The organism is Bacillus sp. OTU530 (assembly GCF_038440375.1).
Genome location: NZ_JASATP010000010.1, coordinates 1 through 57,671, shown reverse-complemented (window position 1 = coordinate 57,671; position 57,671 = coordinate 1). Strand labels below are relative to the sequence as shown.

Annotated in this window: 47 protein-coding genes and 1 pseudogene (1 of these 48 running past the window's edge); 39 read left to right on the top strand and 9 right to left on the bottom strand. The window is 39.9% G+C overall.

Annotation, left to right across the window (positions count from 1 at the left end; translation table 11 throughout):
• From AAHB12_RS09800 to hcp, 4 genes are all read left to right on the top strand, one after another.
• Nucleotides 1-1,552, top strand: the 3' portion of a protein-coding gene (locus AAHB12_RS09800) for an AAA family ATPase (RefSeq protein ID WP_342045176.1). 254 nt of this gene lie to the left of the window's left edge; 1,552 of the gene's 1,806 nt are visible here — the last part of the coding sequence; its start codon lies beyond the left edge, outside the window; its stop codon occupies nucleotides 1,550-1,552.
• Nucleotides 1,536-3,392, top strand: a complete 1,857-nt coding sequence (locus tag AAHB12_RS09795; RefSeq protein WP_446715539.1) for a hypothetical protein — start codon at nucleotides 1,536-1,538, stop codon at nucleotides 3,390-3,392. The genes AAHB12_RS09800 and AAHB12_RS09795 overlap by 17 nt, the downstream gene beginning before the upstream one ends.
• Nucleotides 3,393-3,712: 320 nt before the next feature.
• Complete coding sequence (locus AAHB12_RS09790; protein WP_129726496.1) at nucleotides 3,713-4,318, top strand: hypothetical protein; 606 nt, start codon at nucleotides 3,713-3,715, stop codon at nucleotides 4,316-4,318.
• 137 nt (nucleotides 4,319-4,455) lie between these two features.
• Nucleotides 4,456-5,742, top strand: coding sequence for a hydroxylamine reductase (gene hcp, locus AAHB12_RS09785; protein WP_342045175.1), 1,287 nt, complete (start codon nucleotides 4,456-4,458; stop codon nucleotides 5,740-5,742).
• Nucleotides 5,743-5,848: 106 nt separating this feature from the next.
• On the opposite strand, the gene AAHB12_RS09780 is transcribed toward hcp, so the two are convergent.
• Together AAHB12_RS09780 and AAHB12_RS09775 are read right to left on the bottom strand one after the other, a co-directional pair.
• Nucleotides 5,849-6,523 (bottom strand): GNAT family N-acetyltransferase, encoded by a 675-nt coding sequence (locus tag AAHB12_RS09780; protein ID WP_342045174.1) that lies wholly within the window; start codon nucleotides 6,521-6,523, stop codon nucleotides 5,849-5,851.
• Between the two features lie 379 nt (nucleotides 6,524-6,902).
• Nucleotides 6,903-7,637 (bottom strand): hypothetical protein, encoded by a 735-nt coding sequence (locus AAHB12_RS09775; RefSeq protein WP_342045173.1) that lies wholly within the window; start codon nucleotides 7,635-7,637, stop codon nucleotides 6,903-6,905.
• Between the two features lie 397 nt (nucleotides 7,638-8,034).
• Here AAHB12_RS09775 and AAHB12_RS09770 point away from each other — a divergent pair, with 397 nt between their 5' ends.
• Nucleotides 8,035-9,396, top strand: a complete 1,362-nt coding sequence (locus AAHB12_RS09770) for a hemolysin family protein (RefSeq protein ID WP_342045172.1) — start codon at nucleotides 8,035-8,037, stop codon at nucleotides 9,394-9,396.
• Between the two features lie 151 nt (nucleotides 9,397-9,547).
• Here the strand turns inward: AAHB12_RS09770 and AAHB12_RS09765 are convergent, their stop codons facing one another.
• Nucleotides 9,548-9,949, bottom strand: coding sequence for a YueI family protein (locus tag AAHB12_RS09765; protein ID WP_342045171.1), 402 nt, complete (start codon nucleotides 9,947-9,949; stop codon nucleotides 9,548-9,550).
• A 191-nt stretch (nucleotides 9,950-10,140) separates the two neighbouring features.
• On the opposite strand from AAHB12_RS09765, the gene AAHB12_RS09760 reads away from it, so the two are divergent.
• Nucleotides 10,141-11,262, top strand: a complete 1,122-nt coding sequence (locus AAHB12_RS09760) for a histidine kinase N-terminal domain-containing protein (protein ID WP_342045244.1) — start codon at nucleotides 10,141-10,143, stop codon at nucleotides 11,260-11,262.
• Here AAHB12_RS09760 and AAHB12_RS09755 read toward each other — a convergent pair.
• Nucleotides 11,259-12,017: a DUF4397 domain-containing protein gene (locus AAHB12_RS09755; protein WP_446715538.1), complete on the bottom strand. Its 759-nt coding sequence runs from the start codon at nucleotides 12,015-12,017 to the stop codon at nucleotides 11,259-11,261. The genes AAHB12_RS09760 and AAHB12_RS09755 overlap by 4 nt on opposite strands.
• Nucleotides 12,018-12,431: 414 nt before the next feature.
• On the opposite strand from AAHB12_RS09755, the gene AAHB12_RS09750 reads away from it, so the two are divergent.
• From AAHB12_RS09750 to AAHB12_RS09710, 9 genes are all read left to right on the top strand, one after another.
• Complete coding sequence (locus tag AAHB12_RS09750; RefSeq protein ID WP_129726489.1) at nucleotides 12,432-12,590, top strand: YjcZ family sporulation protein; 159 nt, start codon at nucleotides 12,432-12,434, stop codon at nucleotides 12,588-12,590.
• Nucleotides 12,591-13,072: 482 nt separating this feature from the next.
• Nucleotides 13,073-14,359, top strand: coding sequence for an aspartate aminotransferase family protein (locus tag AAHB12_RS09745; protein ID WP_342045170.1), 1,287 nt, complete (start codon nucleotides 13,073-13,075; stop codon nucleotides 14,357-14,359).
• A gap of 74 nt (nucleotides 14,360-14,433) precedes the next feature.
• On the top strand, nucleotides 14,434-15,060 hold the full coding sequence (locus tag AAHB12_RS09740; protein ID WP_425455843.1) for a CoA transferase subunit A: 627 nt from the start codon (nucleotides 14,434-14,436) through the stop codon (nucleotides 15,058-15,060).
• A complete protein-coding gene (locus AAHB12_RS09735) occupies nucleotides 15,045-15,707 on the top strand; it encodes a 3-oxoacid CoA-transferase subunit B (RefSeq protein WP_129726486.1) in 663 nt (220 codons plus the stop codon). The genes AAHB12_RS09740 and AAHB12_RS09735 overlap by 16 nt, the downstream gene beginning before the upstream one ends.
• Nucleotides 15,708-15,722: 15 nt before the next feature.
• A complete protein-coding gene (locus AAHB12_RS09730) occupies nucleotides 15,723-16,991 on the top strand; it encodes a peptidase (RefSeq protein ID WP_342045169.1) in 1,269 nt (422 codons plus the stop codon).
• Nucleotides 16,988-17,833, top strand: a complete 846-nt coding sequence (ablB, locus tag AAHB12_RS09725; RefSeq protein WP_129726484.1) for a putative beta-lysine N-acetyltransferase — start codon at nucleotides 16,988-16,990, stop codon at nucleotides 17,831-17,833. Before AAHB12_RS09730 ends, ablB begins: the two co-directional genes overlap by 4 nt.
• A gap of 51 nt (nucleotides 17,834-17,884) precedes the next feature.
• Complete coding sequence (locus AAHB12_RS09720) at nucleotides 17,885-19,258, top strand: sigma-54 interaction domain-containing protein (RefSeq protein ID WP_342045168.1); 1,374 nt, start codon at nucleotides 17,885-17,887, stop codon at nucleotides 19,256-19,258.
• 495 nt (nucleotides 19,259-19,753) lie between these two features.
• On the top strand, nucleotides 19,754-21,163 hold the full coding sequence (gene kamA / locus AAHB12_RS09715; RefSeq protein WP_342045167.1) for a lysine 2,3-aminomutase: 1,410 nt from the start codon (nucleotides 19,754-19,756) through the stop codon (nucleotides 21,161-21,163).
• 3 nt (nucleotides 21,164-21,166) lie between these two features.
• A complete protein-coding gene (locus AAHB12_RS09710; RefSeq protein WP_129726481.1) occupies nucleotides 21,167-21,448 on the top strand; it encodes a YokU family protein in 282 nt (93 codons plus the stop codon).
• 181 nt (nucleotides 21,449-21,629) lie between these two features.
• Here the strand turns inward: AAHB12_RS09710 and katG are convergent, their stop codons facing one another.
• On the bottom strand, nucleotides 21,630-23,813 hold the full coding sequence (gene katG, locus AAHB12_RS09705) for a catalase/peroxidase HPI (protein WP_342045242.1): 2,184 nt from the start codon (nucleotides 23,811-23,813) through the stop codon (nucleotides 21,630-21,632).
• A gap of 681 nt (nucleotides 23,814-24,494) precedes the next feature.
• On the opposite strand from katG, the gene AAHB12_RS09700 reads away from it, so the two are divergent.
• From AAHB12_RS09700 to AAHB12_RS09670, 7 genes and pseudogenes are all read left to right on the top strand, one after another.
• A complete protein-coding gene (locus tag AAHB12_RS09700) occupies nucleotides 24,495-25,250 on the top strand; it encodes an SH3 domain-containing protein (RefSeq protein ID WP_342045166.1) in 756 nt (251 codons plus the stop codon).
• 821 nt (nucleotides 25,251-26,071) lie between these two features.
• Nucleotides 26,072-28,003 carry a fructose-1,6-bisphosphatase gene (gene fbp, locus AAHB12_RS09695; protein ID WP_342045165.1) on the top strand — a complete coding sequence of 644 codons (1,932 nt, stop codon included), beginning with the start codon at nucleotides 26,072-26,074 and terminating at the stop codon, nucleotides 28,001-28,003.
• A 423-nt stretch (nucleotides 28,004-28,426) separates the two neighbouring features.
• Entirely contained in the window at nucleotides 28,427-29,884 is a 1,458-nt protein-coding gene (locus AAHB12_RS09690) for a sensor histidine kinase (protein ID WP_342045164.1), read from the top strand.
• A complete protein-coding gene (locus tag AAHB12_RS09685) occupies nucleotides 29,881-30,573 on the top strand; it encodes a response regulator transcription factor (protein WP_342045163.1) in 693 nt (230 codons plus the stop codon). The genes AAHB12_RS09690 and AAHB12_RS09685 overlap by 4 nt, the downstream gene beginning before the upstream one ends.
• A gap of 448 nt (nucleotides 30,574-31,021) precedes the next feature.
• Nucleotides 31,022-32,095: a hypothetical protein gene (locus tag AAHB12_RS09680; protein WP_342045162.1), complete on the top strand. Its 1,074-nt coding sequence runs from the start codon at nucleotides 31,022-31,024 to the stop codon at nucleotides 32,093-32,095.
• Between the two features lie 760 nt (nucleotides 32,096-32,855).
• A pseudogene (locus AAHB12_RS09675) lies at nucleotides 32,856-35,768 on the top strand (PAS domain S-box protein); the annotation flags it as partial.
• Between the two features lie 333 nt (nucleotides 35,769-36,101).
• Nucleotides 36,102-36,878 carry a DUF3959 family protein gene (locus tag AAHB12_RS09670; RefSeq protein ID WP_342045160.1) on the top strand — a complete coding sequence of 259 codons (777 nt, stop codon included), beginning with the start codon at nucleotides 36,102-36,104 and terminating at the stop codon, nucleotides 36,876-36,878.
• A gap of 202 nt (nucleotides 36,879-37,080) precedes the next feature.
• On the opposite strand, the gene AAHB12_RS09665 is transcribed toward AAHB12_RS09670, so the two are convergent.
• On the bottom strand, nucleotides 37,081-37,725 hold the full coding sequence (locus AAHB12_RS09665; RefSeq protein WP_342045159.1) for a glycosyltransferase: 645 nt from the start codon (nucleotides 37,723-37,725) through the stop codon (nucleotides 37,081-37,083).
• Between the two features lie 308 nt (nucleotides 37,726-38,033).
• Between AAHB12_RS09665 and AAHB12_RS09660 the strand changes: the two genes are divergently transcribed.
• The 5 genes from AAHB12_RS09660 to AAHB12_RS09640 all read left to right on the top strand — a co-directional run bounded on the left by AAHB12_RS09660 (nucleotide 38,034) and on the right by AAHB12_RS09640 (nucleotide 43,830).
• Nucleotides 38,034-39,476: a glycoside hydrolase family 1 protein gene (locus AAHB12_RS09660; RefSeq protein ID WP_342045158.1), complete on the top strand. Its 1,443-nt coding sequence runs from the start codon at nucleotides 38,034-38,036 to the stop codon at nucleotides 39,474-39,476.
• 346 nt (nucleotides 39,477-39,822) lie between these two features.
• Nucleotides 39,823-40,002 (top strand): small acid-soluble spore protein H, encoded by a 180-nt coding sequence (locus AAHB12_RS09655; RefSeq protein ID WP_129726472.1) that lies wholly within the window; start codon nucleotides 39,823-39,825, stop codon nucleotides 40,000-40,002.
• 222 nt (nucleotides 40,003-40,224) lie between these two features.
• Nucleotides 40,225-42,333 (top strand): ATP-dependent Clp protease ATP-binding subunit, encoded by a 2,109-nt coding sequence (locus tag AAHB12_RS09650; protein ID WP_342045157.1) that lies wholly within the window; start codon nucleotides 40,225-40,227, stop codon nucleotides 42,331-42,333.
• A 194-nt stretch (nucleotides 42,334-42,527) separates the two neighbouring features.
• Complete coding sequence (locus AAHB12_RS09645) at nucleotides 42,528-42,743, top strand: YozE family protein (RefSeq protein WP_342045156.1); 216 nt, start codon at nucleotides 42,528-42,530, stop codon at nucleotides 42,741-42,743.
• Between the two features lie 424 nt (nucleotides 42,744-43,167).
• Nucleotides 43,168-43,830, top strand: coding sequence for a hypothetical protein (locus AAHB12_RS09640; RefSeq protein ID WP_129726469.1), 663 nt, complete (start codon nucleotides 43,168-43,170; stop codon nucleotides 43,828-43,830).
• Between the two features lie 6 nt (nucleotides 43,831-43,836).
• Here the strand turns inward: AAHB12_RS09640 and AAHB12_RS09635 are convergent, their stop codons facing one another.
• Nucleotides 43,837-44,019 carry a DUF3930 family protein gene (locus AAHB12_RS09635; RefSeq protein ID WP_342045155.1) on the bottom strand — a complete coding sequence of 61 codons (183 nt, stop codon included), beginning with the start codon at nucleotides 44,017-44,019 and terminating at the stop codon, nucleotides 43,837-43,839.
• A 156-nt stretch (nucleotides 44,020-44,175) separates the two neighbouring features.
• On the opposite strand from AAHB12_RS09635, the gene AAHB12_RS09630 reads away from it, so the two are divergent.
• The 5 genes from AAHB12_RS09630 to AAHB12_RS09610 all read left to right on the top strand — a co-directional run bounded on the left by AAHB12_RS09630 (nucleotide 44,176) and on the right by AAHB12_RS09610 (nucleotide 46,925).
• On the top strand, nucleotides 44,176-44,352 hold the full coding sequence (locus tag AAHB12_RS09630; protein ID WP_129726468.1) for a YozD family protein: 177 nt from the start codon (nucleotides 44,176-44,178) through the stop codon (nucleotides 44,350-44,352).
• A gap of 118 nt (nucleotides 44,353-44,470) precedes the next feature.
• Nucleotides 44,471-44,662, top strand: a complete 192-nt coding sequence (locus tag AAHB12_RS09625; protein WP_129726467.1) for a hypothetical protein — start codon at nucleotides 44,471-44,473, stop codon at nucleotides 44,660-44,662.
• The gene (locus AAHB12_RS09620; protein ID WP_342045154.1) at nucleotides 44,662-45,477 is read left to right on the top strand and encodes a serine/threonine protein kinase; all 816 of its coding nucleotides are present in this window, start codon (nucleotides 44,662-44,664) and stop codon (nucleotides 45,475-45,477) included. The genes AAHB12_RS09625 and AAHB12_RS09620 overlap by 1 nt, the downstream gene beginning before the upstream one ends.
• The gene (locus AAHB12_RS09615) at nucleotides 45,459-46,223 is read left to right on the top strand and encodes a sporulation protein (RefSeq protein WP_342045153.1); all 765 of its coding nucleotides are present in this window, start codon (nucleotides 45,459-45,461) and stop codon (nucleotides 46,221-46,223) included. The genes AAHB12_RS09620 and AAHB12_RS09615 overlap by 19 nt, the downstream gene beginning before the upstream one ends.
• Before the next feature lie 72 nt (nucleotides 46,224-46,295).
• Complete coding sequence (locus AAHB12_RS09610; RefSeq protein WP_342045152.1) at nucleotides 46,296-46,925, top strand: phosphatase PAP2 family protein; 630 nt, start codon at nucleotides 46,296-46,298, stop codon at nucleotides 46,923-46,925.
• Nucleotides 46,926-47,270: 345 nt separating this feature from the next.
• Here the strand turns inward: AAHB12_RS09610 and AAHB12_RS09605 are convergent, their stop codons facing one another.
• The gene (locus tag AAHB12_RS09605; RefSeq protein ID WP_342045241.1) at nucleotides 47,271-48,146 is read right to left on the bottom strand and encodes a cation diffusion facilitator family transporter; all 876 of its coding nucleotides are present in this window, start codon (nucleotides 48,144-48,146) and stop codon (nucleotides 47,271-47,273) included.
• Between the two features lie 295 nt (nucleotides 48,147-48,441).
• Here AAHB12_RS09605 and AAHB12_RS09600 point away from each other — a divergent pair, with 295 nt between their 5' ends.
• The 4 genes from AAHB12_RS09600 to AAHB12_RS09585 all read left to right on the top strand — a co-directional run bounded on the left by AAHB12_RS09600 (nucleotide 48,442) and on the right by AAHB12_RS09585 (nucleotide 53,300).
• On the top strand, nucleotides 48,442-48,630 hold the full coding sequence (locus AAHB12_RS09600) for a hypothetical protein (RefSeq protein ID WP_129726463.1): 189 nt from the start codon (nucleotides 48,442-48,444) through the stop codon (nucleotides 48,628-48,630).
• A gap of 165 nt (nucleotides 48,631-48,795) precedes the next feature.
• Nucleotides 48,796-49,035: a DUF2584 family protein gene (locus tag AAHB12_RS09595; RefSeq protein WP_129726462.1), complete on the top strand. Its 240-nt coding sequence runs from the start codon at nucleotides 48,796-48,798 to the stop codon at nucleotides 49,033-49,035.
• 18 nt (nucleotides 49,036-49,053) lie between these two features.
• Nucleotides 49,054-50,211 carry an exonuclease SbcCD subunit D gene (locus AAHB12_RS09590; protein WP_342045151.1) on the top strand — a complete coding sequence of 386 codons (1,158 nt, stop codon included), beginning with the start codon at nucleotides 49,054-49,056 and terminating at the stop codon, nucleotides 50,209-50,211.
• Nucleotides 50,208-53,300, top strand: a complete 3,093-nt coding sequence (locus tag AAHB12_RS09585; RefSeq protein WP_342045150.1) for an SMC family ATPase — start codon at nucleotides 50,208-50,210, stop codon at nucleotides 53,298-53,300. Before AAHB12_RS09590 ends, AAHB12_RS09585 begins: the two co-directional genes overlap by 4 nt.
• Nucleotides 53,301-53,364: 64 nt before the next feature.
• Here the strand turns inward: AAHB12_RS09585 and AAHB12_RS09580 are convergent, their stop codons facing one another.
• A complete protein-coding gene (locus AAHB12_RS09580; RefSeq protein WP_342045149.1) occupies nucleotides 53,365-54,498 on the bottom strand; it encodes a site-specific integrase in 1,134 nt (377 codons plus the stop codon).
• Between the two features lie 317 nt (nucleotides 54,499-54,815).
• Between AAHB12_RS09580 and AAHB12_RS09575 the strand changes: the two genes are divergently transcribed.
• The 3 genes from AAHB12_RS09575 to AAHB12_RS09565 all read left to right on the top strand — a co-directional run bounded on the left by AAHB12_RS09575 (nucleotide 54,816) and on the right by AAHB12_RS09565 (nucleotide 57,554).
• Nucleotides 54,816-55,601, top strand: coding sequence for a putative phage abortive infection protein (locus AAHB12_RS09575; protein ID WP_342045148.1), 786 nt, complete (start codon nucleotides 54,816-54,818; stop codon nucleotides 55,599-55,601).
• A gap of 145 nt (nucleotides 55,602-55,746) precedes the next feature.
• A complete protein-coding gene (locus AAHB12_RS09570; protein WP_342045147.1) occupies nucleotides 55,747-56,484 on the top strand; it encodes a GIY-YIG nuclease family protein in 738 nt (245 codons plus the stop codon).
• An 890-nt stretch (nucleotides 56,485-57,374) separates the two neighbouring features.
• On the top strand, nucleotides 57,375-57,554 hold the full coding sequence (locus AAHB12_RS09565) for a hypothetical protein (protein WP_342045146.1): 180 nt from the start codon (nucleotides 57,375-57,377) through the stop codon (nucleotides 57,552-57,554).
• Nucleotides 57,555-57,671: the final 117 nt, after the last annotated feature.

The window sequence follows — 57,671 nt, the reverse complement described above, 5'->3', positions numbered from 1 at the left end:
TCGTCTTCGATATGCTAATGGTTCTTTGTATGTGGAGTTGCTAGAGTTGAGAGCAGGAAAGCCGTGTGAATCGTATCGTATTGTCCCAATTCCTTACTTAACATCTGATCAAACGAGAGCAGTTCTTGAAAAAAAACTTACAAAGGGATATGTGTCACTCATACTTAGAAAGTATCCGATTGATTTTGGAGCTCCGGAATTTTTACTTTATGAAGGTCGGTTATATGGAAATTTATCTTTAAAGCCATCAGTCAGTTCTATTATGTATTCTGAACAAAGACGGGAGGTAGTATATTGTGATGTAATCGATTGGCCAAGTGAAAATGACATTTCTGTTGGGGATCACTTATATTTTATAAGTGAACAAACATATAATACGCTAAAAAGACAGCTTGCAGAAAAGGGAGGAAAATTGGTTGAACCGGATTCTGCTCCAACTAAGGCGAAGGAGCAAGGGAATAAGCGGGAAATAACATTTTTGCAGCATGTTAAAACGCAGGCTCTGCAAAGGAAGCTATATATGGAGGAAACTGATTTATATAATCTCCATATTTGTTTAAAAACCAGTCCTATTACAATTGTTGCAGGTATGTCAGGAATTGGAAAGTCGCAAATTGTGAAGCTGTATGCAGAAGCGCTTGGTTTGCAATACGGGAAAGAGCTGCTTTGGATTCCGGTCTCTTCTTCTTTTCAAGAACCGCAAGATTTGCTTGGGTATCTTCATCCGAACGGGACATATATGGAGAGTGATACAGGGTTAGTGAGCAAGCTGTTAGAAGCGCAAAAAAATCCTGAGAGGCTATATATGATTGTTTTTGATGAGATGAATATGTCACATATTGAACATTGGTTTACTCCATTTCTATCATTGTTAGAACTGCAGGAAGAGGAACGATTGCTTTCTTTATATGAAGGGGAGCAAAAGGGAGAAATTCCATCATCTATAAAAATTGGTTCAAATCTTCTGTTTATCGGTACCATTAATTTTGACGAAACGACGAAGGAATTATCGGATCGGCTTCTTGATCGTACCCCTATTGTAACTTTTCGAAAGTTGCCTTTTCGAGAGGCTGCTCTGATGCGGGAACAATCGCTGGCAAAGAGATGCAAGCTTTCTGTTTCGGCATTAGAGTATTGTAAGCAATGGAAGCAGGAAGAAGATGCATTTTCTGTATTTTCTGAGGAGGAGCTTGAAATTCTTGATGCTTTGCATGCTGCATTGCAAGTACATGACCCATCGAAAGGGGTCTCGTTTCGTGTTGCGGCAGCAATTGCAAATTATATAGCTAACATTCCACGGGATGAAGATGGAGCCCTTCTCATGAGCAGAGAAGAGGCATTTGATTTACAGCTGAAGCAGCGTATTTTTACGAAGTTGCGTGGCATGGAAGCTGTAATCGGTTCGCTTCTTGCAGAGGATGGCAGGAAAGGGAATTCCCTTTTTTTACTTTTGCAATCTCCGCTTGCAAAGGAAGTATCAGCATTTACTCATAGTATATCTTTTTTAAAAGAAAAAGCGAGAGAGCTGGAGCTGTATGGGTATGTTCGATAGCGGAACAGATATTATTGATAGTGGTGAAAAGCTTTCGTTTGTTCTGCAGCTTATGGTAGGGGGAGGAGAAAAAGGAGATGTTATTTTTCTCGATCGACTTTGTGAATCACCGCGTTTTATTTCGCAGTGTATTTATGACGTACAAGAGCTAAAGCCGATTCGTCTCTCTATCCAAAATAGCACAGAAAAGGTTACGTTTACTTGGAATAAAGTATATGAGGGGAAAAAAGGAGAAAAGGAATGGAAATATGAGATCGGCCCTGAAAAAGCGACTGTTTTAATTTATGAACACGGAAAGACCGACTATCTATATCCATGGCGTTGCGGTATGTATCATTTTGAAGTGATGGTTGCGGAAGCATGTTATTATGGAGCTTTTCGTATTACACCTAAAAATTTTTCCAACGATGGCATGCAGCTTATTCAGGAGAAGGTCATGTCTATTGTGAGCAGCCTGATTGTGGATCGCGGACATTATAAAAAAACATTTTCTTCGTTTGCAGAACTAGAGGACCACTCTTATATGCAAACAATACGCTGGCTTTCTCAGCACACAGTGCGAGTTAAGCAGCTGTGTGCACAGATTGAACACGAAGTACAGTATGGGAAGGGATATCGAACGGAGCAGCGTATACGCAAACAAACAAAGCATACTGCTCGAAAAAATGCTTTGCTTGCAGAACGAGGAGCAATGAAAAGCTGCAACGTGCGGTTTTTTGAAGATTATAATAGCGCATCAAATCGCTATATGAAGAGAAAGCTCAAGGAATTCGAACAGCTTATTTATCAGCTCCTCCGCTTTTTGAATGATCATTTAGACAAACTCGAGAAGTTGGAGGAGAGCAGTAAACGGGAAAAACAGGCGATTCAAACTATTTTGCAGACAATTGAAAAAAATGGTTCTGTCACAGATCGTGATAAGCAAAAGTACCGGAATATGAATCTTTTAAAGGATACTGATCTGAGAAAAGCGTTGATGAAGCGTCAAGAGTACAAGGTGTTACATGAGATTGTTCGGGGGATGCACCGTGATCTGTCGGCTTTCCTTCATTCTCGTTTTTGGGGTAGTATTTCTGATGAAGGGAATGTAAGATTGCCAAATACTTTAACACCTCCCCGGCGTCAGTTATTAAAAATTTTAGAAACATCCTATCGGAAAAGCAGCACCCACATGAACGAGCCAGCCTTTTTATTTGTGCATAAACCGACATTTCTTATATATGAGTACTATTCATATTTTGCTGTTATCTCTATTTTGGAGGAAATCGGATTTCGGCCTATTGCTCCTGTCCGTGAGCAGATTCAATCGTATTTTTACCTTGATGGCCTTCAGGACGGAACAACTGTAGTGCTGGAGCGAGGGGATGCAGCGCTTCATATTGTTTTTAATGAGCTAATTGAGACGCATCCAATCGTTGCTTTAAGTAAGGGAAGTCACTTCTACAATGGAGAAGATACAAAAAAGCCAGATATCCGTATTGATTATTATAGAACAGATCATGGCATTAAGCGGTATCAATCTTCTGTTATTGTGGAAGTTAAATACAGTCCGATGTATAACATTTTTCAACCTGTCGGAAACACAAAGGCCACAGAGCAAATGTATAAATACTGGTCAATAAAGTATGTAGAAGAGCAGAATGGGAAACGTATCTTTCAGCGACGTGCGATTTATGAAGTTGTATGTGTATATCCAGGCAGCCAAGTACACGCAAAAAAAATTGAAGCTGGCTGTGGTGTATTTTTACAATTCTATCCTCATAAAACAAAACAACGGGGAGAATTTCTCGTTGGAAAAGGAGAATGTATTCGTTTGTTTCGTGAGTGGCTGCAGCTATAAGGCGTCGGCGTCGGGGTGATGTTTAGCTCCCAAGGTCCAAAATGGCAGCGTAGGGCTGGACCTCCGCAAAAGGCCAAAGGCGCCTTTTACTCTGGCTCACCCCTACGCTATCATAAAAGGCGGGCCCTGTCCGCTTTTCTTCATACATATCGGAAGTAAAAATCATCAATAATAGAATTGTAGTTTTTGTAAAATAAAGAGCCTTTTTATTGCAGTTTATAGTTTACATCATATAGGATAAATAATGAGAACGTTAGCAAGGATAAATATGGAAGGAATATAAGGCATAGATAATATAAAGAAGAGAAAGGTGGGAAAATATGTTTCTGCATGTTCGAACGAAAAGGGAGCATTTTGTGTTTGAGCAATTATGGGGAGATTTTTGTGAAGAACGCGATTTGATGTTTGTTGAACGAAATTTAAACCCATCACGCTATCTGCTTATCGGTGAAGGGGAGCGCTATATAGGTACGGTAGAATGCGCTCCTTATCAAAAGCCCGAAGAGTCTAATGCTGAGTTTTTCTATCCATTTTCTCAAAATAGACTTATTACAGAATTGAATAAAAAAAGAGTATTTGAGATTGGAAAATTAAGCATTTCCAAGCATTTTCGCGGAATGGGCCATTTTAAGCGACTTGCAGTTATTTTATTTATTCATGCGCTTGAACAGAAGGTAGATTGGTATATTGCAGTTGTTACAAAACGGATGTATATGTATTTACGTTCACTTGGTTTTCAAATGGAACCGATCGATGAACCATTTCTGTTTCATGAAACATTAGTGGGTGTTCCTATCCGCCTGCATGCTTGGCAAGGAATGAAGTATTTATATTCCTTGAAGGAGTTTCGCGATGTGATTCATGCGACACCGCAAGCGCAGCAGCTCATACAGGAAAATGAAAAAAGGATTATGCTGACATATTGAGCGTTGATTTCAGAAATACAGACATTGTTCACTTATTTGTAACGAGATCACATAGATTCCTGTGATTCTTATCACAGTTTCTTGAGCTTCTTTCCTATATCCTAAAGGTGTAAGATGAACAGGGAGGAGCTGGAACTATGTTTTGTCATCAATGTGAACAAACGCCAACAGGCGGCTGCAAAGTAATCGGAGTTTGTGGTAAGGATGAAACAATCGCAAGCTTACAGGATATACTTGTATTTGGATTAAAAGGAGTCGCTGCTTATCGCACGCATGCAGCGCAGCTTGGATATACAGATGAATTTGTTGATGCAACAACGCATGAAGCTTTATATATGACACTTACTAATTCTAACTTCAATGAACAAGAGCATATTGACATGGCGATGAAGGTCGGACAATCGGCAATTTGGGTGATGGAATTGCTTGATAAAGCTCATACGGATCGGTTTGGTATTCCTGAACCGGTAAAAATTACACAAAACAAGGTTGAAGGAAAAGCGATCGTTGTGACCGGGCATAACTTGTTCGCGTTAGAGGAGTTGTTAAAACAAACAGAAGGTAAAGGAATTAATATTTATACGCATTCTGAAATGCTCCCGGCACATGGGTATCCGCAATTAAGAAAGTATGCACATTTAAAGGGAAATATCGGTAAGGCATGGTATGATCAGCGCCGTTTGTTTGAGAAATTCCCAGGTGCTATTTTAGCAACAACAAATTGCGTAATGCCAATTAAGGGGACATATGCAGACCGTTTCTTTTCTTATGATTTAGCAGGATTAGAAGGCGTACGCAAAATCGAAAATGATGATTTCACGCTGTTGATTGAAAAAGCATTGGAATTGCCAGAGGCAAACATGGAATCAGAGGAGAAACTATTTACAGGCTTCCACCATGAAACAGTGTTGTCCATTGCTCCTGAGATTATAGAGGCAGTAAAGACAGGGAAGATTCATCGTTTCTTCGTAATTGCAGGCTGTGACGCTCCTGGCAAGGGGGGAGAATACTATCGTGAGCTTGCGACATCACTTCCTCCAGAAGCTGTTATTTTAACAACATCATGTGGGAAATTCCGTTTTAATGATGTGGATTACGGCGTTGTACCAGGAACAAACATTCCGCGTTACATTGATTTAGGACAGTGTAATAACTCGGTTTCAACAATCAAGATTGCTGCGGCTTTGGCTCAGGCATTTGAATGCGAAGTAAATGATCTTCCTGTTAGTATTGTTCTATCATGGTTTGAACAAAAAGCAGTAGCGATTTTACTCGGTTTATTTAGTCTTGGGATTCAAGATATCCGTATTGGACCGAAAGCGCCAGAGTTTATTTCTCCAGGGGTACTAGAGGTTTTGCAGGAATCTTTTAACCTACAGCTTATTACAACAGCAGCAGAAGATATGGCTGCTATGTTAGCATAAAAGAAAGTCCCCGGAAAATCTGGGGACTTTCTTTTATGCTCTTATGGGTTATATTGTGAGCGAAGCTGCATCATTTTTAGGGTACTTACAGATTTTTTCCAGACAGTTAGTTTTTAGTAGGTAAAAACGGATTTCTCCATTCCATAATGACCCCATAATTCTGTGATTCTTCATCTTCAAGATAGTTTTGTGCTATGCCGACCGGAGTGCGACCACAGTGAAGTAAAAATGTAATAACAGGATCGTATAACGTTCCTGTGACAACTCGCTGTAAATATTGTTCGGGTGTTAATTGGCTTGCGACTGTATGATAGCCTGGCATGCGGCCGCCCCCTGCAAGACGTTCTAAATTCAGATGTAATACAACATCATACATTGCTTGCATAAGATGTTTTCCGAGCTTGAGTTTGCGGAAAGACGGACGAATGCAAATATCCACTACATAAAGCGTGTTTCCATTTTGGTTATGATTGCGGATATAGCCGTTATCAGTAATTTCCGCCCATGTGTGATGAGTGTCATATCGATCTAGCTGCACAATAAGTCCTGTCATAGAGCCTGCAAGTGTACCGTTTATTTCCACACAAAGTGCACCCTGAGGGAAGCGTGTGACATGCTCTGTTAGCTGCTCTTTGTTCCACCATAATTCAGGCGGAAAAGGTGGCGGAAAGCTCTCGCTTTGAATGGCGATCAGCTCGTCAAAATCTTCTTTTGTGTAGTTTCGAATCACTGCTTGTACAAATCCGTCCTCGCTTGGAAGATAAAATTGTTTTCGGTACATTATCTCACCTATCCTTTTTTGGCTAACCTAGCATTTGTGGAGCTGGTCTTTCTAATAGAGTTGGTTCTTAGTGTGAATTTGCTAAAGCAAATTCTAATCTTACACTTTGAGAAAATATAAGTTTTTAGCTGGAAGACCATTCGATATATCTGGAAATTTTAGGAGTACAGTGTAAGGGCAGCTACACCCCTGTCTTCGCCCAAGGGCAGGGGTTGCCAATCGGCGAGTTTTCTGTATTCAAAGGTATATATCTATTGTACCAAGTGCAAAGAAGGATGCAAATGAGATGGATTAAATTTCATGTAACGAAATAAAAAAGGTGCTTGCACAAGGAAGAAAGAGGGGAGTCAATCTTTCCATTGAGCTGCACCTAGAATCTCTATAATCCAAATATGCTAAAAATTATGCTTCGTCGCTTTGGTTTAGTAGCGGAGTAATCAGGTACAACAGCCAGAGGCTGTTTTCGTCTTTCTAGCTGCTGCAACGCAGCCTCGAGACTTTCTACTTTCTTTTGGAGTTCCTCAATGTCATTTCGGTGCTGCAGCAGCTGATATTGTACAACGCCGTCAGCCTTTTGGCGTAATCGATCTTCATTTTGAAGGAGACGGTATTCGATATCATCTACTTGCTTTTGCAAAACGTGAAAGGAATCCGGCGCGGGGGAATTTCCCTGTGTCTTTACGGAATGGGGCTCCTCTATCGTGCTGGAGGAATTTCCCTGTGTCTTTACGGAATGGGGCTCCTCTATCGTGCTGGAGGAATCTCCCTGTGTCTTTACGGAATGGGGCTCCTCTATCGTGCTGGAGGGATCTCCCTGTGTCTTTACAGAATGGGGCTCCTCTATCGTACTGGAGGGATCTCCCTGTGTCTTTACAGAATGGGGCTCCTCTATCGTACTGGAGGAAACCTTGTTTTCTCGAGGAAGGCTAACTGTTGCTGCTGTTTCCTGAGAAGAGGAGTAGTTCGCCATAATTGTTTGTACGTCTTCTTCATTGAACACGTAATGGCCAAATTTATTTTTTTTTATTTCCAAATTCAATTGTTGAACAATTCGCATTACAACCTTCGTACTGACACCCATCTTCTCTGCAATCATCGGAGTTTTATATTCCATCTTAACATCCTCCTTGATTTTCTTGTTATAGTTGTTTTCGCTGGAAATCACACCTTCCCTTCCTGTGTGACAAAAGAAGTGTTGAATCGGCAAAGAAAGAAAAAAAGGACTAAAAGACGTGAGGATAGTGTAGTGAATGTAGAGAAATGGCGAAATGTGATGTTGGCATAGCAAGAAAATTTAATTCTTCTTTATTGGACGAAGCATGTGATTTTCGGTATGATGAAAAGTAAATATCTGTATGTATTCCTGCATATAGTGTATAAACATCAAAATAGAGATTGTGCACCATATGAGCTCTGTAGAAGCAAGTTTTCTTTCCTTTATTATGTTTTCCTATAAATAAATTTGTAGGAGGTGGCTTCCTTACTTACAAAGATAAGTGAGGAAAACGTATTTGGACATATTAAATATAAGTATGCTTGCGGTTTTAATTGCTGGTACTGCCTTTTTTGTCGCATCCGAATTTGCTCTTGTGAAAGCAAAGGGCTCTCGTATTGACTTTTTAGCAGCAGAGGGAAATAAACGGGCTCTGGCTGCAAAAACAGTACGATCAAATTTGGATAAGTATTTATCTGTTTGTCAATTAGGTATTACCGCAAGTGCCTTGGGGCTTGGATGGTTAGGAGAATCCACTGTGAAGAGGCTGCTTGAGCCCATTTTTGCAAAATTCGAGGTGCCTCCCTCATTCATCTCCATATTGTCAGTATGTCTATCTTTCGCGATTATTACCTTTTTGCATGTTGTAGTAGGAGAAATGGCACCGAAAATATTTGCGACTCAAAAAGCTGAAGCCATTACCTTGGCAGTAGCAAAGCCGCTCATACTATTTTACCGACTTGTATATCCTTTTATTTGGCTATTAAATCGGTCGGTACAATGTATTGCCCATTTGTTTGGCTTAAATCCAGATGCCGAGAATGAAGGGGCACATTCTGAGGAAGAATTAAGAATGCTTGTTTCTGAAAGTTATAGGAATGGAGAGATTAATCAGTCGGAATATAAGTATGTAAATAAGATATTTGAATTTGATGATCGTCTTGCAAAGGAAATTATGGTGCCGCGTACGGAGATGGTGACCATTGAAAAAGGGCAGCCGCTTAAGAGTGTGATGATAACGATGGCGGTTGAAAAATACACACGATATCCGATTATTGACGGTGATAAGGATCATATCGTCGGGATGATTAACTTTAAGGATGTATTTACGGATTTCCCCAGGAGAAACAATGAAGAGGAGAGGAATGTGCAGCAATACGTTCGACCAATTATTCAGGTGATTGAATCCATTCCCATTCACGATTTATTTCTAAAGATGCAAAAAGAAAGAACGCATATGGCTATTCTTGTCGATGAATACGGCGGTACATCTGGACTGGTAACAATTGAAGATATACTTGAAGAAATTGTCGGGGAAATCCAAGATGAATTTGATACGGATGAACAGCCAGACATTCAGCATATTAATGATTATCGGACTATTGTGGAAGGAAAAGTGCTTGTGACAGAAGTAAATGGTTTATTTGGTCTTGCTATTAATGACAGTGATGTAGATACAATCGGCGGCTGGATTTTGACTGAATACTTTAATATTAGGCAGGGTGATAGTGTTCAGATTGATATGTATACATTCTGTGTGCTGCAAATGGATGGCCATTCTATTAAAAAAATAGAAATTACAAAGCAGCCATCCACGTTTTGTCCTCAGCAACCGCAGGCTGTAAAATTGATTGGACAAATGGGTTCATCGCCTCTGTGACAAACAGAGGTTTTTCTTTTCCATGGTAGGAAGGTATCAATTTCGAGCTAGAAGCAAGTTCGACGTAGTAAGAAACTTTAGCAACAAAATGCAACCACGCTTCTGTATTTATGAAGATCTATATTACTTTAGTTATACCATTGAAAAGGAGCTAATGCTCCATTTCTCGCTGGAACATTTCATCTCGTATAAAAATTTCGTCCCTATCTACAGCTGTCTTATGAGCAAGTAATAAGCCTATTGAGGTTTCTTTTTCTTCATTTTGCACAATCGTAAAGGGCGCTTTATACTGATCTGCCAGCTTGATGTATTTAGAGAGATGAGGGTAAGCAATGGTGCCATTGAGAAGCATTTCTAAACCAGCCTGAGCCTGGACCTTTAAGACATTTTCTACTTGTGGGTATATATTGGGAGCTATTACTTGCCCGATTGTGAGAGCCAGTTCAACTCGTTCCCGAAACGTACTTAAAAATACACCTCGTTCTTCTCGATGGATTTCTTTTGCTCCATAGATTCCTTCTTGTATATAATCATCAACACTTTTGGGAGTCATTATGCTTCCCCCTCCTTAATTATAAATACTTTTATATGGTGAACAGGAATGACTCTATTTATGTACATATTTGTATTAATAAGATAATGTTAAACTTTACTTAGAGATGACAGAGGTATTAACGAACTGTTATTTTTATGATACTATTCAGAATATACAGTCGTTTTTTCTTTTGAGAAGGGGGTTTTACAATTAAGAGCTATGCTGAGCAGCAATTTTGTACATACTTGGTAGAAAATAAAGATACAATTATAGAGAATTGGAACAGGAAAATTATTGTATCACAAAATGATCCCTTCAAAAAAGAGATTCTTACCAATGGGGATCAAGTTATGTCCCTCATTATTGCTCTTATAACAGAAGAAAAGCAAATTGAGGATATTCATGCAATATGTAGAAAGATTGCGGCGGAACGGGCGCAGACTGGCGAAAATATAGGAAACTTCGTATATAATACAAACTTAGGTCGCCATGAACTGTTTGAAGCAATGTTTAAAATGGATGTGAAGGCTTTCGAACTGCAGCCGATCGCTTCGAAAATTCATCTTTGTTTTGACTATCTTATTTATTATACAGTGCTTATATATTCTGAAATTATAGGGAAAAATCTGGAAGAGAAACAACATTTTATTAAGGAAACCCATAAGGAAAGACTTACAATACTAGGGCAGATGTCAGCAAGCTTTGTACATGAGTTTCGAAATCCGCTTACCTCGATTATGGGATTTGTAAAGTTATTACGCGCAGATAATCCAGAACTGCCATATTTAGATATTATTTCTCATGAACTAGATCAGCTGAATTTTCGGATTTCGCAGTTTCTGCTCGTTTCGCGCAAAGAAATGTGGGATGAAAAAACGGATTTCTTGTTGAATGATTTGTTTCATGATACAATCCATTTCCTCTATCCGAGTCTCGTAAATGCGAATGTCTCTATTGAAGAAAATATAGAAGATTCAGTTCCTTTCTATGGACATCGGAGTGAGATTCGCCAAGTTTTTTTGAACATCCTTATGAATTCGATTGATGCCCTACAGACGGTTTCAGGGAAAAGACAAATTATCATTGATGTTTCGCAAACCAAAGACGATGTTCATATTTTGATTCAAAATAATGGGCCTAGGATTCCTGCCGACAAGCTCGAAACGATTTTTGAACCGTTTGTCACAACGAAACAGCTTGGTACAGGCATTGGATTATTCGTTTGTAAACAGATTGTGGAGAAACATAACGGTTCAGTACAATGCGAATCAATAGAGGATTGGACAAAGTTTATTATTGTATTTAAGAAAAGTGTGCTGGAGGAACGTTAGTTTGTTAAAAACAACGCCTCCAGTTTTGGCTCTTTATTGGTGAAACCGATTGCATATATGTTATAGATTTTGTTGGCCTCCACTTTTACATCAGGCAGCGATAAAATAACATTTTTCATTCCCGCCACATGTACATCCAAATCAGCACCGCCAGGGCTTACCTCAAGGAATTCTGTTGCTTGTTTGAACGGAACATTTGCGAACAGGATATCGTTGTCTTTCATTGCGAGATCTATTGCTGGCGCATCTGGTGAAAGATGGGTGAACCGGATTTTTGCCTTTCCGTACGGTAGATATGTGCCATCAGCAAAAGATAGAAGCTGCAGCTTAGCGATATCACCAGCGGCTGCTATTGTGTAGATATATCCCCCCATGGCAGGAACAATAGCCGAAAATAACGGAGCCGATTGTGTGCTGGTTGGATACACATCAATCCGATATTGACCTTGTGGAAGTGAAACATAGTTACTGTGCTGTTTAAAAGTTATGTTTTGGACAATACGTTGACCGTTTACGTATATGTCGACTGCGGGAGTATTCGGCGAAGCATGCAGAATACGAATTTGTGCGGGCTGCATGCTTTGGGATCGTCCCTGCTGATACATAGCTATGAATTTTTGGACTTCTTCGTAATGCTTCATGTAAAACTCTATATGTTTTTGTGGATGAGAGTACTTGTAATACTTAGCAAGTTGGTCATACATCCATGCTTTCGATGCATGTGTATCTGCTGCTGATGAAAGCAACCTTTTCACCTCCTAGTTTATCTCTACACTATATGCCGAGAAGGATGAGGCTTATGCTCATTTTGGGTCCCACTGTAGGAAAGTATAAATTTCCAGCCGAAAGCCAATTCGATGTAGTTGGAAATTTTAGGAATACAGGATAAGTGCAACTGCCTCTCTGTCTTCGCCTATCAGCAAATTTACTTCCTTCTGCCTCCTATTACCGTGATAATTCTGTTTGAATGAAGTGTAGTTGTACACAAGTACTATTGTCATATGCTCATGACAGTCATAACGTCGGTCACTAATAAACATAACAGGGCCGTTTTTTAGTGTTTCAAGAGATTTTTTCTTTTTCTAGGCGAATGCACATACCGTTTTACACTTGTTTTACATATTTTGTGAATGTAAACCAATTCAAAATGATGTAAGGAGTGAAAAACTATGTACGGATACGGTTATGGTTTTGGTAATCCTGGTTACGGTTATGGCTATGGAGGCGGCTATGGAGGCGGCTATGGAGGCGGTTACGGATACGGTTTCGCGCTAATTGTTGTATTGTTTATCCTTTTAATTATCATTGGAGCAGCTTGGATTTGCTAATGTCCTGATCAGCAGAGCGTCAACCACTATTGACCGATTAACAAGATGTTAATCGGTTTTCTTCATACATTCTCAAATGTATAAATTTCTGGCTGGGAAATCGTTCGATGCGGCGAGAAATTTTAGGAATGAAAGCATCAGGGCAACTAGTCCTCTGTCTTCGCTCAAGGGCAGGGCTCGCCAATCAGTGAGTTTTCTTGACACTTTAAGAAAGTATAAATTTCTAGCTGGATGCCGATTCGACGTAGCGAGAAATTTTAGGAATAAAGTATAAGGGCAACTACGCCTCTGTCTTGGCCCAAAAGCAGGCTCGCCAATCGGCGAGTTTTCTTTATTTCAAAGGTATGTATCATAATATGTTGCATGTGACTAAAAAAGCCTTCTAGAACTATGAAAACATAGTCTTGGGAGGCTTTTTGTATGAAAGAAACAAACATTTCTCTCATAAGATGATAGAAGAAGGGTGAGGGGGAGAGGAATAGATGCGCGAATATTTAATTAAGCCGTTGGTCGGACAGCCTTATCCGACTATTTCTCACGGCAACGGCATATATTTGTACGATACGAATGGAAAACGGTATTTAGATGGTTCTTCTGGAGCTATTACCGCAAGCATTGGGCATGGTGTGCAAGAAGTAATTGGGGCAATGACAAAACAGGCTGAGAAAGTAGCGTTTGTATACCGCTCCCAATTTACGAGTGAAGCGGCGGAGAGATTAGCTAAAACGTTAAGCGATAAAAGTCCAGGTGATTTGAATTGGAGCTTTTTTGTAAATAGCGGCACTGAAGCGATGGAGACGGCGATGAAGATCGCGATTCAGCATTATCAAGAACGTGGCATAACAAGCAAGCAAAAGGTTATATCACGTCATATGAGCTATCATGGTATTACAATTGGTGCGCTTTCGATGTCGGGTCATCCGCTGCGCCGCCAAAGATTCACTCCTTTGCTTGAGGATTACCCCATTTTACCACCTCCATATTGCTTTCGATGTCCATTTGGTTTGGAGCATCCTTCCTGCCAAACAGCGTGTGCCAAGCAATTAGAAAATGAGATAGAGAGAATTGGCTCCGAGCATATTGCGGCGTTTGTAGCAGAGCCGATTGTTGGTGCTGCTGGCGGAGCACTTACCCCACCTGAGGATTATTACAAAATCATAAAAAGCATATGTGAACGCTACGATATTTTATTTATAGCTGATGAGGTTATGACAGGTCTTGGTCGAACAGGAGCATGGTTTGCGATGGAACATTGGGGAGTGGTTCCTGATCTCATTGCACTTGGGAAAGGATTAACGGCCGGATATGCGCCGATGGCAGCGACATTAGTGAGCGATCGGGTGATGGAGCCGATTTTGCAAGGGTCACGGCTTGTTATGGCGGGGCACACTTTTAGTGCGAACCCCCTATCAGCAGCAGTTTCACTGGCAGTTATAGAGTATGTTGAACGTTATAGCCTCGTAGAAAACGCTGCTGAAAAGGGGGGATACTTATTAGAAAAATTGCATGATTTTAAAAAGGAGTTTCCCATTATTACAGATGTACGTGGAAAAGGGCTTCTCTTAGGACTGGAGCTTTCTATCCCATGTTCCCATCTCATTCAAGCAGCGGCAAAATACGGTTTGCTTTTGTATCCAGCAGTCGCAGGAAGGAATGGAAAAGAAGAGATAGCGGTGCTTGTTGCGCCGCCCTTGACAGTTACGCATGCGGAGATTGATGAACTGCTGCAGCTGTTGTATGCGAGTCTGCAGGAAGTAATGGGAGGGTAGCGATAATGGGGAGAACAAATCCGTTTGGAAAGATAACAACCGTAAAACAAGTGATGACGTTATTTCATGATGGTATGACACTCATGTTTGGTGGATTTGGAGGAGTTGGATCGCCTCCTACAATTATTTCTGCCATTTTAGCAGAAGGAATACGTGACATGCATCTAATAGGAAATGATACAGGATTCCCTGAAATCGGCATTGGGCCCTTAATCACAAACGAACGTGTAAGTTCTATTATTACCTCTCACATCGGCTCGAATCCAAATGCGGGACGGCTTCTCCATGAAGGGAAACTACAAATTGAATTTTGTCCGCAAGGAACGCTTGCGGAACGGATTCGTGCCGGTGGAGTTGGATTGGCTGGAGTTTTGACTGATGTTGGTATAGATACAATAGTGGAAGAAAAAAAGCAAACGGTTGTTTTAGAGGGACGTCGCTATCTTGTAGAGACTGCCTTAACGGCAGAGGTGGCTATTGTATATGCGAAGAAGGCAGATCCGTTTGGGAATCTTGTATTTGATAAAAGCGCACGAAATATGAATCCACATGTGGCCATGGCAGGCACGATTACAATCGCTGAGGTTGAGGAAATTGTAACGCTTGGCTCATTAGATCCAGACGAGATTGTAACACCGGGGGTATTTGTGGATTATGTTGTACCTTCAGAAGGGGTGAACTGGAAGTGGGCATGGGAGTAGAGGTTCGAAATCGGATTGCAAAAAGAGCTGCAAAGGAAATTCATAATGGGATGATCGTAAATTTGGGGATTGGTATTCCCTCTCTTGTACCGGATCATTTACCTGCAGATCTTCAGGTCATGTTCCATGCGGAAAATGGAATTCTTGGTCTAGGACGGAGCCCGGTAAAGGGCGAGGAAGATATGCATCTATGCAATGCTGCAGGTTTTCCGACAACAGTTATAGCAGGCGCAAGCTATTTTGACAGTTGTACGGCGTTTGGCATGATTCGAAGAGGAATGTTAGACATTACGATTCTTGGATCGCTGCAGGTAAGCGAAACAGGTGATTTGGCAAATTGGATGGTGCCAGGCCGACGAGTCCCAGGTATTGGCGGCGCAATGGATTTGGCGCAAAAGGCAAAGCGTGTGATTGTGGTTATGAGCCATGTTGATAAAGATGGGAATCCAAAAATTGTAAAAGAATGTACACTGCCGCTGACATCAAAGGGTTGTGTTCATGTCATTATTACGGATATGGCTGTTATGGAAGTAACAAAGAATGGTCTCCTTGTAACAGAACTAATGTCTCCGTATACGATTGCAGATGTTCAAACATATACGGGGGCCCCTTTTTCTGTTAGCCCTTCTCTAAGTACAATCGACTAAAATGAGGTGAAGCGGTTGGAACAGTATAAAAAAAGTGTGCGAAGCTATATTCAAGCTCATCAATTGCAAGGAGTACGTTTATTAAAACGACTTGTGCAGGAAAAAAGTGTGTCAGGAAATGAAAGCAGCGCACAAGCGATCGTTATTGAAAAATTAAGGGAGCTTGGGCTGCAACTGGACATTTGGGAACCATCTTTTCGTGAATTAGAGCGGCATCCTTATTTTGTCTCGCCGCGAAGCAGCTTTCTTGACAGTCCGAATGTTGTAGCGGTATTAAAGGGAAGCGGAGGGGGAAGGTCAATCATTCTGAATGGCCATATCGATGTAGTGCCAGAAGGGGATGAACAGCAGTGGAAGTATCATCCTTATAAAGGGGATGTGGAAGGCAATCGTCTCTATGGGCGTGGTGCTACCGATATGAAGGGAGGAAGTACGTCGCTTATTATGGCACTGGAAGCGATTATTGCCTGCGGCATTCGTTTAAAGGGGGATATATGCTTTCAAAGTGTAATTGAAGAAGAAAGCGGAGGAGCAGGATCGTTGGCTGCCATTATAAGAGGATACAAAGCTGACGGTGTTCTCATTCCCGAGCCGACAAATATGAAAATTTTCCCAAAGCAACAGGGCTCTCTATGGTTTCGCCTAACGGTAAAAGGACAATCCGCACATGGCGGTACACGCTATGAGGGGGTAAGCGCGATTGAGAAGAGCATAATTGTCATTGAACATGTACGGAGGCTGGAGAACATAAGAAATGAACGTATACAAGAACCGCTCTATCAGTCTATTCCAATCCCGGTTCCGATTAATATTGGCAGAATGACGGGTGGAAATTGGCCATCGTCCGTGCCTGATTTGCTTGTGTTAGAAGGGAGGTACGGTGTAGCACCAGATGAGAAATTAGCAGAGGCAACACAAGAGTTTGAAAATTGGTTTCGTAAGCTGTGTGAAGCAGATGCTTGGTTTTTGGAGCACCCTGTTGAGATTGAGTGGTTTGGCGCAAGATGGGTACCTGGTTCGCTCGCAGAGGAGCATCCGCTTGCACAAACGCTCAATCAGAATTTTACGCTTGTGCGAGGGGAAGAGCCCATTATCGAAGCCTCTCCATGGGGGACGGACGGGGGTTTGTTTACAAATGTCGCGAATATTCCGACTCTTGTATTTGGTCCAGGAGAAACGAAGGCTGCACATCAGCATGATGAGTATATAGAAATTGATAAGATGGTAGAAGCTGCCGAAATGATCGCCTGCATGCTGCTCGATTGGTGCGGGGTGGAGGAATGAAGTATTATGAATCTTTCTCAGAGCAGGGAAGGAACTACACGATAGAAGGAGTGCTGGACTACTTTAATGAACGGATTCGAGTCGATGCATATACAGGAAATTTACAGGAGATTATTAATCGAACGGAGCAATTGGCAGAGCGGCATAGCCTTTCTAAACTTATTCTAAAAGGAAAACACGAGCACTTTTCTTCTCTCATCTCAAGCGGATACACGCTTGAAGCCATCATTCCCCTCTATTTTCAAGGGCAGGCTGCCTATTTTTTCACCAAATATCGAAAAAACGATAGAAGAAACAGCATGTTTTGGATGCAAGAGGATGAGATTGTCCGTAATGTGAAAGCGCAGCAGGATACGAAGGCAAAAGAGGTCCCTCCCTCCTTTGTGCTTCGTCTTGCAACCGAGAAGGATGCAGAGGCGCTTGCACAGCTATTTAGACATGTGTTTCAAGTATACCCGACCCCACTCGATAGCCCTGAGTATATTCAAAAAACGATGCGGGAAGATACGATCTACTATGTGTATACAGCGAACGATCAAATTGTTAGTACTGCGTCAGCTGAAATGAATTGCTTGCAGGGAAATGCAGAATTGACAAATTGTGCCACAATTTTGGAGTTCCGTAAACATGGATTGATGAAGCAGCTGTTAATTGCGCTTGAGAAGGAGTTATGCATGCGGCATATTTACTGTGCATATACAATTGCGAGAGCTTTGTCTTATGGTATGAATGCAGCATTTTATCAAATTGGTTATTCCTATACAGGAAGACTGGTAAATAACTGTTATATTTTCGATAAAATGGAGGATATGAACGTTTGGGCAAAGGATTTATCACAATAAACCGAACATTCGGTATGGTATATGCCAAATGTTAAGCAAGGGGGGAGAGAGGTGCCTGCATCGTTTACAAAGGAAATGATGGAAGCAATACTAAGCGGTATTGATGAAGCGGTTCATGCAGTAGACGAGAATGGCTTTACGATTTTTTATAATGCTGCTGCTGCCAAGCATGATGGAACAAGGATAGAAGATGTGCTTGGAAAGCACGTATTAGAGGCGTTTCCATCTTTAACAAAGGAGACGAGTACGCTTCTTATGGTGCTGGAAACAAAGCGTCCGATATTACAGCAGGCACAGCGTTACAAAAATCGCAGCGGTCTGGAGGTTTGTACTGTAAATAGTACGATTCCTATTTTAGTTGAAGGCCGGGTAACTGGGGCTGTTGAAATTGCAAAGGATTATTCAGCTATTCAGAAGCTGACAGATAAGATTGTAGAGCTGCAATGGAGCAGAAAGAGAACAATTGTAGAAGATAAACAGCATAATGCGATAACATTTGAACAGATTTTGACGGAGGATCCACACTTTTTAGAAACAAAGCGTTTAGCAAAACGAGTAGCGCCGACTGATGCATCCGTGCTGTTATATGGTGAGACGGGAACTGGAAAGGAGCTATTTGTGCATGCGATTCATGAGACATCTCTCCGTAAATCAAAGCCTTTAATTGCCCAAAACTGCGCAGCCTTGCCAGAGTCATTGCTCGAGGGAATTCTATTTGGAACAGCAAAAGGAAGTTACACGGGAGCAATAGACCGAGCTGGATTATTTGAACTTGCCGATGGTGGAACGCTGCTGCTTGATGAGATCAATTCGATGCCGCTTAATTTACAAGCGAAGCTGCTACGCGTATTGGAGGATGGTATGGTTCGCCGCATTGGCGGTCAAAAAACAAGGAAGGTTGATGTCCGGGTGATGGCGGCAATGAATGAGCATCCTGAACGATGTATAGAAAATCGGACGCTGCGAGCTGATTTATACTATCGGTTAAATGTTTTTTCACTATGCATTCCACCGCTTCGGGAACGAACGGGCGACATTCTCCTGCTGGCACATCATTTCTTGCGTCACAATAATAATAAGCTTGGCAAGCAGATGAAAGGTTTTGATGCCTCTGTAAAACAACTCCTTCTTTACTATCATTGGCCAGGGAATGTGAGGGAATTGAAGCATGTTATGGAACATGCAATGATTATGACGGATGATTCAACGATTAAAATGGAGCATTTACCCTATTCATTTTCCCGTGTTCATAGGGTTCTGAATATAACATCTTTGCGTGAAACACTGCGTGAAACAGAGGAACGGCTGATTGAGCAAGCGCTGCTGCAAACAGATGGAAATATGATGCAAGCAGCAAGACTGCTGGATATACCGAGACAAACGCTGCAATATAAACTGCAAAAACATCGACAGGCTGCCGAATAATAGGGCTAAGCAGATAGAATCGTTCTCAAAAAGGGATCTCTTGGGCAATTCAAGAGATCCCTTTCTAGATTTTGCGAATTTCTCATTTAGATAAACCGTGGATTATGGAAGTATTTCAATGTTTGATTGAAAGTAATGTTCTTGTGTCAAATACTCCGGTTCCTAAAGATAAGACAGAATTGTTTCAGTATATGAAAAGGTATCATGGAAGTCTCCCGGTCTAAAAAGAGGATGCTTCAGACTGGAAAACAAACAGGCATGCCAAAAAATAGGCATTAAAGTGCCTAAAATTGGGCATTCGACCGGAATGCATATAATCTAATTAGCCTGAAAAAGCCGTCTTTAGACGGCTTTTTTCAGTTTCACCTAGTGCTTGCTCCTTTCATATAAAGAAAGTAGGTGAATGTTCCGACTTTTAATATTTAGTAACGAATCAAAGCTTTGGCACAGTTTTTGCTTAGGTATAGATAAGAGCGCAACAAAGGGGGAGAATTCATGCTGCACGATATATATAAACCAAAGCGTCATTGGCAGGATATTGAACTATGGAAGGATGTAACCGAGGAGCAGTGGAATGATTGGATTTGGCAATTAACGAATACGATCAAAACATTAGAGGATTTAAAGAAGGTAATTAATCTAACACCAGATGAGGAGGAGGGAGTTAAAATTTCTACAAAAACCATCCCTCTTAATATTACACCCTATTACGCCTCCCTTATGAATCCAGATGATCATCGTTGTCCAATTCGGATGCAATCCGTTCCGATTGCGAAGGAGCTCTACAAGACAAAATATGACCAAGAAGATCCGCTTGGGGAGGATGAGGACTCTCCAACGCCTGGGCTAACGCATCGTTATCCGGATCGCGTCTTGTTTCTCGTGACAAACCAATGCTCGATGTATTGCCGATATTGTACACGCCGCCGCTTTAGCGGACAAATTGGTATGGGTGTGCCGAAAAAGCAGCTGGATGATGCGATTAACTATATCCGTAACACGACGCAGGTGCGAGATGTATTAATTTCCGGCGGTGACGGACTATTAATCAATGATAATATTTTAGAATATATTTTAAAGAATCTGCGTGCCATTCCTCATGTCGAAATTATTCGCATTGGTACAAGAGCACCGGTGGTCTTTCCTCAGCGCATCACAGAAAATCTTTGTAATATCCTCAAGAAATATCATCCGATTTGGCTGAACACACACTTCAACACATCCATTGAGATTACAGAGGAATCCAAAAGAGCTTGTGAGATGCTCGCAAACGCAGGTGTGCCTCTTGGTAATCAGGCTGTTATTCTAGCAGGAATTAATGATAGTGTAGCGATTATGAAAAAATTGATGCACGATCTCGTCAAAATTCGTGTTCGCCCGTATTACATTTATCAATGCGATTTATCAGAGGGTATCAGTCATTTTCGCGCTCCAGTTTCAAAAGGCTTGGAAATTATTGAAGGGTTGCGAGGGCATACGTCTGGTTACGCTGTGCCAACTTTCGTCATTGATGCTCCTGGCGGCGGAGGCAAGATTGCGGTACAGCCGAATTATTTAATCTCCCAAAGTCCCGATAAAGTGGTACTCCGCAATTTTGAGGGCGTCATCACCACGTATCCAGAGCCCGAGAACTATGTGCCAGGTCGTGCGGAAGGATACTTCGGTGAAGTTTATCCAGATTATGCGGAGAAGAAATCGAATATCGGCATCGCTGGTCTCATGAATGATGTAAAGCCTAACCTTGTGCCGGAGGGACTGCAGCGTTTAGATCGTCGCAAGCAGTATGAGGCAAATCCAGAGCACGCTTCCTTGAAGGATAAACGTGAAAAGCGCGATCAGTTGAAGGAGAAGAAGTTTCAGGCGCAGATGAAGAAGCTAAGCGAAGGCAAGGATAAGGAGGAGTAGGAGATGCCAGTATGTGAGTGGTGTGGTTCAGAGCACGCGAGAGATAGCGGCAACACCGTGTTTTGGGAACTGCCGGACGGGACGAAGACGATAGGGATTACGGAGACGCCTTGTGTTTGCTGTGATGACTGTGGGATGGAGTATCAGACAGAGGAAACGGTGAAGAAGATTGAGGATCAGCTGTTTCTTATCAATACCAAGCAGCTGGAGAAACAGCTAACATATGCGGAACTGATGGCAAAGCCACGGCTATTGAAACGGAATTACTTTGATTTTTCTTCTTAGGATTTAAAAAAGGTACTCAGAAATGGCTGCCATTTATCCATTAAAATTTTTAAGGCTCTGTTCGATGTTGATTTTTTATCGAAAGAAAGACCGACTAAAAATAGTCGGTCTTCTCGGTGATAGAAGGGATGTTATTAACAATTTTCATAGGGCTTTGTTATTTTAATAGCTGTAGTAGCCCTTAATTAAGGTCGAAACGATCTGCATTCATTATCTTAACCCAAGCAGCTATAAAGTCACGCACAAACTTCTCTTTGTTATCGTCTTGTGCATAAACTTCTACAATGGCACGTAGAACTGAGTTTGAACCGAACACTAGGTCAACACTAGTTGCTGTACGTACTACTTCACCTGTCTTGCGATCACGTCCTTCAAATACGTCTCCCTCTACAGGCGTCCACGCTACTCCCATGTCAAGCAAGTTAACAAAGAAGTCGTTAGTAAGTGTGCCAACACGATTAGTGAAAACCCCGTGTTTTGTGCCATCGAAGTTAGTACCTAGAACACGCATACCGCCAACAAGTGCGGTCATTTCTGGTGCAGTAAGGCCAAGCAGTTGTGCCTTGTCTACTAGTAACTCTGCTGAACTTACACTATACTGCTTCTTCTGATAGTTGCGGAAACCATCAGCGATAGGCTCTAGTACTGCAAAGCTTTCTAAGTCAGTTTGTTCTTGGGTTGCATCGCCACGTCCTGGAGCAAAAGGAACAGTTACATCAAAGCCTGCATCTTTTGCAGCTTTTTCTACTGCGGCACTACCACCAAGTACAATCAAGTCAGCTATGCTGACTTTCTTATCTAGATGACCTTGAATACTTTCTAATACAGTAAGTACTTTTGTAAGTTGTTCAGGCTGATTCACTTCCCAATCCTTCTGTGGAGCAAGACGGATGCGAGCACCATTAGCACCACCACGCATATCTGAGCCACGGAAGGTACTTGCTGAAGCCCAGGCAGTTGTTACTAGCTCGTTGATTGTAAGTCCGGAATCTAGGATCATGACTTTGATCTTTGCAACTTCTGCATCTGTTAATTCATAATCAACAGCAGGTACAGGATCTTGCCAGATAAGAACTTCTTCTGGAACTTCTGGGCCTAGATATCTTGCACGAGGACCCATGTCACGGTGTGTCAGTTTAAACCATGCACGAGCAAATACATCTGCAAACTCTTCTGGATTCTCATAGAAACGACGGGAAATCTTTTCGTAAGTTGGGTCAATACGTAAGGCCATATCCGCGGTAGTCATCATAGTCGGAACACGAACTGATGAATCCTCTGCATCTGGGGCAAGATGATCCTCAGCAGGATTGATTGCAACCCACTGATGTGCGCCTGCAGGGCTCTTTGTAAGCTCCCATTCATATCCAAACAGTAATTCAAAGAATCCATTATCCCACTGTGTTGGATTAGCGGTCCAAGCACCTTCAATACCGCTAGTGATGGCGTCACGACCTTTTCCGCTACCATGTGTGCTTATCCAACCTAAGCCTTGTGCTTCAATAGGAGCACCTTCTGGCTCTGGACCAACAAGAGCGGCGTCTCCTGCACCGTGTGCCTTACCAAAAGTATGGCCGCCGGCGATTAGTGCAACTGTTTCTTCATCGTTCATTCCCATACGTGCAAAGGTTTCGCGGATGTCACGGCCACTTGCGAGCGGATCTGGTTTACCGTTTGGACCTTCAGGGTTAACATAGATTAGCCCCATCTGAACTGCAGCAAGTGGATTCTCAAGCTCACGATCGCCTGTGTAACGCTTATCACCTAGCCATTCCATTTCAGTACCCCAGTAGATGTCTTCTTCTGGATGCCAAACGTCTGCGCGTCCTCCCCCAAAACCGAATGTCTTTCCGCCCATTGATTCAATAGCAACATTACCTGTTAGAATAAATAAGTCAGCCCAAGAGATCTTGTTGCCATACTTTTGCTTAATCGGCCATAGCAGTCGCCGGGCTTTATCGAGGTTGCCGTTGTCAGGCCAGCTGTTAAGTGGAGCAAAACGCTGTGTGCCAGTTCCACCACCACCACGGCCGTCACCGGTACGATACGTCCCTGCGGAGTGCCAAGCCATACGGATAAAGAATGGACCATAATGTCCATAGTCAGCAGGCCACCAATCTTGACTGTTTGTCATTAAATCGCGAAGATCCTGTTTAAGAGCATGGTAGTCTAATTTTTTAAATTCTTCTGCATAATCAAAGGTTTCTCCCATAGGGTTAGATTTTCTGTCATGCTGATGTAGAATGTTCAAGTTCAACTGGTTTGGCCACCAGTCTCTGTTAGACGTACCACTAGATTTGGGACTAGTAGCGCCACCGTGGTGTACCGGGCACTTTCCAATGTTAGCAGTTTCTTTAGCTTCCATACTTATTTTCCCCCTTATGTGTAAATTATGTAGCAAATAATTATGCCTCTAGTCGTACGAAACTTACAAACTAGATAATAATAATTATAATATTATTATTAAACTATTACTATGATTGAAAGAATTAAAACTCACGATAAAGAATTTAGTTGATAACTTTGTGAACACATTGATGGCAAAGCAGGGGTAGGGAATGCCCCTCCTTATCTACCCTTGGGCTTCGCCCTTCACAGGCTTGAAGAAGGGGGAATTCTTTCGGAGATCTGTTAAACTACGGGTTAATTAGTAAATTGACTTCCGATAATGGATAGTGAGAAGCGTACAGGATCAAATCAAATTCTGATTTTAGTTCAAATATATTATAACTACCAATAATACCTGATTATGTAAACATAAGGCTCTTCAGATCATTTAATTGAAGGGCTTTTAGTGGTTTTCAAGTACATTATTGACTCTCAATAATTAATTATATAAACAAAAAGAAATCTGTTACATACCATATTTTAGGATATGCTTCTGTCATATGATACGACAAGGGAAATTGAATTTTTTCTATCATTTTCTCTGTTACAAACCTTTAAAGAAGTATGACATTTATATGTTAATTGTATGTTTTTCTTAGTTACGTGAAATGCGGTTGCTATAATTCGATTATTACATACAGAAGCCGGGGGTAAACGAATGAAGAAAGTGCTAGGTATGACAACAGCAGCAATCTTTGGGTTAGGGTTCTTTGCAGCTAATGCAGATGCAGCAACGGTTGTAAATACGGATGTATTAAACGTTCGACAAGCTCCGAACACTGACTCACCCATACTTGGAAAAGTTACAACAGGACAAACACTACAAGTAAAAAATGATGCAAATGATTGGCTAGAAATTGAATATAACGGACAAAGCGCTTATGTAAGCAAACCATATACAAAAGATGACGGTGTATATTATGTAACAGCTGATGTATTAAACATACGCGATGGTGCCGGCACAGATCATAATGTAATTGGTAAGTTAGAAAATGGACAAGGAGTGCAAGTGATCGGCGATGCTGGAAATGGCTGGGCAGTTATTGCCTTTAAGGACGGATCCGCATATGTCAGCAAAGAATTTTTAGGTACACAAACACCAAAACTACAAGTAAAAGCAGCACAAGAACTCCAAGTTGAGGCTACCTCATACACACCTTATGAAGAGGATGGTTATAACGGTATGACCGCGACAGGTATAGACCTGCGCAAAGACCCAAACATGAAGCTGATTGCGGTTGATCCAAAAGTCATTCCGCTCGGTTCGAAAGTATGGGTAGAAGGATATGGTGAAGCAATTGCCGGCGATACAGGCGGTGCCATTAAAGGAAACCGTATTGACGTATTAAAACCAACAATAGATGAAGCGCTGCAATGGGGACGCAAGACTGTAACAGTACGCGTACTCGAGTAATAGCAATCCATGGGGGTATTTTCGTAAAAGGGGCGTAAATCTAGCATCGCAATCTACTTTTGATGCTTTCCGTCCTTTGGGGAGTCCATATTGAGGCAGGTACAGAAAAAGAACAACGAGGCTAACCTCATTGTTCTTTTAATTTTCTGTCACATTTTGCCGAAAGAGTCCCTGCTTCAATTTCGTGAAGCGCAGCGCAGGTGGGGGTAATTCAACGGGTCAAGAATTAATTAACAAGCTAACTTCTTCTTTAAATTTTGGATAAATGTCAGGATGAAGGAGATCCTCAATTTTAGCTAACTCGTTCAACAGCTAGGGAGAGGGCCTGCAAAAAAGAGATTCTACAGTGGATTGTTTTTGATCATGTTCATATGCCCCAACTTGGATGTTTTAGGATTACCTTTGGATTAACCTTCTTTTTTGGAACGCCTACCCATACAACACATATAGCGTCTGGATTCCGAAGCTTTACGTCTTCCCAATTTGTTTGGACGCTTGCCTCAACTTTATCTTCAAAAATGTTTCGTCCCCTGCAACCCTACTAATCACTGTTAGTAAATTACTGGAACATGAGGTGAATATTGGATTTTCCCGCTACTCCTAATACAGTGTTATTCGTGAATCTACTAGATGACTTAGAGCTTCGTGATATTTAATAATACTAGTAATTTTTCTTCCAATTTCATTGCAAACCAAGACAATAAAAATATTAATTACCGTTATATCTTCTATTTGACTTTTCTTTTATGATATAACTATTAGATACAGGTTTGTTTATTAAATGGAGAATGAAGGATGAATTTTGAAAGGGGATACTTTGTTTGAATACGAAATACTTAGATTTATTGGCTCAAAAATATGACAGTGAAGAGAAAGTGGTAACAGAAATTATTAATCTTGAAGCTATTCTCAATCTGCCTAAGGGGACCGAACACTTTGTCAGTGATTTACATGGGGAGTACCAAGCCTTTCAACATGTGCTAAGAAATGGTTCGGGGAATGTAAAAGAGAAAATCAGGGACTTGTTTCAAGATGTTTTATTTGAAAAAGAAATAAATGAATTTGCGACATTAGTTTATTATCCTGAAGAAAAATTACAGTTAATTAAAAATAGTTTTGGCAATGAAGAAGAATTAAACCAATGGTATACAGTAATCATCGAGCGGATGATCAGGCTTATTTCTTATGCTTCCTCCAAATATACACGTTCGAAATTACGTAAAGCATTGCCGAGTCAGTTTGTGTATATTATAGAGGAGCTGTTATACAAAGCAGATAAATCTACAAATAAGGAGCAATATTATACGGAAATTGTCCAGCAGATCATCTCCTTAGGTCAGGCTGATAAGCTCATAACAGGGCTTGCTTATACGACTCAGAAATTGGTTGTCGATCATCTTCATGTAGTTGGGGATATTTATGATCGTGGACCTGAGCCTGATAAAATCATGGATACCCTAATCAACTATCATTCCGTTGATATTCAGTGGGGAAATCATGATGTACTATGGTTAGGTGCCTTTGCTGGTTCAAAGGTTTGTCTTGCTAATATTATTCGTATCTGCGCTAGATACGACAATTTGGATATTATTGAAGATGTGTATGGAATAAATCTTAGACCCCTACTCAATCTTGCGGAGAAATACTATGGGGACAATCCAGTTTTTAGACCTAAGATACATTCCGATAAAAAATTATCTGATCATGAACAATTACAAATTACGAAAATTCATCAAGCAATTGCAATGATTCAGTTCAAACTTGAAATCCCTATCATAAAGAGACGCCCGTATTTTAATATGTCAGAAAGGCTTTTGCTTGAGAAAATTGATTATGACAAGAATGAAGTAACGATTTATGGGAAAACCTACCCGCTAGAAAATACCTGTTTTGCAACGATTAACCCAGAGCGGCCTGATCAATTATTAGAAGAAGAACAGCAGGTTATGGAAAGATTATTATTTTCAGTCCAGCATTCAGAAAAGCTGGCCAGACATATGAACTTCCTTATGAAGAAAGGGAACCTTTATTTAAAATATAACGGGAACCTATTAATACATGGCTGTATTCCTTTGGATGAAGAAGGGAATATGGAAAAAATGACGATTGAAAATAAAACCTATTCAGGTCGTGAGCTGCTTGATGTTTTTGAACGTTATTTACGGCATGCTTTTGCACATCCTGAAGAGACAGATGATCTTGCGACAGATATGGTCTGGTATTTATGGACAGGAGAATATTCATCACTCTTTGGAAAAAGGGAGATGACAACTTTTGAGAGATACTTTATTAAGGATAAGAAAACTCATAAAGAGAAAAAGAATCCATACTACCATTTACGTGAACAGGAAGATGTTTGCCGCAAAATCCTAACTGAATTTGGCCTTAATCCTGACCAGGGGCATATTATAAATGGCCATACACCAGTTAAAGAAATTGAGGGAGAAAATCCAATTAAAGCAAATGGTAGGATGATTGTAATTGATGGAGGTTTCTCCAAAGCTTATCAATCAACAACGGGTATAGCTGGATATACGTTATTATATAATTCCTATGGTATGCAACTGGCCGCCCATAAGAAATTTAATTCAAAAGAAGATGTTCTATGTAACGGAACGGATGTTTTGTCAGTAAAAAGATTGGTGGACAAAGAATTAAAGAGAAAAAAGGTTAGAGAAACGAATATCGGTAAAGAATTATTACAGGAAATCACTATTTTGAATAGTCTGAGGGAATATCTGTATATGAATTGACAGAAGTTGTTCCAATTCAATTTAAAAGAAGGATAACGGTTTGGCGGTATGAATTTGGCATTTTACCAAATTCATACCGTTTTTTATTTGGTGTATTTTTATTCTCAAAATGAGTAAATTCACTTGAGGTAATTTTCAGTCTGCTTATAAAGATACTAATGATATAAATCCTGCCAATATAACAATGCATCTTTGAATTTTTGAGATGAATATTATCCATAAACTGAAGAAATCCTGTGATTAAAGAAAAGCTATATGAGAGAATATTACACCGGAGCCGAAGTAATTGTTACTCGGCTTTTAATACTTTTTTAAGAATTGATTTAGAGAATCTTTAGCTTTATCGGATACGATAAAAATAATGCTACCTTAATAAAAGATATCTCAAATATGAGAAATCCCTATGGATAAGGAAGGATGAACGTGTCCATTCAAACAAGATTTTTACTATCTTATATTGGCGTCATATGTATTTCTGTCTTTTTATTGCTTATAGCGGGTTTTTTAGTTCTTTTTACTATTACCGGTGATGTTAAATCTGTGAAATATTTTTATAAAAATTCCTACACTAATAAGCCGCTGACCGCGGCTGAGGAAAATACGTTTCTTGATTTAAAGCTGCTGGCAAAGCATGCACCAGATCAATTGTTGGACGAAAAGCAACTGCAGGGAAAGGAGGATGTTGAAATTGTTGTCAGAAAGGGGACTGATATCACTTATGCTTCTCCCGAACTGGAGCGAAAAACACTCCAACAATCCCTCCCCACCTTTGAGTCCGCCAACATAAATACGCGCGATACGATTCAAGTGAACAATACATTCTATACGTATGTAAAGTTTGATTTCTACTTCAGTAATCAGGAAGAAGGGAGTATTTTTGTTTTGCGCAAAGTCAGTTCATATGCGGAGTTGGCACGTAAGTTATTTCCGATATTATTTGCTTTGCTGCTTCTTTTGCTTGTTGTTACACTAGGTTTTTTGAACTATGTAGTTTCGCGCAGCATCATTAAACCTATTACAATGCTGAAGCATGGAATAGAGCGTATAAAAGCAGGAGACTTGAATTTTCAGCTGCATACTTGCTCGAATGACGAGGTAGGGCAGCTCACCCAATCGTTTGAGGAAATGAGAAAGAAGTTGAAGGAGTCCATTGAGATTCAGGTGCAATACGAGGAGAATCGAAAAGAGCTGCTTTCTAATATTTCGCATGATCTCAAAACACCTATTACTTCTATTATTGGTTATGTGGAAGGAATACGGGACGGAGTTGCAAATACGCCGGAGAAAGTGGATAAATATTTGACCACTGTCTACACAAAAGCTAAGGATTTGAATGCCATTATAGATGAGCTATTTTTATTTTCTAAGCTGGATTTGCAACGTGAGCCCTTTACATTTGAAAGCGTGGATCTCCTGCAATATCTAAAGGATTATATAGAAGAGCTGCATCTTGACTTGGGTGATCAAGGAATAGAAGTTCTTTTTTCTTCCAGCCAAACTCATCCCAGCTATGTCCAAGCAGACCGAGATAAACTGAAGCGTGTGTTATCGAACTTAGTCAATAATAGTGTAAAATATATGGACAAAGAGTCAAAGCAAATCATTATTTCCTTGCTGGACGAAGAGAGTGCGGTTACAGTTCAAGTTACTGATAACGGTTCGGGAATTTCATCGACCGCACTTCCTTTCATATTCGAACGTTTTTATCGTGTAGAACAATCGAGAAACAAGCGAACAGGAGGAAGCGGGCTTGGATTGGCCATTGCCAAACAAATTATTCAAGGGCACGGTGGGTCTATCAGTGCTGTGAGTGAAATAGGAGAAGGGACAACGGTTTTCTTTTCCTTGCCGAAAGTGAAAAGATCAGGGGAGATACGATGAAAAAAATTTTAATTATAGAAGATGAAACGAGCATCGCCGAATTACAACGTGACTATTTGGAGATTAATGGATTTGAGGCTGAGATACAATCTTCTGGGGAAGAGGGGCTTCACCAAGCCTTACAAGGAGATTATAATCTTATTATTTTGGATATTATGCTTCCTCATATAGGCGGATTCGAAATATGCAGGCAAATTCGTGCGGAGAAAAACATTCCGATTCTGCTTGTATCGGCTAAAAAAGAAGAAATCGATAAAATACGCGGTCTCGGGTTAGGTGCAGATGATTACATCACAAAGCCGTTCAGTCCAAGCGAACTTGTCGCAAGGGTGAAAGCGCATCTAGCGCGTTATGAACGGCTGGCGGGCAGCCGTTCTGCTGAGAAAGAGAAGATTATATATGTTCATGGTATTTCTATTGATCCGTCTGCTCGCCGTGTACACATTCATGAGCAAGAAGTTCCGTTCACGACAAAAGAATTCGATTTGTTAACCTGTTTTGTCACACATCCCAATCAGGTGCTTAGCAAGGAGCAACTGTTTGAGAACATCTGGGGATTCGATTCCGCCGGAGATGTTTCTACCGTAACGGTGCATGTGCGAAAGCTCCGAGAAAAAATAGAACGCGACCCTGCAAGTCCGCAATACCTGGAAACGGTGTGGGGAGCCGGCTATCGTTTTAATATATAACTTTGCTGCACTCCTGCCATTTATGGCAGGAGTTTTTTGTTCTGTTGTAAGAAAGTATGAACTTCTAGCTAGAAATCATTCGATATAGTTGGAAATTTTAGGGGTGCAGTATAAGTGCAATTACGCCTCTGTCTTTGCCCGAGGGCAGGGTTCACCAATCGGCTAGTTTTCTTTCCAAGATAAGAAAGTATAACTTTTCGGGGGATGTCTAGCTCCCAAGGCCCAAAATGGCAGACTCCAGGCTGAACCTCCGCAAAAGGAAAAAAGCGCCTTTTACTGCGACCCACCCTTACGCTGCCATAAAAGGCGGGCCTTGTCCACTTTTCTTAATAAGAAAAGTTTTCTGCTTTGTTTATAGATTTTTAAGAATTTGTTTAGAAGGAGTTTAGACCTCAGCATTATTATGAGCTTAGGCAAGTAAAACATAAAATAAAAGGAGAGCGCAGAAATGAAAAAGAAATACTTGAAATACGTTGTGTTAACAACTGCAATTACGACAGGGGTCTCTATATATTCTCAAGCCTCGGAAGTTCATGCTTCTGTCCAAAACAAAGTAGAGCAAAATCAGCAGCAAGCGTATGCTGATACGATTCAAGTAGTGAAGCTTAAAAAGTTAAATTCGATTGCACTGGAGATCACTTTCTCAAAGCCGATTCCCCAAGAGGAATTAAATCTGGACCAAGCGAAGAAAAATTTCGTGTTCAGCAATGGCTTGCAGCTGACAAACATCCCGCAGCTCAAGACGGGAGCGAAGTCCACATATATCGTACCGGTCTCTGTGCAAAAGCCCGGGGAGAAATATACATTAACTTATAAAGGGAAAAAAGTGCGTACATTCATCGGGAGCGAAAAAAAAATAGAACTAAACTCAGTACGGCAAGTAACAAACGATACGTTTGAACTTGAGTCTTTCCGGACAGATGGTATTCTTGATTATCAGTATGTAGTGGCGGCAGATGCAGATAAAGTAGGAGATTTGGCTGTTACTCTTAATAAACACAACAAATACAATGGCGTACGCTATGACATCATTCCTTCCTTAAGGGATCAAAAAGTAACAATCACTCCAGATGGAGGACAGCCGATTGTAGCGAGTTATGTCCCATTTACACAAGCTACAGATGGCAGACAAGCTCCCAAATTCCGTTTACCTGCCGGACAAACACTGCAGCCGGGAATAACTTACACAGTAACAGCTGATTGGGCAACTGTAAGACAAAGCAAATTTACAGCGAAGGAAGTTGCTCCGCTTGTTATTCAATCCGCTAAACAAATTAATGCAACAAGCGTTGAAATTACTTTGACAGAAGATCCAAAAGATGAACTATTCGCCTTGCGTCAAGTCAAGCTTACAGCGGAAGGCGGATCTGAGCTTATTGCCCAATACAAATTCACTTCGCGAAAAGGAGCAACCGGAACTTTCGATATTTTAAATAATGGTTCATTGCAGCCGGAGGCAACGTATAAAGTAACTCCTGTAGGCGCATGGGCGGAAGCAAAAGATATTATGATTCAAAACTAGTAGGGTAGGGCCACATCGCCATCAAGGTAAAGCAATTAAATGCCCTCAGCTACAAAAAATGAATTTAGGTATTTTTGAAGAATAAACGAGTAACAAAAATAATTTTAAAGATAATTGAGCAAAGCAATGAACAAGAGAAAATCGTAATAGAGACGACAAACCTGCTTAAAGAAATTGTTGATTCTGAATGTAATAGTAATTTGAACATCTACAAAGAACCTTGGAATGATTATTTGAATTTTCGGAAGAGACAATACTACTCAGGGCGCTGTTTTAGGCGCTCTTTTCTAATATTTGTAACAAAACATAACTTCTCATAACTTCTGTTTCCTGCCTAGCATTTAGAAGATCAGGGCTTTAATTTTTAAAAAATGTATTAGTGGACAATATCTGTGTGTTAAGACAAATAAAAGCATTCCTCTCGGCCGTTGGCAAAAGAGGGATGCTGCATCGGGCCACGAGAGAATTTCTATGAGGATTTGAAACGACATCTCAAGTAATATTTTCCAGATATATTATAAATATTCCAATTTATTACATATATTCAGAATTTTTAGAAAATTTATAACCTTTTCGTTTACAAATAAATGATTTCCTTTGTATGATAGGTACAAGCAATAACTAATGTAAAGAAAACTTCCACCGTTTTCATGTCCAACCTATCTTAATTGTTCGCAATATTAGGAAAATTCCATAATATTCTATTAGTATTATTCGGATAAGAGTCTGTAACCACAATTATTTATTTGGGGGAATAGCTATGGTAATGAATAACCTAATAGCTTTGGATCAGTATACTTGCCCGAAATTAGAAAAGCTAAAGCTGGAACATGAATGGGAAAAATTTATTTCTGGTAATAACACAACCCCAATAATCCGCCCTTTAATGTATGACTCATGGCAACGTTGTTTGGAGCAAGGAATCAGTCCGCTTCAAAGTAAGACCTCTATCAATCTCAGTGAAGAGCAAATTAAGGAATATGTGTCAACGGATCCATTATTTCGCACTTTAAAGCCGGTACTTACGAAATTAAAGGATATGTATATAGATTCTGGCCATTTGGTCACGTTTTCCACCCCTTCCGGCGATATTGTTTACTTAGAAGGAGATTTGTCTTTAATGTTAAAGGCTGAAGATATGAATTTTGTCGCTGGTTCATCTTGGGCAGAACATAACGCAGGTACGAATGCGATTGGAACAGCAATTGTTATCGGTTCTCCGATTCAAGTGTTTGCTGGAGAACATTTTTGCCAAGAGTTACAAAAATGGACATGTTCAGCTGCTCCTATCCGTGATCCAGCTACCCAAAAAACTTTGGGAGTCATTAACATGGCAGGGCTATGGGCAGTCAACCATCCTCATATTTTATCAGTCGTAGCTTCAGCGGAACAAGATGTAAATGGGATGCTGCGCAAGCAAGTAAGGTGGGAACGATTTAAGCTGCTCGAATATTACCAAAGCAGAAATATTTCTTGGCAGTCAAAGTCCTGTTTAGCCGTTTTAGATCGAGGAGGGAAGGTGATGAAAGCATCGCCTTTATTATATGAACAAGGTTTGATTGATTCGAACCATTTCTTGATCAGCATTCCTTCTCGATCATTACCCTTAACGTCAAGGATGTATTGGGAATGTGAACATTTAAATGGGACCTGGCGTTTTGAGCTAACCCCGTATATCTATGGAGGAATGTCTATCGGTGCCATTGTTTATGTTATTCCTCCAACCTTAACAAGTTTTAAGGGCATATACTTTGCTGCAAAATCTTCCTTCACAGGTGTGATGGATGCAACGCTTCCATCTTTATCAAATACAAATAGCTTAAATAGCGGGGCTATAATCCGCAATCTTAATGATAGGAAACAAGCTGTGGAGAAAAAGTTGATTCAGTTGCCCGATTTTTATAAATCTCTTTTTGATCATAATCCTGACGGAATCTATTCTTGTGATTTACAGGCAAATTTATTGGATGTGAATCCGGCTTTGGAAAGAATGATTGGTTATACGGTTAAAGAGCTTCAAGAGATTTCGCTTCCATCACTATTTCTTCCAGAATCCCTGGAAAGGGGAATGGAATATTTAGAAAAAACAATGAAAGGAAAGCAGCAGGAATATGAGGTGGCGGTTAGGCACAAAAATGGATACCGAATAGATTTAGAGGTAAATAATTTCCCTATTTTCATAGACAACGAGATTGTTGGAGTTTATGGAATTGTAAAAGACATTACCAAAAATAAGCAAATAGAAGAAGATTTGAAATCGACCAGACAACAATTGGACTTATTTCTTAAAAATACGGTGGATTCTATTATTATTTTCGACTTAAAGCATAATGTCATAAAAGTGAATCAAGCATTTGAAGAAGTCTTTGGCTGGACTGAACAAGAAGTAATAGGAAGAAAAAAACCTATCATTCCCAGTTTTTTAGTTGCCAAATATACAGAAATCCTTCAAAAAATAGTGAATAACAGGCATGTGATGTCGTTTGAAACGATTAGGCAACGAAAAGATGGAAGTCTTATTGATGTTAGCAGCTTTGTTTCCCCAATTGTAAATGCGAAAGGAAATGTGACAGCTTTCGTATCCATCTTAAGGGATATTACGGAGCATAAACGAATGGAAGAAGCATTGAAAGAAAGCGAGAAACGATTACGTACTTTAATTAATGCGATGCCTGACGTGGTTATCCTTAAAGATGGTGAAGGAAGATGGCTTGAAGCGAACGATTCTGCTCTTTCTTATTTTCAGTTTGAGAATGTTCCTTATTATGGAAAAAAAAATAGTGAACTGGCTGTGTATAATAAACTTTCTAGAGATACACTTTCTCATGGCGAGAAAACCGATCAAGAAGCGTGGGAAAATGGCCGTATTACCCGAAACCAAGTGATTCGACAACCTGATGGTAAATCAACTATTTTCGATGTTATTAAGGTTCCCATTTTTTATGCTGATGGCAAGCGTAAGGGACTTGTGATTATAGGACGCGATATAACAGAATTGAAGCGAACGGAAGAATTATTACGAAAATCGGAGAAGCTTGCTGTTGTAGGGCATTTAGCCACCGCAATCGCCCATGAAGTGAACAATCCTTTAACTGCAATGAAAGGGTTTATTCAATTACTAAAATCAACTGAAAATGAGAACCATCAGCATTACATAGATGTGGTATTATCAGAGATTAATCAAATAGAAGGCATTACGAATGAATTTATTGCGGCAGCCAAGCCACAAGCAGTAGAGGTTCAGCCTAATGATATGTATATGATAATTGAACAGGTTATCCTCTTATTCCAACCTCAAGGGAATATTCACAATGTCCAAATTAGAACTGAGTTTGAATCGGGGATCCCTTTAATCCCATTTGAACGGAACCAATTAAAACAAGTATTTATCAATGTCTTGAAAAATGCTATCAAGTCAATGCCGCTGGGGGGAGATGTTTTAATTCAAGTCAAACAATTTAGTGAGCATCAAGTATGCGTTAGCATTATAGATCAAGGATGTGGGATCCCAAAAGAACGTATGCCGTATCTTGGAGAACCTTTTTATAGTATTAAAGAAGAAGGAGTCGGCTTAGGATTAATGATTTGTTACAAAATAATTGAAGCGCATGGAGGAGAAATATGTATTGAAAGTGAACTGGGGAAAGGAACAAAAGTTGATGTCATTCTCCCGACCTATTATAAGGCTGCGTTCGAGAGAACTGGAAGCGGCCAACGAAGCGTGAAAACCCATTCCTTTAGGGATGGGATGGTGCCGTAGCGATAGATATGTTGACAAAGGGCTATTGCTTTTGCGCTTGAGCCGAATCGTTTGTCATACCGATTATCAGAGAAAATGAAAGCAGAAAAGACCATAGATCTAGATAACAGTGAACTACCACGACCCTAAAGGTATCGTGGTTTTACGCCCACAAATATAAAATTATAGAAAAGATAAGAAAATTACTTCGAAATTCTTTATAATGTAAAAGTAGGACAGATAGTAACTTGAAAGGAATGGAGAAGTGTGAAGAAACTGGATGTACTGTTAATGGTACTCAGCTGCCTGTTTCCAATTGCAGGTGTTATGAAACAATTCCCTCTTACATTATCACTAGTTATGGGAGGATTGTTATTTTTCATTAGTTTGGGAAGTTATTTCGCTAAACAAACCAATTGGCGAGTATTTAGCTGGATAGCATATGCTGTATTTATTACATTCTTGTTATTGCTTCGAAACCCGTATATAACGACAAGTTTCCTCTTGGAAAATATGAAAATCTCGGCATGTATTGCTATTATCCCATTTTTGTTCCGGTTTCGTACGTATGCGATTACGATAGGATTGCTTGGATTATGGGCATTCTTATTATGGGATGTAAAACAGGTCGGTTCGTTAGAAGCGCTGCAGCATATTATGTATGTAACTACGTCAGAACAAATATATTTGCTGCCATTCGGGATTGGATTTTTATTTGGGGGATGGCTGGGACATATAACAAAACCTTCTCCTAAACGCGAAAAGGGGCGGAAACCGAATAAACCGAAACAAAAAAAACAGCGAAAGGGATGGAATATTACAATTCCTATTCCGCGTCTACCGAAGTTTGGTATTAAAGTATCAAAATCTCGTCGATATGAATCCCCGGTACAGCAAACAACCCGCGTGCATGACTCGAGGCAAGAGGAGAATATGGAGCAGTATGGATCAGCAGAAGAGAAACAAGATATAGAAACAGAATTTATCCATGAAGAAACTAGAGAAACCCGAATGGGGCGAAGAAAGAAAAAGGCTAATATGTAATATTGAATTGAAAATAACTGAAGATAAGTATTACTAATGCGACGACGCATGTTGTTTCACAATGTAGCTTTAAGGCGTATCAACACTTTGCTGGATACGCCTATTTTCCACTTTAAGAAGGTATAAATTTCTAGCTGGAAGCCAATTCGACGTAGTTGGAAATTCTAAAGAATCTCCAGCACTCTACTGGAGATTCTTTAGATTATTTATTAAACTTCTGCGGAAATTGCTTCACAACTCCTGCGGAGATAGTATCTGCCATTAGGATTATATGTGAGACCCCTTCATCAATCGCAACGATTCTTGCATTCCAATCCTTTGCTAAGCTTGCAGATAAGTCATTTGTCACCAATTTTAGATGCATATACAACAACTTTTTTAGATTTTCATTTTTTAAATAAGGGTTGGCACTGCTAAGGAATGCTGCTATATCATCAGCATTTTTATACCATTCTTTGTTTAGCTGATTCACCAAGGCTTTCTTTCCGGCTTTAGCCGCGTCTACAATCTTGCCGGCAATAATAATATGTTCCTTAAGCAACTCCGTAAGTTTGTTCCCTGCCTTTTCCCCGTAGACCGGCTTCACAGCATTCCCAATATCTTCTTGATTTTTCAGCAGTCTTGACAACACCTGCTTTTGGTCTTCTGCTCCTGCTGTTGTTACACTTGTAATATAATTACTCGTCCACAATACATGATCAATCCAAAGTTTCCTGAATTCATTTTCGAATTTTACCTCAGATTGGCTAATGCGATGTTCTTGTGGTTGAGCCACGGCACCAATTGGTTCAGCCAGTATGGTTAGCGGAAATAACAAAATAAATCCCATCAATAATAATTTCTTCATAAAAATGGCTCCTTCCAAATTGAACAAGTATCCTTAGTATTATTTGTACATAGGATTTTTTACATTCCTCAAATAAAATTACTTTGATTTTAGCTCATGAAACTAGTCAATCTGGATGATTTTTTCATTTCCTATATGGCACTCTACTGTTAAGAAACACCATGTTTTTTTGATGTAACAAATGACATCAGGTGGCATATATGTCGCATTCACTACCCTCTATGTATTTTTATCGCGAAACTACCTATAATCTTTAACGGAGAGATATTACAGCATACTGATACATGAGCAGATAGGAGATATGGAATATGAACCATGTACAGAGTAAGTTTCCAGAAGGCTTTTTATGGGGCGGAGCAACGGCTGCTAACCAAGTGGAAGGCGGATTTTATGAAGGCAACAAAGGAATGAATATTGCCGATGTTCTTCCTGGCGGTAAAGAGCGTCTTAAGATTTTACTGTCACCTGGTTTTGATTTTAAAATTGATAAGGAAAAGTATAGCTACCCAAACCATGAAGCAATTGATTTCTATCATCGTTATCAGGAAGACATCGCATTGTTTGCAGAAATGGGCTTTAAGGTATATCGCATGTCCATTGCGTGGACACGCATTTTCCCAAATGGCAATGAATTAGAGCCGAATGAAGATGGTTTGGCGTTCTACGATCGTGTATTTGATGAATTGCATAAACACGGAATTGAACCAATCGTTACCATCTCTCACTATGAAATGCCAGTGAATCTTATAACAGAATATGGCGGTTGGAGAAGCCGCGAGGTTGTAACCTTCTTTGAAAGATATGTGAAAGCGATTTTCAGCCGTTACCAAGGTAAAGTGAAGTATTGGATGACGTTTAATGAAATTAATAGTGGTTTACATTTCCCAATTATGGGTCTTGGTTTTGCCATTCAAAAAGAAGAAGATAAATATCAGCCTACTTTCCAAGCTTATCACCATCAGTTCGTTGCAAGTAGCACAGCGGTAAAACTATGCCGTGAAATGATGCCAGATGCTCAAATTGGCTGTATGATTCTTTATGCGCCAGTGTATGCTTATGATTGCAACCCTGAAAATGTAATGTATGCTCTTAGGGAGCAACAGCTTTTTAATTATTTTTGTGCTGATGTGCAAGTACGCGGGGAGTATCCAGCTTTTATTAAACGTTATTTCAAGGAGCACAATATCGAGCTGGCAATACAAGAAGGCGATCTAGAGTTAATTAAAGAAAACACGGTAGACTATATTGGCTTTAGCTATTACATGTCCCGGACAGAGAAAAAGGTGAAATCAGCAGAAGATGCGGCACAAGGAAATATTCTGTCTGGTGTAAGAAATCCATTTTTAAAGGCTAGTGACTGGGGCTGGGAAATCGATCCAACAGGCTTACGCATTTCTTTAAACGAGCTTTACGATAGATACCGCATTCCGCTCTTTGTTGTAGAAAATGGTCTAGGGGCAATCGATACAGTCGAGGAAGATGGAACGATTAACGATGACTATCGCATTGATTATCTGCGTGATCACATCAAGGCAATGCGTGAGGCTATTGAAGATGGTGTGGAACTAATGGGATATACAAGCTGGGGATGTATTGACTTGGTAAGTATGTCAACAGGCGAGTTCTCTAAGCGTTATGGCCTTATCTATGTTGATAAGCATGATGATGGCAGCGGTACATTGGAACGCAAGAAGAAAAAGTCTTTCTTCTGGTATAAAAATGTGATTGCAACGAATGGGGAAGAGCTATAATCTTATATTTTATAAATGAGGTAATGTTCTTTTTTCTGAATGAGATTATCCCAATATAGGCCGTACGGTAGTCTTAATAACAAAAGCTCCCATACTGAATAGTTTTTTGGAAAAATCCTGATTCCCTTATTAGTAAGTAAGAATCAGGATTTTTTGTGTTCAGTCTTAGTCGGGATGAACCTAATAGGACCAATGTGTTAATTAATTATTGAGTGGTATATCCACAATTTATTTTCTTCAGCAGTCTCCGTAGATTTTTTTCCGCAGCTTCTACTTCAAATAAGAATAACAAGCACATGTTGTGAAAAGACTATAACAGGTATCAAATCATAAGGGGGAACATTACATGGATAAGCAACGTGCAAAAGACATTGCAGCTTCACCAGTTATGGCAAATGTAACGTTTGATGGTCATCAAATTTATATCGAGAAGGTAGATGAGCAAAATGGAACTGCTACAATTTATCCTCTTGATCAGCCAGAAAAGAAGCAAAATGTGATGGTAGATCATTTAGTCGAGTATTAAAGGAAAGCCTGTAGATCCTTCATATCGAGACAACTTATTTCATTACCAGAATAGCAAGCAAAACCTCCCACATATAGGGAGGTTTTTGGAGTTGCAGAAAATACCAGTTGATAATTATTATAAAATCATTAAAATAGACTACACATAAGGTCAAAGATAGTCAAAGTCAAAAGCGACTTTCATTTTAATAGATGGATATATATAGAAAAGGAGTGGCGTGATATGAAATGTCAAGCATGTGGTCAACAAATGGCTGCTGTATTAGTAAATATTCGCGTAAATGGTCAAAAAAGTGAAAAGCATCTCTGTCATGCTTGCTATGAAAAGGAAAGACAGAACGTATTCTCAATGGGAGGAAATCCATTTGGTGGATTCTTTAATCTATTTGAAGGAGGCGCATCAAAAGGAATGCCGAATATGGAAGAAGAAAAGGGACAAGCAGTAAAGGAAAGCGGTTTGCTTGGACAAATCGCACGCAATTTAAGTGACGCAGCAAAACGTGGCCGTATTGATCCTGTTATTGGCCGAGAGAAGGAAATTGATCGAGTTATTGAGATCTTGAATCGAAGAAATAAAAATAACCCTGTATTAATTGGGGAACCTGGTGTTGGTAAGACTGCGATTGCAGAGGGATTAGCGATGCGCATTGTCGAAGGAAAGGTTCCAGCTAAATTGCGGAATAAGGAAGTTTACGTACTGGATGTTGCTTCCTTAGTGTCTGATACAGGGGTTCGCGGGCAATTCGAGCAGCGTATGAAGCAATTGATCGAGGAGCTGCAGCGAAACGATAACATCATTTTGTTTATTGATGAAATTCACACAATTGTAGGGGCGGGCTCTGCTCAAGGTTCCATGGATGCGGGGAATATTTTAAAACCAGCATTGGCACGCGGTGAGCTCCAGGTTATTGGTGCAACGACTTTGAAGGAGTATCGCGTCATTGAAAAGGATGCGGCATTAGAGAGACGCTTTCAACCCGTTATGGTAAATGAGCCATCTGTAAAGGAGGCCATTTCGATTTTAATGGGCTTGAAAGAGCAGTATGAACGTTATCATCAAGTTCAGATTCCGAATGAGGTTATCCAAGCATGCGTAATGCTTTCGAATCGTTATATTCAGGACCGTTATTTGCCAGATAAAGCGATTGATCTCCTGGATGAAGCTGGTTCAAAAGTGAATCTGCGCGGAGGCAATAAGGAGGCAGCAAGTCTTGAGCTAGCATTAAATCATGTTCGTGCGGAAAAAGCGAAAGCGACGGAGAAAGAAGATTATGAGAAAGCAGCTCAGCTTCGCGATGAGGAAAAGAGCTTACTTGAAAAATTACAAAGCGCAGAGCAATCAGATGCAGTTGTAACCGTGCAGGATATTGAACATATTATTGAAGAAAAAACGGGTATTCCTGTAAGTAAGCTACAGCAGCAGGAACAACAAAAACTGCAAACTCTACAGCAGCGTCTAACAGAGAGAGTAATTGGGCAGGAGCAAGCTGTCGAGAAGGTGGCAAAGGCTGTACGCCGCGGCCGAGCTGGTCTAAAATCTAAAACAAGACCGACAGCCTCCTTCCTATTTGTAGGGCCAACAGGGGTTGGGAAAACAGAACTTGCTAAAACGCTGGCAGAGGAAGTATTTGGTGATCGAGAAGCGATGATTCGTCTTGATATGAGTGAGTACATGGAGAAACATTCTGTCTCTAAGCTAATCGGTTCTCCACCAGGCTATGTTGGTCATGAGGAAGCAGGTCAGTTGACTGAGAAGATCCGAAGAAAGCCGTATAGTCTTATTCTGCTTGATGAGATTGAAAAAGCACATCCAGATGTACAGCATATGTTCCTGCAAATATTAGAAGACGGTCGCTTGACGGATAGTCAGGGGCGCACTGTTAACTTTAAGGATACAATCATTATTATGACAAGCAATGCAGGTGTGACTGATAAAAAAGCAACTGTTGGATTTGCTGCATCCAGACAAGAGCAGTATAGCAATCTCCTAGATTCCTTAACTGCTTATTTTAAACCGGAGTTTTTGAACCGTTTTGATGGAATCATTCCATTCAATCATTTGGAACGAGAAAGCCTAGTGAGGATTGTTCGACTTCTATTTAAGGAACTACAAGAGAATCTAAATGAACAGCACATTGAACTGGCTGTGGAAGAAGAAGCAATGCAAATAATCGCTGAAATCGGCTATCATCCAGCATTCGGTGCGCGTCCGTTGCGCCGCGTTATGCAGGAAAAGATAGAAGATGCTGTAGCAGATCTTCTTTTGGAGGATAATGTGGAGGGGATTCGTGTGTTCGCAGCAGGTGGTAATCTTCAAGTTGCGAAATTATAATGATAAAATGCTGCGCCAAGCTGTTTGCTTGGCGCAGTTATCTACATATATGCTTGAAAGGAGCAACAATTATATCGATAACAGCTAGACAGTTGTATCCTTTAAGCAAGAACGATTTTTGTTCCTCATCATACATGCTAGTTTTTTTCTTGGACGACATGTATAATAAGTAAACAAAAAAGGAGAAGATTTCTATGAATAAGTCATTCTATCATTACATGATGAAATACAGGGATGGTCGTAAAATAGACAGTATGACGCAGCTTGCAACTAAAATTTATGAAGACTATAGCTTTCCGAAGCAATCATCAGATTATGACGAAATTAGCTCATATCTCGAGTTAAGCGGCCTATTGCTGACTATGGCTATATTTGATGAAGCATGGGATTATTATGTTACAGAAGCATAAAACAGCACACTCCGTACAAAGAGTGTGCTGTTTTTTTTACACTTTAAGAAGTATAAACTTTTAGCTAGAAGACAATTGGATATATGTGGAGATTTTAAGGAGGGTGTAAGGACAACGCTGTCTCTGTCTTCGCCTGGGAAGCAGGGCTCGCCAGGCGGTGAGTTTTCTTACACTGTAGGAAAGCATAAATTTCCAACCTGAAGCAAATTCGACGTAACAGGAAATTTTAGGAACAAAGTGTAAGGGCAACTACGCCTCTGTCTTCGCCCAAGAACAGGGCTCGCCAATTGGCGAGTTTTCTTTAGAAAAAATCGAAAAATTCTTTTTTACATACGTGTGTATAATAAGCGTTTTCGCAGCGAGCGCATATACTGTTATCGTCACAGCACTCTTCAATCACGACTCACAAAAGGAGAGAAATACATTGACTAAGAAAAAACAACCTAAATATAGCATTGGCGATATAGTCGTGATTACATTGTATGGAACCGTTGGCAAAATTACGAACGTAAAGATGCTCGATGGTGTATATCTATATGAAGTGAATAATCACGATGGTATTTACGTGGAGCATACATTACAACTAATAACAGATTATGAGGGACGGAATGTGGAAAAAGAATGGATTGAACTGCATTATAAGTTTACCTTCGGTGATCTTGTCCAGGTAACTGGATATGAAAAGGATGTATTTCGGGTAGTTGGCTATCGTACGGAAGTTTGGCGTTATAAAAATGATGCATGGGAAGATACAATTTATGAGTTGTCTCGCATTACAGATGGTGAATGGCTCGAGGCGGACGAATCTGATCTTACACTCCTAGCAAATGCTCAAGCGGCAAATAGTATATTAAAGAAGCTGAAAAATGACAAAACAGGTATTAACAAGCTCGACCTTGAAAAACTCAAATCTGTCAATAATTCTAAACGTGTTGGAATTAAAACCAACCGTACAGAAATTATTAATGGCTTACTTGATGTATATAATGATTATAGAGAGCTGTATCACACATTTCAAGATGAAGAGTACAAAATTGTGATGGATTTGGTTCTCAGTTACTTAACAAAACTAACCAAAAAGAAGTAATCATGTTTAGAGAGAGAAGAGAAATTGCAATAACACATGTATTGTGAAGGGTATGCCCACTATAGTTAAAAAGATAACGAGAGCTTTTACCATACGATCGGTCCACATATCGAAGTGTTCATTAGCAAATACGGCCAGACGTGATGTGTCTTCCTCTGCTTTCCAGTCAATCATGCTATTTTTTTCCACGACATCGTTCCCCCTTTAATAGCTTGTACTACATGGGTATGCACAGGCATGGTTTGATATGACTGGTACATACTAAGCCAATTAAAAAAATGTTTTTTCGTTTGTACACATAAATTTCATTTTCCCTCATAAAACAGAAATAAAGGGGTGATGAATGTGAAAGAAATTGAAGTGGTCATTGATACGGAAGAGATTGCCGAATTCTTTTACAATCAATTAATCCGAAGGGGATACGTGCCAGAGCCGGAGGAAATGGAGGAGCTGGCAGATATCACATTTGATTACTTACTTGAAAAGTGCATGATTGATGAAATTTTTGAGGAAGAAGAATAACAGCGAAGTAGCGACGGGTTGCACTCGTCGTTTTTCATTTCTGTTTTACGAAATTGTAACAACCTTCGACTTCTAACAACTGTTATAATAGAGACAAATGTGAGAATGAGGTGAAGCAATGTTAAAGAAATTACTTAAAGCCTTATTGGGACAAAGTCATAAATATCGTTCTTATTCTAGCAGTGATTACAAGAAGCACCATCATTATGGAAATCATCACCATCATGGAAATCATCACCATTATGGTCATGGTCATTATAAAAAGAAGCATAAAAGCCATAGTGTTTTTTCTAGCTTCTTTAGTAGCTAATGACGTTTTTTTCGCGTATCTCCAGTATTTTTGATAGACCGCTGCAACTGGGTACTGTTTTACTGTATTATCGCATCGAAAGTGTAATTGGCATGGGAAGCTACGGATTTACGTATCGCGTTACTGATTTGAACACAGGGGAAGAAAAGGTGCTAAAACAGCTGCGGAAAAGTAAACAAAAGCTTGCGTCGGGAAGAAAATCATTTCAGAATGAGCAAGCAATTTTGCAGGAAATCAAGCATTCTTGTATTCCGCAGTTGTTTCATTCCTTTGTTTGGAATGATGAGCCGTTTTTTGTAATGACCTACATACAGGGAAAAACATTTGAGCAGCTCATTTTTGAAGAGCAGCACGTGTATACTGAGGAGAGGGCATTTTCCATTATTTACGATATTTTGAGGATTGTTTCGCATTTTCATAAACAGGGTATTATTCATAGAGATTTGCGCATTCCAAATATTTTAACGGAAGGCGGGCGGATCTATATTGTTGATTTTGGTTTAGCCTGCCGCATGGGTGAGAAGGATACCAGAGAGGAAACCTTTTTTGGTGAGAAGCAATATATGCGAGAGGTTCATTATCGCAGCGACTTTTATGCGCTAGGACATTTTCTTCTCTTTTTGTTGTATTCGGGCTATACACCTGTTTCAAAGAAGGAACGTCCTTGGTATGAAGAGCTGCCCCTATCTCATGACGGGAGAAGCATAATTATGCGTATGCTGCGTATAACAACACCGTATGAAAATGCAGAGGAACTGATGAATCATATTGAAACAATGGAAAAGGAGAGAAGTATATGTTTCAAAGATTTTTAGCAAGTGTCGGGATTGGGGCAGCTAAGGTTGATACAGTATTGCAGCGCGATGAATGGGCAGTGGGAGAAGAAGTGAAGGGGATTGTCCATATTGCGGGCGGCGCTGTTGAACAAAATGTTGATAGTATTTACCTTACACTTTCTACTACGTATACACGAGAGTCAGATGACCGAAAAGTATCAATTACACAGGATTTGGCGAAAATTCGCTTAACAGATCCCCTTGTGATCAAGCCGGGAGAAAAGCGAGAGGTGCCATTTTCCTTTACGTTACCTATTGAAACACCTTTAACATTCGGTCTCAAAAAAGTATGGATCCGTACGGGGTTAGATATTAAACATAGCATGGATCCAAGCGATACGGACTATATTCAAGTGCTGCCGGGTACTCTTATGAGCGACGTAATGCAGGCCGTACAGAGCCTTGGCTTCCGATTACGCCAAGCAGAATGCGAAGAGCTGCCGCACCGTTTGCGAGGCAGCGTTCCGTTTGCGCAGGAGCTTGAGTTTTTACCTGTATCAGGTCCGTTTTACCGAAAGCTAGATGAGTTAGAGCTCCTTGTTTTCCCGCGTTCACTGAATGAGCTGGAGTTTATTATGGAGATTGATAGGAAAGCAAAAGGATTAGCAGGCTTATTTTCTGAGGCGCTAGATTTAGACGAGACGCGTGTTCGCTTCACAGTTACACCTTCTGATGTGGCAACACTTGCACATAGATTAGAACAGATGATAAAAAAATATTGTTAATGCATAAAATAAAAAATAGAGGGGAAGCTAAGAACCCCTCTATTTTTTATTTGAGCGAGGTTGATGAGAGTGATGAAACAACGCGTACGTTTACTAGAGTGGATGATACTTTGCGCGGGTGTTTTTATTGGCATGGCGAGTACATATGAAACAGCAGTTCTCGTTTATACTGATACAGCGGTGAGTAAATACATCCACTCTTTTCGCAATGACATGTTTACTATGTTTTTTAGGCTTATATCAGATATAGGCTCCATTCGATTGTATGCGCCGCTTGTTTGTTTGCTGGCACTGTATTTTTTGATTCGAAAACGCTGGTTAGTTGTTGCTTTGCTAGTTGTTAGTTTATATGGTTCCCGTTATTTGAACTTTGCACTAAAGTCTTGGTTTGAGCGTGCACGACCCGACATTCATACACTTGTAACTGCCACAGGTTATAGTTTTCCGAGCGGTCACGCGATGAATGCGACAGCGTTTATCGGCTTTATTGCTTATTTGGCAATTACAGAGCATCGTTTGGAGCTTCGACAGAAAGCGATTATTATTACAGTGGCTTCCTTGTTGATTTTTTCGGTTACTTTAAGCCGTGTATACCTAGGGGTACATTATCCTACTGATATTCTTGCGGGTTGTGCAGCAGGAGGGGCTTGGCTTATACTGTGCATTTTGTTTCATCAATTTTTTTCTAAAAAAACAGCTTAGCATCAAGAGGATGCTGAAAAAGTCTATTTAACAAAGAAAAGAAGCTAGACAACTACTGCAACTGCATGTAGATGGATAACTTCTTTTCTTTGTATATGAATAAAATTTTTTAATGTGCTCAAAGCAAGGACTGTTTCAGCAGCCTCTAATCTTAAAGCTGTTTTTTATTTTAAGGAGGTATAGATTCTTAGCTATAAGCTAATTTAACGTAGTGGAAAAGCTTAAGCATAAAACGCAAGTGCACTTACGTCTCCATTTTCGTATAAAGGTTCGCCAATCGGCGAGGCTTCTGTTTTCTTTATATTTGTGGGCGTAAAACCACGATGCCTTTAGGTTCGTGGTAGTTCACTGATATTTTGTTTTACTTGGTTCTACGTGAATATGGGAATGGAGAATCTGATGTTCTTGTTTTAGAAGCTCTTCAATTTCATCTGTAATGCGGTGGCTTTCTATTACATCCATAGTTGCGTTTACTTCAATTGTAATGTCCACATAAGCTTCGTTTCCATACATGCGGCCTCTGATGTCCGTAATTTTATTGACCCCGTTCACCATAGCTACTGTATGTTTATATAATTCCATCTCACCCGGATCAATGCCGTCTGTTAATAAATGAGAAGCATCTTTGAATATATCCCATGCTGTTTTGCAGATGATAATCCCAACGATAAGTGCTGCAATTGGATCAAGCATCGGTACCCCATATTGGGAGGCAATGATGCCAATTGTTGTGCCAATGCTAACAAGCATATCGGAAAGATTATCCTTTGCCGCGGCTTCAAGTGCTTTGCTTTTTGTTCGCCTTGCAAGAGCCATATTGTATAAATATACGCCGTACATTACGACCGCACAAAATATAGCTACCCATGCTGCTGTTACACTAGGTGTTGTTTGTTCACTTTGAAAGAATAAACGCACGGCTCCAATCATTACATCAATTCCTACGCTTGCCATAATAAAGGAAGCTGCTAGAGAAGCGACTTGTTCGGCACGGGAATGACCGTATGGGTGATTATGATCACGTGGTTTTCTAGAAATTTTCAAGCCGATTAGTATGGCGAGGGATGCCCCGATATCTGTTAAGTTGTTCAGGCCGTCTGCGCGAAGAGCGCTTGATGCGGTAATGTAGCTCACAGTCAGCTTTATTGCTGATAAAAATATGTAGGCGGCAATACTAACAATCGCACCGTGGTCTGCTTTTTTATGAGAATATGCTTCCATGTGCATATCACACAACCTTTCGCAAAAATGTTCCTGTATAAGAGTAACAGATAAGAATTGAGTGGGTCTATACAAACATTGTTGTGCAAAAGTAGTTTTTTAGGAGCAGGATAAGAGTGTTTCGGAGAGGCAACATCTCAGATTTTATATGAGGTTGATAATAATATTATTATGTAAACATATAAGTGTGTAAGTGGACGATGTTTATATTTTGATACAAACATAAAGTCAATTAAATGGAAATTCGCCCATGCAGTCAAAATACAATAGGATTAAGGAAGGGGGATGGCGGGGATTGAAAAAACAATGGGTTATTACACAAAGTGAAAGGGATCAATGTTTTGTTGATGCTTTGAGAAGGATACGGGAAAATGTTGATATCCTAAAGGAGAGCGCAGCAGAACTGGATCATGTTAAAGAAGGGATTGAAGGATCATATCATCAGATTTTAAAGGACCTAAAAGCTTTAAAACTGTACAGATAAGAGAGCATCCTTCGGGGTGCTTTTATGCTGTAAAGGCAATTTGGCATAAGGGGAATTTATAAAACAAACGTAGTGAGAAGACTTGTACTTTCTCTTATCTTGTCATCTGTTCTTTGACGAGATAAGATTAATAAGAAGAACTGTAAAATAAAGGGGATGAAGCAAATGAATTTTGAAATGCATACCCATATCGTTTCTCATGATTTAGAAGTGCGTGTTGACGCAGAGGACAATTTATTTGAACTTCGGCTTGATGGTTATCATGTATACCCATTAGAAGAGACAGTACCTATATATAAAACTGAAAAAGAAGCAGTCGGGAAGGCTGTACCGAAAATGATTGTTTGGAATGAAGGAAAAACGATTCTCCGTTATCAACTCGTTTCTCTTCATTCTGTCAACTAAGATGAGGAGAGAGAAGGCATGAAGTTTTTTCATACGGCAGATTGGCATTTAGGAAAATTAATTCATGGTGTGTATATGACAGAGGACCAGGAGTTTGTACTGAATCAATTTGTAGAAGCCATTCGGCTGGAGAGGCCTGACGCTGTTATCATTGCGGGGGATTTGTATGACCGGGCTATTCCTCCGACTGAGGCTGTTGATTTACTTAATCGGACATTAAGAACGATTACGATTGATTTACAAACTCCTGTGTTTGCAATTGCGGGAAACCACGATAGTCCCGATCGGATCCATTTCGGAAGCGAGTTGATGAAGGCGCAAGGTTTATATCTTGCTGGACAGTTTCAATATCCGTATGAACCAGTAGAGCTTGTGGATGAGCACGGGAAGGTTCATATTCATTTAATTCCATATGCAGATCCAAGTGTTGTTCGATATAAATTAAAAAATGATGATGTGCGTAGTCATGATGATGCAATGCGTATTCTTGTAAATACGATTGCTGAAACAATGGACCAGGAAGCTCGCCATATTTTTGTTGGACATGCCTTTGTAACGCCATCGGGAGAGATGGAGGAGAATACGAGTGAAAGCGAGAGACCGTTATCAATAGGTGGCGCTGAATATGTGAATAGTCATTATTTTAAGCACTTTCATTATACGGCACTTGGGCATTTGCATCAGGCCCATTACATACGTGAGGAGAAAATTCGGTATGCGGGCTCGCCTATGAAATATTCCATTTCGGAAGAACACCATAAAAAGGGTTTTTATATTGTGGAATTGAATGGACAAGGGGATATCACGATAGAAAAGCGGGAACTGAAGCCGCTGCGTGAGATGAGAACTGTGGAAGCTAAGCTAGATGAGCTGCTGCGTCATGAAATTTGTGCAGATTATGTATTTGTAAGATTATTGGATGAAAATCCTGTTTTGCAACCAATGGAGAAAATTCGCACTGTGTATCCGAATGCAATGCATGTCGAACGAGTCTTGCATAAGCAAGGAAAGACAGATACAGGAGAAGCAGCTGCATCCCGTCATCAAATGGATGATATGTCCTTGTTAAAGGCCTTTTATAGAGAAATGCGGGGGAACGAATTGTCAGATGTGAAGCAGCAAATTTTTTTAGAAGTGCTAGACGAAGTACGTGAGCGGGAAGGAGGGCGACGATGAAGCCGATTCGACTTATTATGAATGCGTTCGGACCATATAAAGGGAAGGAAATTGTGGATTTTGAAGAATTGGGTGAGCATCGCTTATTTTCAATTTCAGGGAACACAGGTGCTGGAAAAACAACAATCTTTGATGCGATTTGTTATGCGCTCTATGGAGAAGCAAGCGGTGAAGAGCGGAATGATGCTGTTATGCTGCGCAGTCACTTTGCTGAGGATCATGTGCATACGAGCGTTGAGCTTATATTTGCTATTAGAGACCGGGTATATCGGATTATGAGGCAAATGGCGCATAAAAAGAAAGGAAATAAAACGGCAACAGGCGGAACGATTGAATTTTACGAAATTGTTGGAGAAGAGCAGGTGCCGTGCGTGGACCGTGTTCACGTGACCGATATCAACCGAAAGGTAGAAGAGCTGCTAGGTCTAAATAAGCATCAATTTAGTCAAATTGTAATGCTTCCGCAAGGGGAATTTCGTAAGCTGCTGACTTCTGAAACAGAAAATAAAGAGGAGATTTTGCGCCGTATTTTTAAAACAGACCGCTATAAGCTTATGAGGGAGCTATTGGATGGGAAACGGAAGGCACTGCACGACAAGCTGCAGGGCAAGAGGAAGGAACGCGATATTTATATACGGAACGCGATGCAGCTTCCTGTACGTGAGTCGTCTTTTTTAAAAGAGCTTACAGAACAAGAGAGTGTAAACAGCTATCAAGTGCTGCAAGCCTTAGAAGAAGAACAGGCCTTTTATCAAAGTCTATTGGCAGCATTGACAAAGAAGACGGAATTGCAAGTAAAGGAGCTTGCGGAAAAAGAGGAATTCTATCATAGGGCTAAAGCAGTCAATGATAGATTACTAGATTTACAGTTGAAGGAAGAACGCTATGAACAGCTGCTTCTTGATCGTCAAGTGATGGAGCAAAAGCAGCAGGAACTGCAGCTTGGCGAGAAGGCAAACCGTCTTGTGCCATTTGAGGACACATATCTGGAGGCTGTTCACATCGCTGGGCAAGCAGAAGCAAGGGTTGCTATGCTGCACGGGAAACAAACAGAAATAGAGCAGCGTTTCCAAAGGACTGAGCAATTGTACAACGCTGAAAAAATGAAGGAACCGCTGCGTGAGGAAGCAAAGCGAAACAGAGAAGCTTTGACAGAGCTAAAGCCTATTTTAGAAACCTTCGCCTCCAAAGAGCTGCAGCTAAAGGAAACAGAGAAGAAGCTGCAAAAGGAGAAAGAGCGGCTTCAGGCTGTTGTCCAAGAGGAACAAAGAAGCTTAGAACAACGTAAGAATCTAACTCAAGCGCTGCAACAGCTTGATGAGTTGTTACGTGACTATGCGGCAATGCTTGAAGAGCGAGCGGCATTACGGGAGGATTTTAAAGCGCTCAAAGTATACCTGGAAGCTTCGCAATATGTGAAAGAGCAAGAGGCTCATCTATTACAGGCGAAGAGTGTGGCCGAGCAGTGGCAAAGGAAATATGAAGCAGCTGAAAAGGCATGGCTTGCAGAACAGGCTGGACATCTTGCGCTGCAGCTAGAGGACGGTTGTCATTGTCCTGTATGTGGAAGTACTTCCCACCCGAATAAAGCGGTATTCCGTGAACAGGGAATTCATAAGGATGAACTGCAACAGCTTCGCAGCAAGCGGGAGCAGGCGGAGAAAGAGTATTTTCAATACGAGGGAATCTGGCACTCGGCAAGCAAGGATTGTGAAAACAAGGCACGGGAGATTGAAGAACGCGGCTATCATCGTGCCGAAGCTACACAAGAATATGAGATGCTCATGAAAAAAGGAACACAATTGTCTGAAAAAATTGAGATCTTGAGGCAAAAGGAAACTATACGGAATGATATAAAGCTAAAAATCCAAGAGCTCGAGGCGCATATAGAAAAGCTGCAGAACGATAAAGGACAAATCGAAGCTCACCTGCAGCATATGGAGCGTTCGTACATGGAGGAGCAGGTTGCCTATAAGCATGATCAAACGAGAATTCCAGCGCATATTTCCAATATGAGTATGTGGAACAGCAAATATCAAGAAGCAGAGAGTTTGATTCAGACGTTGGAGGAGAGCTGGAAGCTAGCAGAGCAGCAGTATGAGCAAGTGACAAAGGAAGGATTTCAAATCCAAGCAGACTATGGCTCCGCGCTGCGGCAGCTAAAGGAAGCTCAAGAGCAAAAAAGTCAACGATATGAGCGTTTTGCGGCAAGCCTGCGGCAGGCCAGTTTCATAGATGAAGCCGCTTATCAAGCTGCGAAAAGGCCCCAAGAGCAAATTCTGTCCCTGCAGCAAACAATCGAGTCATACTATTCAGCAGTACAGTTGCTTTCCAAACAAATCGAGGAGTTGCGCAGTGAGCTAACGAATGAAAAACGAACTAATGTAGAGGAATTACTGGGGACAATCGAAGAACTGCGACAACAAGCAGAACAAACGAAGGAACAGCGTCAGCATACAATGATGACCCTTCAATATATAAAACAAACTGCAGAGAATATTAGCAGAATTGATGAGGACATTCAAGAAGAAGAAACTGTTTTTCATGAGCTTGTTGATTTGTATGAGGCTGTCAAAGGCGATAATGAGAGCCGGATTTCTTTTGAACGATATATCCTTATTGAATATTTAGAGCATATTGTGCAGGCGGCAAATGAGCGGCTTCGTAAGCTTTCAAACGGTCAGTTTTATTTAAAAAGAAGCGATAGGGTGGAAAAGAGACTTCGTCAAAGCGGTCTCGGACTAGATGTGTATGATGCGTATACCGGACAAACGCGCGATGTAAAAACATTATCTGGCGGTGAAAAGTTCAACGCATCTCTTTGTCTGGCGCTCGGGATGGCAGATGTGATTCAATCTTATGAGGGAGGCATTTCCATCGAAACGATGTTTATTGATGAGGGCTTCGGATCTCTTGATGAAGAATCGCTTGTAAAGGCAATCGACACGCTAATAGACTTACAAAAGTCGGGTCGTCTGATTGGTGTAATCTCCCACGTGCAAGAGTTAAAACATGCGCTTCCAGCTGTTTTGGAAGTAACAAAACAGAAGGATGGCTGTAGTCGAACACGGTTTGTGATACAGGTATAGTCATACTAATGGTCGTAAAATTGGTTACGAAATTGATCACATTTACCAGCGGTCACATTTTTGGTCACATTTTTTTGAATATATCGTCGAGTTTTTCAGAAATGGTGCGTTGCATCTCTGGCAATACGTGACTGTACGTATTAAGGGTAGTTCCGATGTCAGCATGTCCAAGTCTTTCTGAAATTAACTTTACGTTGACATTCTGTTGGACTAATAACGTAGCATGCGTATGTCGTAAATCATGGAATCTAATACGAGGTAATCCCAATTTTTCAGTTACATGATAAAATGATCTGCGTATGCTACGTTGGTCTAAAGGAGTACCGTATTTTGAGGGGAGAACTAAGTCTAAATCGATATATTTATCACCAGCTTTAAGTTTTTCGTGATCTATAAGTTGTCGATGAGATTTTAGTTCTTCCACCAAAATGTTCGGAATGTGAATAGTCCGCATACTACTTTTGTTTTTAGCACCGTATCTTAATTCTTTTGCTTCCGATAGAGTCTGTCTGATGTAAATTAAGTTGTTCTCCAAGTCGACATCTTTCCAGCGTAAGCCTAGAATTTCCCCTTGACGCATTCCAGTGAACACAGCTATCAAAAAACTGATGTGAAAGCGTGTTGCATTCTCAACATTCTTACTTTCCTTTAAAAAATAATTCACTTGATCTAAACTCCAAACTCCCATCTCTTTTTTAGGAATCCGAGGTAAAACAACATCCGTAGCTGGATTGTTTTTGATTAACTTGAGTACTTTAGCCCGTTTTAACGATGTCCTAATAAAACTAAAAACTAAGTTAATCGTTCCTTCTGAATAATGCCCTTCGTCAATCAATTGTGTAATGTAATGTTGTAAATGCATGGTCGTAAGGTCTTGCATTTTAAAATGCCCTAGATAAGGCTTAATGATGTTTTTATAATGCGTGTAGTTTGCTCGATACGTAGATTTGTTTAACTGATTTTTTCTTTCTTTGAACCACTGCTCCATGAATGTTTCGTAAGTCATATGAGATAATTTCAGAAAATCATCATTTGATAACTCGACCTTTATTCTTGCCATTTCTTCTGCTGCCTCGCGTCTCGAAACAAACCCTCTTCGTCTAATTTGTTTCCGTTTTCCCGTCAACGGATCTTTCCCTGCATCAATAATAAAGTCAAATCTTCCAGTCTGTTTATTTTGTTTTATACTTCCTTTCACAAAATCCTACCTCCTTATACTTTCTAGGGATATCGGAGTTGTAAAAGGCTTCCATATGCTTGTATTTTAACATAGTTGATACACATGAGAAAAGGAACCGAATCTGAGGTCGTTTTAATCGACCACGTTCGTATTTGGGCATGTTTTTGTTGGGTCTGTATAAAAAGTCTCAGACGATAATAACTCATGAAATTCGCCAAGATGAGCGTTCTGGTGATGTATTGCAACTAGGGAGTTATTTGGCTAGTACAATACAGCTTAAAATTGTTATAATATGGTGAAATAAAGTTGGTTAAGTTTGATGAGGAGGAAGAGTTTTGATAAAAAAATCATTGGAAAACTGGTTAATGGGATTTGCAGTTGTGTTTGTTGTGGTAGCTATTATTATGCCTATTATTATCCGATCTTGGTATAGGCAGTACGATGATTATTCAGGATTAGCTGCACTAGGACCCGTAGGTGATTTTATTGGAGGCTCAACATTAGCGTTCTTTAATTTAGCGACAATTCTATTGTTATTTGCAACATATATAGCTCAAAAAAAGGAACTTATAGCAGCAAGAACAGAATCTCAGATAGCTAATAATACAATGAAAATCCAAAGATTTGAAAGTACATTTTTTAATATGCTTTCTCTTTACAACGATACTGTGCGTTCAATACGAATTAGTAGCTCTCACTTAGAAGAATGGGAAGGTAAACGAGGATTACTAGTTTTATACAACCAATTCGTAGGGGATTATAACCAATTTTTACGCACTATGGAAAACCACTCTAAAACAGTAGAAGGCGAACTAGAAGTAATTCAAACTGCATATAATCATTTTTGGACATCGTATGAATATGCATTGGGTCATTATTTTAGAAACTTATATAGAATTGTTAAATGGATAGATAAAAATGAAATTAGTTTTGAAGATAAAAAGGAATATATAGCAATATTGAAAGCCCAACTATCTCCTTATGAATTAAAACTATTATTTTATAATGCATTGAACGTTGAGGACAAGGATTTTAAAGATTTAATAATAAAGTATAACTTTTTTGATGATCATTTTAAAGCAGAAGATTTGATTAAAGCAACTCACTTTGAACTGCTATAGGAATGTTTTACCAACCATATAGAAGACACTGAATTGAATTTCCCTTTGCGTTTCGTATTTTACTATTGCATTTCACTCTTTTAGAATTGTACAAAACTAAGTTAGTTGAAACGGATACTAAATGAATGTCTGGGAAGGTGATCATATGTTTACAGAAGAAGAATTAGTTTGGATAAGAGAAGTTTTCAGTGATTATGATCCTGAACTTTTTCAAGTGGCTCCCTCATATTTTTATAAAAAGGAAACGGAGTATGAACGAAATAAAAATAGGGAAAATGTAAGAAAGGAGTTAGATGATCTAAGAGATAAACTGATGAAAGTTACTCCAGAGGAATTACTCGAACTTAGAAATGAAAATAAAAGAGAACAACAAGGGATTGAGAATTTCTCCGGTATTTATATCATACATAATTGTGTAAAAGATATTTATTATGTTGGAAAAGCAGAAAGAGTATTCGACAGGGCTTACCAGCATTTTCTTATAAATGAAGGAAATCCTGGAGTACATAAGGATTATAGTTTAGGGGATGGATTTAGTATTAGTTTAATACCTTTAGAGAATACATCATTTTCATTGCTAAACGAGTTAGAAGATAATTCCATAAGGGCTTATGATGCGTTTTCATACGGCTATAATAGAGTTGAAGGTACTATATTAGATAAACCTATTTTCAGAAATAACGACTATGAAAAAGTTTCGGATTTAATCTTAGATAGGATAAAAGGAACAGAAGTGTTTTCGACCCTTACTAACGACAAAAAAAGAATGATTTTCATTTTAAAATTATTCAAAGAATTCGAATTACCACGCAACCCAAATTTTCAACAAAATTTCATGACAGTTATAAAGAAATACCAAAAGGTTAACAAAAAGAAGAAATAATAACTTTACATAGCTAAATTCCTTAGCATACAGGGGTTTGGCTTTTTTTTATAAAAAATATACTAAGCGTACAAAATTTTCGGAATGTTGGTGATATCTCGAATTATAATCATTGAATTCAATCTGCATCTGATCCTATGCAATCTATAGTATGAAGAAGGGGGATGATTTTAAATCCCCCTCAAATATGAGGGGCTGATCTGACACTCCATCTCACAGTCCAAAGTTGAACAGTGAGGATGAAGAAGTACAGTAGTGTAAAATCCCCATTTTAAGTAAATCTTTTTGAGCTTCTTCATTGACAGTACGCCTATTTTTGGAAATAGTAACCTACAGAAGGGATCACTGAGGAGCATCAAATTAGCGATTCGAAAAAATTTTTTAACCTTATCTTGTATATTTGATAATGGGTGTCTATACTTGCCAACATAGGGAGAAACAAGGTAAAACATCGCTACCAGAGGCTCCTCAAATTTGAGCCTCCCTACAAACAGAGTTGCTGACAGAACCTCTGATGGGTTATACTGCCAGTTACCGACTTTAAATTGACGAGTGTTGAGAAGGAGGATATGTGCGATTTTGCGGAATTTTGGTTAAAATGGAGGAGTGAACAGAAGAAAATTAAAAAATAAAAAGACTCCCACATTTAGGAGTCTAGTATTTATGATTATTTGGTATGTACAAACGACAAACAACATGCTATCGTTTTAGTATCTATACCTGCGTCAAATTTGACGGGGTGTGTACTTTTCAGCATGTTTCTATGTATCTATTTGTTTTTTTCTGTCCTTTGATAATTGAATATACTTACTTAACTTATATCCATATTATAAAGCATTTCAGGGGAAATGCAAGCTGTTTTTGAAAAAATTTGAGGGGAGGTGAGGACAATGCAATTAAACAAGAATATGCTTTTCTTCTGCTACGATCTAGCGTTGAAAAACAAATTGAAGGCTAACAATATCAGCTTCATTTGTACCGCTATAAGCAATGATGGGAGACGCTTCTGGCAGTATTTTCGTACAGATGAAGTCAACGAAATTATCAAGCAGCACGTTAAACAGGGTTAATATCAAATACTTAGACAATTAGACAAAGGAGAATGATTATATGAGCAATGAATTTAAGATTCAAATACCACAACACATAGTTAGGAATAGTGAAGTTTCAGATAAAGAATTCGTCTT

Bases quoted from the DNA above. Each gene is read 5' to 3' on its own strand.
- AAHB12_RS09795 (WP_446715539.1), top strand. From the start codon at position 1,536: ATGGGTATGTTCGATAGCGGAACAGATATTATTGATAGTGGTGAAAAG.
- AAHB12_RS09790 (WP_129726496.1), top strand. From the start codon at position 3,713: ATGTTTCTGCATGTTCGAACGAAAAGGGAGCATTTTGTGTTTGAGCAA.
- hcp (WP_342045175.1), top strand. From the start codon at position 4,456: ATGTTTTGTCATCAATGTGAACAAACGCCAACAGGCGGCTGCAAAGTA.
- AAHB12_RS09780 (WP_342045174.1), bottom strand. From the start codon at position 6,523: ATGTACCGAAAACAATTTTATCTTCCAAGCGAGGACGGATTTGTACAA.
- AAHB12_RS09775 (WP_342045173.1), bottom strand. From the start codon at position 7,637: ATGGAATATAAAACTCCGATGATTGCAGAGAAGATGGGTGTCAGTACG.
- AAHB12_RS09765 (WP_342045171.1), bottom strand. From the start codon at position 9,949: ATGACTCCCAAAAGTGTTGATGATTATATACAAGAAGGAATCTATGGA.
- AAHB12_RS09750 (WP_129726489.1), top strand. From the start codon at position 12,432: ATGTACGGATACGGTTATGGTTTTGGTAATCCTGGTTACGGTTATGGC.
- AAHB12_RS09745 (WP_342045170.1), top strand. From the start codon at position 13,073: ATGCGCGAATATTTAATTAAGCCGTTGGTCGGACAGCCTTATCCGACT.
- AAHB12_RS09740 (WP_425455843.1), top strand. From the start codon at position 14,434: ATGACACTCATGTTTGGTGGATTTGGAGGAGTTGGATCGCCTCCTACA.
- ablB (WP_129726484.1), top strand. From the start codon at position 16,988: ATGAAGTATTATGAATCTTTCTCAGAGCAGGGAAGGAACTACACGATA.
- kamA (WP_342045167.1), top strand. From the start codon at position 19,754: ATGCTGCACGATATATATAAACCAAAGCGTCATTGGCAGGATATTGAA.
- AAHB12_RS09710 (WP_129726481.1), top strand. From the start codon at position 21,167: ATGCCAGTATGTGAGTGGTGTGGTTCAGAGCACGCGAGAGATAGCGGC.
- katG (WP_342045242.1), bottom strand. From the start codon at position 23,813: ATGGAAGCTAAAGAAACTGCTAACATTGGAAAGTGCCCGGTACACCAC.
- AAHB12_RS09700 (WP_342045166.1), top strand. From the start codon at position 24,495: ATGAAGAAAGTGCTAGGTATGACAACAGCAGCAATCTTTGGGTTAGGG.
- AAHB12_RS09685 (WP_342045163.1), top strand. From the start codon at position 29,881: ATGAAAAAAATTTTAATTATAGAAGATGAAACGAGCATCGCCGAATTA.
- AAHB12_RS09680 (WP_342045162.1), top strand. From the start codon at position 31,022: ATGAAAAAGAAATACTTGAAATACGTTGTGTTAACAACTGCAATTACG.
- AAHB12_RS09665 (WP_342045159.1), bottom strand. From the start codon at position 37,725: ATGAAGAAATTATTATTGATGGGATTTATTTTGTTATTTCCGCTAACC.
- AAHB12_RS09660 (WP_342045158.1), top strand. From the start codon at position 38,034: ATGAACCATGTACAGAGTAAGTTTCCAGAAGGCTTTTTATGGGGCGGA.
- AAHB12_RS09655 (WP_129726472.1), top strand. From the start codon at position 39,823: ATGGATAAGCAACGTGCAAAAGACATTGCAGCTTCACCAGTTATGGCA.
- AAHB12_RS09650 (WP_342045157.1), top strand. From the start codon at position 40,225: ATGAAATGTCAAGCATGTGGTCAACAAATGGCTGCTGTATTAGTAAAT.
- AAHB12_RS09645 (WP_342045156.1), top strand. From the start codon at position 42,528: ATGAATAAGTCATTCTATCATTACATGATGAAATACAGGGATGGTCGT.
- AAHB12_RS09625 (WP_129726467.1), top strand. From the start codon at position 44,471: ATGTTAAAGAAATTACTTAAAGCCTTATTGGGACAAAGTCATAAATAT.
- AAHB12_RS09620 (WP_342045154.1), top strand. From the start codon at position 44,662: ATGACGTTTTTTTCGCGTATCTCCAGTATTTTTGATAGACCGCTGCAA.
- AAHB12_RS09615 (WP_342045153.1), top strand. From the start codon at position 45,459: ATGTTTCAAAGATTTTTAGCAAGTGTCGGGATTGGGGCAGCTAAGGTT.
- AAHB12_RS09610 (WP_342045152.1), top strand. From the start codon at position 46,296: ATGAAACAACGCGTACGTTTACTAGAGTGGATGATACTTTGCGCGGGT.
- AAHB12_RS09605 (WP_342045241.1), bottom strand. From the start codon at position 48,146: ATGGAAGCATATTCTCATAAAAAAGCAGACCACGGTGCGATTGTTAGT.
- AAHB12_RS09595 (WP_129726462.1), top strand. From the start codon at position 48,796: ATGAATTTTGAAATGCATACCCATATCGTTTCTCATGATTTAGAAGTG.
- AAHB12_RS09590 (WP_342045151.1), top strand. From the start codon at position 49,054: ATGAAGTTTTTTCATACGGCAGATTGGCATTTAGGAAAATTAATTCAT.
- AAHB12_RS09585 (WP_342045150.1), top strand. From the start codon at position 50,208: ATGAAGCCGATTCGACTTATTATGAATGCGTTCGGACCATATAAAGGG.
- AAHB12_RS09570 (WP_342045147.1), top strand. From the start codon at position 55,747: ATGTTTACAGAAGAAGAATTAGTTTGGATAAGAGAAGTTTTCAGTGAT.
- AAHB12_RS09565 (WP_342045146.1), top strand. From the start codon at position 57,375: ATGCAATTAAACAAGAATATGCTTTTCTTCTGCTACGATCTAGCGTTG.